This window comes from Alloacidobacterium dinghuense (genome assembly GCF_014274465.1).
In the GTDB taxonomy this organism is placed as follows: domain Bacteria; phylum Acidobacteriota; class Terriglobia; order Terriglobales; family Acidobacteriaceae; genus Alloacidobacterium; species Alloacidobacterium dinghuense.
In genome coordinates this window covers 3,628,298-3,685,968 of record NZ_CP060394.1, presented here as the reverse complement: position 1 = coordinate 3,685,968, position 57,671 = coordinate 3,628,298, and the positions used below count along the sequence as shown (strand labels likewise).

39 protein-coding genes and 1 pseudogene (2 of these 40 running past the window's edge) are annotated in these 57,671 nt (G+C 55.2%); 14 read left to right on the top strand and 26 right to left on the bottom strand.

From position 1 onward, the window contains the following. The 6 genes from H7849_RS15190 to H7849_RS15165 form a co-directional block, all read left to right on the top strand. Positions 1 to 3,143, top strand: the 3' portion of a protein-coding gene (locus tag H7849_RS15190) for a sigma 54-interacting transcriptional regulator (protein ID WP_186740417.1). Its footprint begins 2,986 nt before the window's first position; the window shows 3,143 of its 6,129 coding nt (coding positions 2,987-6,129); the start codon falls outside the window, past its left edge; it ends in the stop codon at positions 3,141 to 3,143. Between the two features lie 186 nt (positions 3,144 to 3,329). Next, positions 3,330 to 3,587 (top strand): hypothetical protein, encoded by a 258-nt coding sequence (locus tag H7849_RS15185; RefSeq protein WP_186740416.1) that lies wholly within the window; start codon positions 3,330 to 3,332, stop codon positions 3,585 to 3,587. A 191-nt stretch (positions 3,588 to 3,778) separates the two neighbouring features. Continuing rightward, the gene (locus H7849_RS15180) at positions 3,779 to 6,811 is read left to right on the top strand and encodes a TonB-dependent receptor (RefSeq protein WP_186740415.1); all 3,033 of its coding nucleotides are present in this window, start codon (positions 3,779 to 3,781) and stop codon (positions 6,809 to 6,811) included. Positions 6,812 to 7,009: 198 nt separating this feature from the next. Beyond that, the gene (locus tag H7849_RS15175; protein WP_186740414.1) at positions 7,010 to 13,228 is read left to right on the top strand and encodes a sigma 54-interacting transcriptional regulator; all 6,219 of its coding nucleotides are present in this window, start codon (positions 7,010 to 7,012) and stop codon (positions 13,226 to 13,228) included. Positions 13,229 to 13,452: 224 nt separating this feature from the next. Then, positions 13,453 to 13,716: an STAS domain-containing protein gene (locus H7849_RS15170; RefSeq protein WP_186740413.1), complete on the top strand. Its 264-nt coding sequence runs from the start codon at positions 13,453 to 13,455 to the stop codon at positions 13,714 to 13,716. Positions 13,717 to 13,782: 66 nt separating this feature from the next. Continuing rightward, positions 13,783 to 17,871, top strand: a complete 4,089-nt coding sequence (locus H7849_RS15165) for a two-component regulator propeller domain-containing protein (RefSeq protein WP_186740412.1) — start codon at positions 13,783 to 13,785, stop codon at positions 17,869 to 17,871. A gap of 752 nt (positions 17,872 to 18,623) precedes the next feature. Here H7849_RS15165 and H7849_RS15160 read toward each other — a convergent pair. From H7849_RS15160 to H7849_RS15140, 5 genes are all read right to left on the bottom strand, one after another. Then, positions 18,624 to 19,091, bottom strand: a complete 468-nt coding sequence (locus H7849_RS15160) for a nuclear transport factor 2 family protein (RefSeq protein WP_222439660.1) — start codon at positions 19,089 to 19,091, stop codon at positions 18,624 to 18,626. A gap of 156 nt (positions 19,092 to 19,247) precedes the next feature. Next, positions 19,248 to 19,685, bottom strand: a complete 438-nt coding sequence (locus H7849_RS15155; protein WP_186740411.1) for a universal stress protein — start codon at positions 19,683 to 19,685, stop codon at positions 19,248 to 19,250. A 110-nt stretch (positions 19,686 to 19,795) separates the two neighbouring features. Further along, positions 19,796 to 21,271, bottom strand: coding sequence for a CoA-acylating methylmalonate-semialdehyde dehydrogenase (locus H7849_RS15150; protein WP_186740410.1), 1,476 nt, complete (start codon positions 21,269 to 21,271; stop codon positions 19,796 to 19,798). A gap of 248 nt (positions 21,272 to 21,519) precedes the next feature. Then, entirely contained in the window at positions 21,520 to 23,508 is a 1,989-nt protein-coding gene (tkt, locus tag H7849_RS15145) for a transketolase (RefSeq protein WP_186740409.1), read from the bottom strand. A gap of 924 nt (positions 23,509 to 24,432) precedes the next feature. Continuing rightward, the gene (locus H7849_RS15140) at positions 24,433 to 26,874 is read right to left on the bottom strand and encodes an ABC transporter permease (protein ID WP_186740408.1); all 2,442 of its coding nucleotides are present in this window, start codon (positions 26,872 to 26,874) and stop codon (positions 24,433 to 24,435) included. 699 nt (positions 26,875 to 27,573) lie between these two features. Between H7849_RS15140 and H7849_RS27495 the strand changes: the two genes are divergently transcribed. Further along, a complete protein-coding gene (locus tag H7849_RS27495; RefSeq protein WP_186740406.1) occupies positions 27,574 to 28,128 on the top strand; it encodes a GNAT family N-acetyltransferase in 555 nt (184 codons plus the stop codon). Between the two features lie 608 nt (positions 28,129 to 28,736). Here the strand turns inward: H7849_RS27495 and H7849_RS15130 are convergent. The 13 genes and pseudogenes from H7849_RS15130 to H7849_RS15075 all read right to left on the bottom strand — a co-directional run bounded on the left by H7849_RS15130 (position 28,737) and on the right by H7849_RS15075 (position 41,289). Beyond that, a complete protein-coding gene (locus tag H7849_RS15130) occupies positions 28,737 to 28,901 on the bottom strand; it encodes a hypothetical protein (RefSeq protein WP_186740405.1) in 165 nt (54 codons plus the stop codon). A 285-nt stretch (positions 28,902 to 29,186) separates the two neighbouring features. Next, positions 29,187 to 29,456: pseudogene (locus H7849_RS27490) on the bottom strand (hypothetical protein); the annotation flags it as partial. Positions 29,457 to 29,580: 124 nt separating this feature from the next. Further along, on the bottom strand, positions 29,581 to 29,844 hold the full coding sequence (locus tag H7849_RS27485; RefSeq protein WP_222439659.1) for a cupin domain-containing protein: 264 nt from the start codon (positions 29,842 to 29,844) through the stop codon (positions 29,581 to 29,583). Positions 29,845 to 30,018: 174 nt separating this feature from the next. After that, a complete protein-coding gene (alkB, locus tag H7849_RS15120) occupies positions 30,019 to 30,669 on the bottom strand; it encodes a DNA oxidative demethylase AlkB (RefSeq protein WP_186740403.1) in 651 nt (216 codons plus the stop codon). 9 nt (positions 30,670 to 30,678) lie between these two features. Further along, positions 30,679 to 30,834 carry a 2OG-Fe(II) oxygenase gene (locus H7849_RS26890; RefSeq protein WP_251106290.1) on the bottom strand — a complete coding sequence of 52 codons (156 nt, stop codon included), beginning with the start codon at positions 30,832 to 30,834 and terminating at the stop codon, positions 30,679 to 30,681. Continuing rightward, a complete protein-coding gene (locus tag H7849_RS15110) occupies positions 30,815 to 31,771 on the bottom strand; it encodes an OmpA family protein (protein WP_251106289.1) in 957 nt (318 codons plus the stop codon). Before H7849_RS15110 ends, H7849_RS26890 begins: the two co-directional genes overlap by 20 nt. Positions 31,772 to 32,082: 311 nt before the next feature. Continuing rightward, the gene (locus tag H7849_RS15105; RefSeq protein WP_186740402.1) at positions 32,083 to 32,406 is read right to left on the bottom strand and encodes a hypothetical protein; all 324 of its coding nucleotides are present in this window, start codon (positions 32,404 to 32,406) and stop codon (positions 32,083 to 32,085) included. A gap of 648 nt (positions 32,407 to 33,054) precedes the next feature. Then, the gene (locus H7849_RS15100; RefSeq protein ID WP_186740400.1) at positions 33,055 to 33,207 is read right to left on the bottom strand and encodes a hypothetical protein; all 153 of its coding nucleotides are present in this window, start codon (positions 33,205 to 33,207) and stop codon (positions 33,055 to 33,057) included. Positions 33,208 to 33,355: 148 nt separating this feature from the next. Continuing rightward, on the bottom strand, positions 33,356 to 33,871 hold the full coding sequence (locus tag H7849_RS15095) for a tetratricopeptide repeat protein (protein ID WP_285288966.1): 516 nt from the start codon (positions 33,869 to 33,871) through the stop codon (positions 33,356 to 33,358). Next, a complete protein-coding gene (locus H7849_RS15090; RefSeq protein ID WP_186740397.1) occupies positions 33,868 to 34,536 on the bottom strand; it encodes a tetratricopeptide repeat protein in 669 nt (222 codons plus the stop codon). The genes H7849_RS15095 and H7849_RS15090 overlap by 4 nt, the downstream gene beginning before the upstream one ends. A gap of 132 nt (positions 34,537 to 34,668) precedes the next feature. Beyond that, entirely contained in the window at positions 34,669 to 37,707 is a 3,039-nt protein-coding gene (locus H7849_RS15085) for a TonB-dependent receptor (RefSeq protein ID WP_186740395.1), read from the bottom strand. A gap of 433 nt (positions 37,708 to 38,140) precedes the next feature. Next, a complete protein-coding gene (locus H7849_RS15080) occupies positions 38,141 to 40,237 on the bottom strand; it encodes an alpha-L-arabinofuranosidase C-terminal domain-containing protein (protein WP_222439658.1) in 2,097 nt (698 codons plus the stop codon). Further along, positions 40,234 to 41,289 carry a tetratricopeptide repeat protein gene (locus H7849_RS15075; RefSeq protein WP_285288893.1) on the bottom strand — a complete coding sequence of 352 codons (1,056 nt, stop codon included), beginning with the start codon at positions 41,287 to 41,289 and terminating at the stop codon, positions 40,234 to 40,236. Before H7849_RS15075 ends, H7849_RS15080 begins: the two co-directional genes overlap by 4 nt. 24 nt (positions 41,290 to 41,313) lie before the next feature. On the opposite strand from H7849_RS15075, the gene H7849_RS15070 reads away from it, so the two are divergent. After that, positions 41,314 to 42,255: a tetratricopeptide repeat protein gene (locus H7849_RS15070; protein WP_186740391.1), complete on the top strand. Its 942-nt coding sequence runs from the start codon at positions 41,314 to 41,316 to the stop codon at positions 42,253 to 42,255. A 308-nt stretch (positions 42,256 to 42,563) separates the two neighbouring features. Here H7849_RS15070 and H7849_RS15065 read toward each other — a convergent pair whose 3' ends face one another. After that, complete coding sequence (locus tag H7849_RS15065) at positions 42,564 to 43,649, bottom strand: PP2C family protein-serine/threonine phosphatase (RefSeq protein WP_186740390.1); 1,086 nt, start codon at positions 43,647 to 43,649, stop codon at positions 42,564 to 42,566. A gap of 70 nt (positions 43,650 to 43,719) precedes the next feature. After that, on the bottom strand, positions 43,720 to 44,298 hold the full coding sequence (locus H7849_RS15060; protein ID WP_186740388.1) for a YceI family protein: 579 nt from the start codon (positions 44,296 to 44,298) through the stop codon (positions 43,720 to 43,722). Between the two features lie 188 nt (positions 44,299 to 44,486). Here H7849_RS15060 and H7849_RS15055 point away from each other — a divergent pair, with 188 nt between their 5' ends. Next, positions 44,487 to 45,311 (top strand): hypothetical protein, encoded by an 825-nt coding sequence (locus H7849_RS15055; RefSeq protein ID WP_186740387.1) that lies wholly within the window; start codon positions 44,487 to 44,489, stop codon positions 45,309 to 45,311. Positions 45,312 to 46,180: 869 nt separating this feature from the next. On the opposite strand, the gene H7849_RS15050 is transcribed toward H7849_RS15055, so the two are convergent. After that, positions 46,181 to 47,554: a S41 family peptidase gene (locus tag H7849_RS15050; protein WP_186740385.1), complete on the bottom strand. Its 1,374-nt coding sequence runs from the start codon at positions 47,552 to 47,554 to the stop codon at positions 46,181 to 46,183. Positions 47,555 to 47,653: 99 nt separating this feature from the next. Continuing rightward, a complete protein-coding gene (locus H7849_RS15045) occupies positions 47,654 to 48,313 on the bottom strand; it encodes a CatA-like O-acetyltransferase (RefSeq protein WP_186740383.1) in 660 nt (219 codons plus the stop codon). Positions 48,314 to 48,408: 95 nt separating this feature from the next. On the opposite strand from H7849_RS15045, the gene H7849_RS15040 reads away from it, so the two are divergent. Next, on the top strand, positions 48,409 to 49,392 hold the full coding sequence (locus H7849_RS15040; protein WP_186740381.1) for an FRG domain-containing protein: 984 nt from the start codon (positions 48,409 to 48,411) through the stop codon (positions 49,390 to 49,392). A 627-nt stretch (positions 49,393 to 50,019) separates the two neighbouring features. Here the strand turns inward: H7849_RS15040 and H7849_RS15035 are convergent. Both H7849_RS15035 and H7849_RS15030 read right to left on the bottom strand, forming a co-directional pair. Next, complete coding sequence (locus tag H7849_RS15035; RefSeq protein ID WP_186740379.1) at positions 50,020 to 50,412, bottom strand: hypothetical protein; 393 nt, start codon at positions 50,410 to 50,412, stop codon at positions 50,020 to 50,022. Between the two features lie 12 nt (positions 50,413 to 50,424). Beyond that, complete coding sequence (locus H7849_RS15030) at positions 50,425 to 51,051, bottom strand: FMN-dependent NADH-azoreductase (RefSeq protein ID WP_186740377.1); 627 nt, start codon at positions 51,049 to 51,051, stop codon at positions 50,425 to 50,427. Positions 51,052 to 51,163: 112 nt separating this feature from the next. On the opposite strand from H7849_RS15030, the gene H7849_RS15025 reads away from it, so the two are divergent. Both H7849_RS15025 and H7849_RS15020 read left to right on the top strand, forming a co-directional pair. Beyond that, complete coding sequence (locus H7849_RS15025; protein ID WP_186740376.1) at positions 51,164 to 51,748, top strand: TetR/AcrR family transcriptional regulator; 585 nt, start codon at positions 51,164 to 51,166, stop codon at positions 51,746 to 51,748. A gap of 65 nt (positions 51,749 to 51,813) precedes the next feature. After that, positions 51,814 to 52,689: a GNAT family N-acetyltransferase gene (locus tag H7849_RS15020; protein ID WP_186740374.1), complete on the top strand. Its 876-nt coding sequence runs from the start codon at positions 51,814 to 51,816 to the stop codon at positions 52,687 to 52,689. 882 nt (positions 52,690 to 53,571) lie between these two features. Here H7849_RS15020 and H7849_RS15015 read toward each other — a convergent pair. Continuing rightward, positions 53,572 to 54,591, bottom strand: coding sequence for a YncE family protein (locus tag H7849_RS15015; RefSeq protein ID WP_186740372.1), 1,020 nt, complete (start codon positions 54,589 to 54,591; stop codon positions 53,572 to 53,574). A 68-nt stretch (positions 54,592 to 54,659) separates the two neighbouring features. Beyond that, positions 54,660 to 55,181, bottom strand: coding sequence for a PepSY-like domain-containing protein (locus H7849_RS15010; RefSeq protein ID WP_186740370.1), 522 nt, complete (start codon positions 55,179 to 55,181; stop codon positions 54,660 to 54,662). 823 nt (positions 55,182 to 56,004) lie between these two features. Between H7849_RS15010 and H7849_RS15005 the strand changes: the two genes are divergently transcribed. Further along, positions 56,005 to 56,568 carry a sigma-70 family RNA polymerase sigma factor gene (locus tag H7849_RS15005; RefSeq protein ID WP_186740368.1) on the top strand — a complete coding sequence of 188 codons (564 nt, stop codon included), beginning with the start codon at positions 56,005 to 56,007 and terminating at the stop codon, positions 56,566 to 56,568. After that, a protein-coding gene (locus tag H7849_RS15000; RefSeq protein ID WP_186740366.1) for an anti-sigma factor family protein crosses the window boundary here: on the top strand, positions 56,565 to 57,671 show its 5' portion. The gene runs 225 nt beyond the window's last position; only the first 1,107 of its 1,332 coding nucleotides appear in the window; it begins with the start codon at positions 56,565 to 56,567; its stop codon lies off the right edge, out of view. Before H7849_RS15005 ends, H7849_RS15000 begins: the two co-directional genes overlap by 4 nt.

Here is a 57,671-nt window from a genome sequence, read left to right as displayed (position 1 = left end):
GTGGAACCCTGAACACCCTTCTTTTCGCGACGGGAGTGCCGCTCGTTGAGGCGCAAAGGGAAGCCGAGAATGGTCTTGTCTTCGGGCAGAAAGCCAAGTTTGGTCTCATCGCTGACCTGATCAATCCACATTGCAGTCTTATCCGGACACTCAGGGGCTTGACGACAAAATTCGGCTCCTTTGACCATGCAGAGTTCGACGAGACAGGGTTTGAGCGTGATCTGGACAGTCACCCGGCGGTGGCCCAATGCTGGTATTGGATCCGAAAGCTGCAAGCGCGCGTCTTTGCCGGCGACTTTGCCACAGCCATCAAGGCATCATTGAAGGCCCGGCCGCTGCTTTGGACATCGCCGGCTTTTGAGTGGGCAGAATATGAGTTTTACAGCGCGCTTGCCCGCGCAGCGTTGTGGGATTCTGCAATGGCGGACCAAAGCCGGGAGCACTTCGATGCTCTCGAAGCGCACTACAATCAGCTTCAAATATGGGCAGAGAACTGTCCTGAGAACTTCGAGAACCGCGCCGCGCTGGTGGGGGCGGAGATTGCGCGCATCGAAGGCCGAGAGTTGGATGCCGAGCGCCTATACGAAAAGGCAATCAGATCGGCGCGTGAGAACAACTTTGTCCACAACGAAGCGCTCGCCAACGAACTCGCAGCTCGCTTCCACGCTGCACGCGGCTACGAGACCATCTCGCATGCATATTTGCGGAACGCCCGTTACTGCTATGTGACTTGGGGCGCCGATGGGAAGGTCCAGCAACTCGATGAGTTGTATCCGCAGCTAGGGGAATACAAGCCTGTTGCCGATCCCTCGAGCACCATCGAGACGCCTGTCGAACAGCTTGACATCCTTACGGTCATCAAGGTCTCGCAAGCGGTGTCGAGCGAGATGGATTTGCACAAGCTGATCTACACGGTCATGCCCGTCGCGCTTGAGCACGCTGGCGCTGAGCGAGGGCTTTTGATGCTCTGCGTAGGGGATGTGCAACGGATTGAGGCGGAAGCCGCGACAAGCGGTGACGGGATTGCCCTGCGCACGAGAGAAGCGGTCATAGGTGCCGTGCCAGAATCGATCGTCGAGTACGTTGCGCGTACTAGGGAAAGCGTGATTGTCGACGATGCGTCAGTTCAAAAAACGCCTTTCTCGACCGATCCGTACTTCCTACAGTGTCAGACCCGTTCAATTCTCTGCTTGCCGTTGACTAATCAAAGCAGGCTCATCGGCGTGCTTTATCTTGAAAATAATCAGGCCTCGCGCGTGTTCACTTCAAGCCGGGTCGAAGTGCTCAAAATCCTGGCGTCGCAGGCGGCGATCTCGCTCGAGAACGCGCGTCTATATCGGGATCTTCGAGAGTCGCAGTCTTACCTCGCAGAGGCGCAGCGGCTGAGTGCCACTGGCAGCTTCGGGTGGAAGCCCGTGAGCGGCGAGATCGTGTGGTCCGAAGAGACGTACCGAATTTTCGACCTCGAACGAACAACCAAGCCAACAATCGAATTCGCCCTTTTACGAGTCCACCCTGAGGACCGTCAGAGCGTGCAACAGCACATCGAACGGCTATCGCGCGGGGGGCATGAGTTAGATATAGAGCATCGCTTGCAGATGCCCGATGGATCAGTCAAATACCTGCATGTTGTGGGTCGCCCGTCTGAGAACGAAAGCGGGTGCCTGGAGTTTGTGGGAGCGGTGACGGACGTTTCCGGGCGCAGGCGGGCTGAGCAAAGATTCCGAGACCTTCTGGAATCCGCACCGGACGCGATGGTTGTTATGAATCGGCAGGGCAGGATTGTATTGGTCAACGCGCAGATGATGAAAGTCTTTGGTTATAAGCGGGAAGAGATGCTGGGGGAGGATGTTGAAATTCTCGTGCCGGAACGGTTTCGGGGCCGACACGCTGACCACCGCACGGGATTTTTTGCCCAGCCTCGTGTGCGGCCGATGGGTAGGGGTTTGAACCTCTACGGACGACGGAAAGACGGAACGGAGTTTCCCGTGGAGATCAGCCTTAGTCCGCTAGAGACGGAGGAGGGTACGCTAGTCTCAGCAGCAGTGAGAGATATTAGCGAGCGCAGGCAGGCGGAGGACAACCTGCAAAATGCTCTTGCGGAAATCAAAAAGTTGAAAGATCAGCTTTACGAAGAGAACGTAGCTTTGAGGCAAGAGATTGATAAGGCCTCGATGTTTGAGGAGGTTGTCGGCGCCTCCCCCGCCCTGAAAGCCGTGCTTTCTCGCGTATCGAAAGTCGCTCCAACCGACTCCAGCGTTCTTATTACCGGAGAGACGGGCACGGGCAAGGAGTTGGTCGCGCGTGCCATCCACAGGCGTTCGAAACGGTCAAAGGGGGCATTCATAAGCGTGAACTGCGCGGCTATGCCGCGCGATTTGATTGCCTCGGAATTATTTGGCCACGAGAAGGGCGCCTTTACAGGAGCGATGCAACGGCGCCTCGGCCGTTTCGAGCTGGCAGCAGGTGGGACGATATTTGTTGACGAGGTCGGCGAGCTTCCTGCCGAAACACAAATCTCTCTATTGCGTGTACTTCAAGAACATGAGTTCGAGCGTGTGGGTGGCAATGAGCGGATAGCGGTCGATGTCCGTGTCATCGCGGCTACGAATCGTGATCTCCAAGCAGCAATTGCGTCGGGGGCTTTTCGAAGTGACCTGTTTTACAGGCTCAATGTTTTTCCCATCGAAGTGCCTCCTTTGCGCGAACGCAGAGAAGATATACCCCTTTTGGCGGAATACTTTATTGATCGCTTCGCAAGGAAAGCCGGTAAGTCGATTAGCAAAGTCAGCAAGAAAACTCTGCGACTGCTCGAAGCGTATCCCTGGCCCGGAAACATTCGCGAGTTGCAGAACGTGATCGAGCGCTCTGTGGTTGTCTGTGAATCGGAAACCTTCTCAATTGATCAGAGCTGGCTCTCCCAGCGACCCGAAGCAGCCGAGAAAACAAAATCCCTTGACCTCCGAACAAAATTTGCCGCGCAAGAAAAGGAACTCATCCAGAACGCTCTGCGGGAATCGCAAGGACGCGTCTTCGGACCGTCTGGGGCAGCCGAAAAGCTCGGCATTCCTCGATCGACGCTTGAATCCAGAATTCGTGCGCTAAGAATAAACAAGAATCGCTTCAAAGGTACGTCGTCGTAACATCAGAGGCGACTTCCCGCTGCTCACTGGATCCCCCGGTGACCATTCTCTCCTCGCCGTGCACTGTTGTCTGAATGTCGCCAATTGGCGAACTATCACCAACGAATATTCCGAATAGATCGTTTATTTTCAATGCTAACCGATGGCCCTATGAGTGCAGTTACAGCGGTCGGAGAGCAAAGGCGAATGCTCAAAATCCAGAGAGTCCAGAACGGAATCGTAATCTTCGGCCTGATCGGACGACTCGCCCTGGAAGAGATAGCCGATATTAAGAAGCTGCTTGCCTCGGAGCCCAACCATTTCGCCCTCAATCTGAAGGAACTGGCGCTTGTTGACCGGGAGGCGGTGATCTTTCTTGCGGAATGTGAAGCAGAAGGCATCGAGCTCAAGAATTGTCCGGCATACATCCGGGAGTGGATCACAAGAGAGCGAGGCGGTAGTTAGCTGTGCACGACTGACACCGACAGCCGACGCGAATGACACAAACGCGGCCTTCGCCGGAAGGATTTCCCCGCAGAATTAGGCATCTCGGAGATGACTGTGAAGGCCCCATCGAGAACGAGTGACGCAAGAGATGAAGGCGGCTGTTTCTGACAGTTTTGGGGTGGCCCGTTCGTCCGAGATTGGGGGGAGCCATGGCGAAAAACGAAACTGAGTGGACCGTAAGGTGGACCGAGGTCACGAACAAGTTTGTGGGGGCGCCTTCAGACACGAAACTTGCATCGTACCGACCTTTCATACTGTCAGCAGCGTTGGTGGTGCTCATTTCAGTTGGTGCTTGGTCGCAAACCGAGCTTGCGACTGTTTCCGGCACCATCACGGACGCCAGTGGCGCCGTTGTCCCCGGCGTCGGCGTCACGATTGTCAACCAAGACACTGGATTAAAACGGAGCAGTCTTACTGACGGTGTCGGCGAATACCGTTTCGCCGGCTTGCCAACTGGAAACTATTCTCTTTGCCTAGAGAAAACAGGATTCCAATCGCAGACTCGCGAAGGAGTTGAGCTCACTTCCGCTGCCGATGTGATGATAGATTCGCGACTCGCGATAGGCAACATTCAACAACAGATGACGGTCATCGCGAACGTTGCCGGGATCGATGACACGACATCGACTATCAATGGACTACTTCTAGAGAAGAGCCTGACGGAACTGCCACTCGATAACCGCGATCTCTTTAGCGCGGTTGCGCTGGTGCCTGGAGTCGCTCCTAACCCCAGCAGTGCTCCTTCATTGCTTTCGAACGGCAAGGCGGGGCAAGTGTCCATTAGTGGCATACGTCCGAATATGACGACCGTTCTGATCGACGGTATGGATGCGACCGATCCGGTCTGGGGCTATTCGCCCGCGGGCGCTTCGGGTTTTTTTCTCGGCCTGAATGAGTTGACGGAGGTCCACGTTTTGACCCAAACCTTCAACGCGGAGTACGGCGGGCATGGGGGCGCGGTCATCGAGATGATAACCAAGTCAGGCACTAACCAATTTCACGGATCTTTGTGGGAATTGCATCGGGATGCGTCACTCGACGCTAAGAACTACTTTGATTTGGGCACTAGCCCGATCCCGCCATTCGTCCGCAATCAGTTCGGTGCTGGAATCGGAGGGCCACTGAAGCGTGATCAAGCGTTCTTCTTTGTCAACTATGAGGGGTTTCGCGAAATACAGGCATCCACGGCGATCGCTACGGTACCAGATGCGCTTGCTCATCGAGGTTTGCTGCCATCCGCGAATAACCCAGCGGCCTGCACCAACGCCACTCCAAGCGGGTGCGTCGCCACTCCAATCAATGCTCTGATGCCACAATTTCTCAATCTGCTGCCTCCTTCGAACGGACCAGACAATGGGGACGGCACCGGCGAACTGATCACCGCTAACAAAGGCACTATTCGTGAAGACCATGGTATGATTCACATCGACCACAACTTCTCCAGCACCCATTCGCTGTTCGCGCGTTACACCGTAGATGACAGTTCTTCTCAGGTTCCATACATCGGGACGCCGCCGGGCACCTATGTGCCGGGATTCCCGGCTTTTCACCTGGCGCGGAATCAGTATGTCACTGTTCAGGACCGCAAAACATTCGGACCCGAATTGATCAATGAGTTGCGCTTCGGTGTCAACCGCACCACCGCGTCCACGTCAATCGATAATACGCATCCGGGCCTGTCTATTTCTTTGCTTCCTGACCGACCGTTCGGAATGATCGATATTACGGGTATGAGTCTGATAGGCAACAGCCCGGAATTTCCTTTAGGCGATTTTTCGACCGTTTATCAGGTTCAGGACCAAATGTCGCGTGCAATTGGTCGTCACACCTTGAAATTTGGCGTGGAGTTTCGAAGGCTCCAATACAATGGGCCGCTGGATTTCGCTGTTAACGGATTGTATAGCTTCCAAGACCTGACTCCCTTCGGGTTGCAGGGATCCAGCAACAACCCTGCACTCGAATTCTTCCTTCAAGGGTTGCCGCTGTCGTACGTGGGGGTCAATCCCTCCAACGCCGATTCTGACCGCGGATACCGTGAAACTTTCGCCTCTGGTTTTGCTCAGGACTTCGTGCGCGTGAACAGCCGTTTAACCGTAAATGTCGGGTTGCGCTACGATTTCTACTCGAATCCGACCGAAGCATTCGGCCGTCTCTCAGCTTTTCCAAACCCGGCGACGGATTCCGCGCCAACCGTCGGCAAGGTATTTTCCGGGACGCCGCTGGATCTTCTGTCACCCCAGGCAGGCTTTGCATGGAACGTCTTCGGCGACGGCAAAACTGTGGTGCGGAGCGGATTCGGCATCTATCGCGACCAACTCCCGGCAGCCCTGTTCGGTGTCGACCGGCTTCTACCGCCTTTCTTCGGTCTGGAGGAATTCGTTCTCCCTCAGTTTCTAAATACACAGAATGCTCTCCTGACCCAGCCGCTCGACGCTTTCGCGACAACCTACTACCCGAAGTTCCCGTACGCGCTCGACTATAACCTCAACGTGGAACGGGAACTCGCGCAGGGCATGATCCTCAGCGCGGGATACTTTGGTACGCGTGGCAATCACCTCACCCGCGAAGCCGAGGCGAACCCCTTTGAGCCGGCGTTAGGTCATCGCTATAATCCGAACTTGGCATCACCTCTGTTAGCGGATCTGACTGACGCGCAATCCTTCTATAATTCCTTCCAAGTGTCCGTTTCGAAACGCCATGCAGGTAATCTTTTCTGGCAGGCGTCGTACACATTAGCCCATTCCGTGGATGATGCTTCGGTGGATTTCGACATCGAATCTGTGAATGATCCTCCCGCATCTCAGAACATTTTCGATCGCAAGGGAAGCCGAGGCCGGTCAGATTTTGACGTTCGGCATAATTTCGTGGCAAATGTCGTTTACGGGCTGCCTGGAGGCGGACGTCTCCTGGGTGGCTGGCAGGTCTCGGCCGTTGCCAGCGTTCATAGTGGCCTCCCATTTACCCCAGTGCTGGCCTTCGACAATGCCGATTTGCAATCGCTACTCATTACGGAACGACCGGACCTTGTTGGCAACCCTTACGCGGGTGTCTGTCCGAATGGGGCCAGAGTGGGTACTCCGTCATGCTGGTTCAATCCAAGTGCTTTTGCGGTACCGCCTGCAGGTCAGTTTGGCAAAGCGGGACGAAATAGCCTGCGGGGGCCCGGCGTTCGCGCAATTTGACCCGGCGCTGTACAGGGCAAATCCTAACCACCGTCGGCTCCGGGCACCAGATTCAACTGGGCGGTCGGTTTACGTTCTGAAGGGCACCGGAAAGCCGTCGGACCGGGAGTCGCACGTGGATCACATCACGCAGCTCTATGGTTTCCTGTCAGAATAACTATCTGTTTTCGCTTAGCCCTGGCGACGAGGATGCTCTCAATGGCAGCAGCTTCTGAGTACATGTTGGAGCCAATCCGCGATGGCGCGGAATTCACGCTCTACCGCGCCCGACAGCACGGCAACCCGTCGCCCGTCCTGGTAGTAGCTCCTACCGCAGAACAACCGTTGCCCCAGAGTCTGCGCCGCCTTGAGCACGAATACTCGCTCGCAGCCGAACTTGAGCCCGCGTGGGCAGCCAAGCCTCTGGCGCTCACGCGTCACGAAGGACGGACAATCCTTGTTCTTGCCGACCCGGGCGGCGAGCCCCTCAACCGCATTCTTGAGCAGGACAGGGAGCAGCCTCTCGATCTGGCGCGTTTTTTACGCCTTGCCATTAACTTGGCAACGGCGCTCGGCCATGCCCACCAGCGGGGTCTGATCCACAAAGACGTCAAGCCCGAGAACGTGCTCGTCGACGAGGCCGGATGCGTGTGGCTCACCGGCTTTGGCATCGCGTCCCGGCTGCCGCGCGAGCGCCAGGCGCCGGCGCCGCCGGAAATCATTGTCGGCAGCCTTGCCTACATGTCCCCAGAACAGACCGGGCGCATGAATCGATCGATGGATACCCGCAGCGATCTCTACTCTTTGGGCATCACCTTGTATCAAATGCTGTCAGGCGGGCTCCCATTCGCTGCTGCCGATCCTCTCGAGTGGGTCCACTGCCACATTGCACGTCAGCCAGTGCCGCCCACCGATGGTCGGAATATCCCCAAGCCGCTGTCTGACCTCATCATGAAGCTTCTCGCAAAGAATCCCGAGGAACGTTATCAGACCGCCGCGGGCCTTGAAGCCGATCTTCGGCGATGTCTCACGGACTGGCAATCTCATGGCCGCATCGATTCGTTTCCTCTTGGCACAGACGATGCATCGGACAGATTGCTGATCCCAGAGAAACTATACGGGAGAGAGCGCGAAGTTGATGCGCTGCTTGGGACGTTCGATCGTGTCGTTGCCGGCGGAAGACCGGAGCTGTTGCTTGTCTCCGGATACTCCGGTGTTGGCAAATCCGCCGTGGTCAACGAACTTCACAAATGGCTTGTTCCACCCCGCGGCTTATTTGCGTCAGGCAAGTTCGACCAGTACAAACGCGACATTCCTTACGCAACAGTGGCGCAAGCCTTCCATAGCTTCATCCGCCCACTTTTGGGTAAGCCTGAGGCCGAGTTGAGCAAGTGGCGGGATGACCTTAATCAGGCATTACGTCCGAACGGATCGCTCGTTTTGGATCTGGTTCCGGAATTGAGATTAATCATAGGCGCGCAGCCGCCTGTTGCCGGTTTGCCGCCTCAAGAGGCGAAAGCTCGCGCGCACCTTGCATTTCGGCAGTTCATCGGTGTTTTCGCACGGCCTGAACATCCGCTGGCCTTGTTTCTCGACGATCTGCAGTGGCTTGATGCGGCAACACTCGACTTTCTGGAAGATTTGCTGGTCCAGCAGGATCTCGCCCACCTTCTTGTGGTCGGCGCTTATCGCGACAATGAGGTCGACGCGGCGCACCCGCTGATGCGAAAGCTGTCTGCAATCCGTGAAGCCGGGGGAAAAGTACAGGAGATCCGCCTGGCGCCGCTGGGCACCGGCGACCTGGGACACCTCATTGCAGATGCCCTACATTGCGATCCACGACGCGCGTCATCGCTCGCGCAGCTCGTACACGAGAAGACTGCCGGCAACCCATTCTTTGCGATTCAGTTTATCCGTGCCCTGGTGGATGAGAGGCTGATTGCTTTCGACCATGGAGACGCCCGATGGCAGTGGGATCTGAATGCTATTCGCGCCAAGGCCTATACCGAAAACGTCGTAGACCTTATGGTCGCCAAGTTGAACCGGTTCCCGGCTACAACCCAACGAGCACTTCAGCAATTCGCGTGCATTGGAAACAGCGCCGAAGCCGCCACCCTTTCTGCTGTTCTTGAATTGACTGAACAGGAAGTCGAAGCAGAACTGTGGAAGGCACTCAACCAGGAACTGATTGTCGAATCGGACGGCTTCTGGCGGTTTGGGCACGACCGCGTCCAGGAAGCTGCCTATTCCACCATTGCGCCAGAATTACGCGCCCAGGCTCATCTGCGAATTGGGCGATTGCTCCTTGCGCACACTCCCCCTGAAAAGCTTGAGGGGGCTATATTCGAAATCGTCAATCAGTTTAACCGTGGTGCCGAACTCATCACTTCAGAAAATGAACGCTTCCAGGTGGCTGAGCTCAACCTCGTCGCTGGCAAGCGGGCCAAGGCTGCTACAGCCTACGCCTCTGCCCTGAAATACTTCATCGCCGGCGAAGCACTTTTGAACAACGACCCGTGGGAGAGCCGCCGCGATCTTATCTTAGGGCTGGAATTACATCGGGCGGAATGCGAGTTCCTGACTGGCGAGCTTGCGGTTGCAGAGAAGCGCTTGACGACGCTTTCATCCCGCGCCGCGAACACCGTCGAGCGAGCAACCGTTCAGTGCTTGCGCATCGATTTGTACACGGTTCTCGAACAGCCCGATCGTGCTGTGGCCGCCTGTCTCGAATACCTTCGGCATCTGGGGGTCGAATGGCCAATCCATCCGTCCGAAGATCAAGCACGAAGCGAATATGAGCGAATCTGGTCACAACTCGGAAATCGCGAGATCGAGGAGGTGATGGATTTTCCCCTGATGAGCGACCCGACGTCTGTAGCGACTCTGGATGTTTTGACCAAGGTGTTGCCTGCAGCGTTGTTTACGGATTGGAATCTTGTTGCCATGGTCATCTGCAGGGCGATTAGTCTCAGCATCGAGCGGGGCAACAGCGATGGTTCATGTGTAGCTTACGTGTTTTTCAGTAAGGTTGCCGGACCGCGTTTCGGCGACTACAAGGCTGGATTCAGATTCGGTCAGCTCGGCTATGAGCTGGTCGACAGACGTGGCTTGGGGCGTTTCCGGGCCCGAACTTATCTCTGGTTTGCACAATTTGTCATGCCCTGGACGAGGCACGTCCGGGCCTGCCGTGGGCTGATGCGGCAGGCGCTCGAAGCGGCGACGAGGGCTGGCGATCTAACCGTGGTGGGATACAGCCTCGACAACTTGAATACAAACTTTCTTGCCGCCGGTGATCCACTGGCTGAGACGCAACTTCAGGCTGAGAATGGTCTCGAATTTGCCGAAAGGATGCGGTTCCGCCACCTGATTGACGTCATGGCAACGCAGCTTGGTCTAATTAGAACGTTGCGTGGTTTGACTTACAAATTTGGCCGTTTCGATGACGGACAGCTCAGCGAGGCGCTGCTGGAACAACACCTGAAAGCAAACCCCGCGACGAACGTGCCAGAGTGCTGGTACTGGATCCGAAAGCTGCAGGCGCGCTTCTTTGCCGGGGACTATCCTTCGGCACTCGATGCCGCAGCGAAGGCACAACCAATACTCTGGACATCGGCTGCGATGTTTGAAACGGCGGAATATCACTTCTATGCTGCACTTACTCATGCCGCATCCTGCACCTCCGCGGTTTCCAATCAGGACGACCCTTTATCTCAGCGTGTCGCGGAGGACGTCTATCCGTCCTTGCGCCCCAAGGAGTACCAGCAGCATCTCGAGGCGTTGGCGGCCCACTACAGACAGCTCGAGGTGTGGGCAGAGAATTGCGCGGAGAATTTCGACGACCGCGCCGCGCTGGTGGGAGCGGAGATTGCGCGCATCGAAGGCCGAGAGCTGGATGCAGAGCGCCTGTACGAAGAGGCGATCCGTTCGGCCGGCTCGAACGGCTTTGTCCATAATGAGGCGCTCGCCTATGAGGTCGCCGCCCGCTTTTACACGGCGCGCGGCTTCGAGACGTTCGCCGACGCCTATCTCCGGAATGCGAGAAACTGCTACGACCGTTGGGGCGCTTCCGGCAAGGTAAGGCTACTCGACGAACGCTATCCGCGCCCGCGTGAGGAACGAACTCCCACCGCTTCGGCCATGCTCGACCCGCCTGGCGGTCGGTTGGATATCGAGACTGTAGTGAAAGCGTCGCAGGCGATTTCGAGTGAGATGGTCCTCCCCAGGCTGATCGAGAAGCTCTTGCGAATCGCGGTGGAGAATGCCGGGGCTGAGCGGGGTCTGCTGATCCTGCGTGGAGGCGACGAATCGCGGATCGAAGCGGAGGCTACCACTGGCCCGGACAGGGTTGAGGTTGTATTTCGACAGGTAGCCGTTGCGCCGTCTGATCTCCCCCAATCCGCGCTGCATTACGTGATCCGAACACACGACGGCGTGCTCCTCGATGATGCCTCGTCAGACAACGTCTACTCCAAGGACGAATATGTGCAGCTGAAGCGCTCACGGTCGGTCCTATGCTTGCCGATCGTCAGGCAAACAAAATTCGTCGGCGCACTTTATCTGGAGAACAATCTCACTCCGGGCGCCTTCACGCCTGACCGGGTTACCGTTCTGACGCTGCTGGCTTCGCAAGCCGCCATTTCCCTGGAGAATGCTGCCCTCTATGGTCATCTGCAACTCCAAGTGGGGCTCTTGCAGCGTCTTCCCGTATCCGCCTGGACGCTCAAGCCTGATGGGACGCCGGATTTCGTCAATCAAGTTTGGCTTGAATTTTCCGGTCAGACGCTCGATTTCGTCCGGTCGCATCCCGAGGCCTGGATGACCGCAGTCCACCCCGAGGATCGCGAAGCGGCATCAAAGGCCTTTTGGGAGGGAATATGCTCTGGACAGGGTTTTGCGTTCGAAACCCGCTCTCTGCGCGCTCAGGACGGGACCTATCGCTGGCATCTCCAACAAGCCGTGGTCTTGCGCGATGCAGAAGGAAAAGTCCTCAAATTCGTCGGAACGACCACCGACATCGACGACCAGAAGCGTGCGGAAGAGAAGATCCGCCAAAGCGAAAAGGAAGCTCGCCAACTTCTCGACCTTTCGCCCCTGCACATCACCGAATTGGGGGCCGATGGGGCGCGCCTCTACACGAATCGCGCGTCACTGGATTATTTCGGCATTACTTTGGAGGAATGGCAGGACGCTGATTTGCGGCAGGTGCTGCATCCGCAGGACGCTGGGTTCGTGATAAATGAACTTCCTGCAAAATTCCAAATCGGATCGCCATTTGAATACGAAGCGCGGCTTAAGAGAAAGGGCGGACAGCATCGTTGGTTCCACTATCGCTTGAGTCCGATGTCAGACGAACAAGGGCGCATCACGCGCTGGTATGCCGCGGGGACCGATATTGAAGAACTCAAGCTGGCCGGGCAAAGGCTCCAGGAAGAGAACGTTTCGTTGCGCGAAGAAGTTGACAAGGCATCAATGTTCGAGGAGATTGTGGGAACTTCAGCGCTCCTGAAAAAAGTGCTCTCCGGCGTCTCCAAGGTCGCACCAACCGACTCCACCGTCCTGATAACCGGGGAGACCGGCACTGGAAAGGAACTTGTGGCGCGCGCCATTCACCGGCGGTCACGGCGATCTTCGCACGCCTTTGTGAGTGTGAATTGTGCCATGATCCCTCGTGACCTCATTGCCTCGGAATTATTCGGCCATGAGAAGGGCGCCTTCACGGGGGCGACTCAGCTCCGTTCAGGCCGCTTTGAACTGGCCGAGAAAGGCACGATCTTCCTCGACGAGGTGGGGGAGCTTCCGGCCGAAACTCAAGTTGTTCTTTTGCGGGTCCTGCAGGAACGGGAATTTGAACGCATCGGAGGAAAGGGGCCCATTCGCGCCGATGTCCGGGTAATCGCCGCCACCAATCGCGACTTAGAGTCCGCGATCGAATCGGGTACGTTCCGCAGTGACCTGTTTTACCGCCTGAACGTGTTTCCCATTGAGATGCCGCCTTTGAGGAAACGACAAGAAGACATACCCTTGCTCGTGACGTATTTCCTCAATCGGTTCGCAAGGAAGGCAGGCAGGCACTTTACCGCAATCGATAAACAGAGCCTTGATCTGTTGCAAACGTATGCATGGCCCGGAAATATTCGGGAATTGCAGAACGTGATCGAGCGATCTGTTATTGTAAACGAGACACAGACATTTTCAGTGGATGAAAGTTGGCTTTCCCCGAGGCCTTCGTCCCGCGGCGCATCGATCCAAACAAACCTCTTCAACCGGCCTCCCGCCCAGGAGAAAGCCCTAATTGAGGCTGTATTGCGCGAATGCGGAGGACGTGTTTACGGGCCCCGAGGCGCCGCTGCAAGACTCGGCATACCGCGAACCACTCTGGAAACGAAGATCAAGTCATTGAAAATCGATAAGAATCGCTTCAGAGGACAGATCTCCTGAAAGACAGCCACAGCACCCCGCCGGTTATTCACACCCCCCTGCAACTTTGCACCATATCCGTCAATTGACGGAATCCGTCAATTGACGGATACATCAATGTCTTTTATTTCAGTAGCTTACATTGGCTCTTGACTTGCGTCCTCAAACGCAGGGAATCGAGTAATGGGAGGGACCGCCTTTCAGCGCATCTTGCGGATTATGGGTCGTCTTCAGGAAGGAAACGAATGTTGAGAATTCACAGGAAGGCGAACGGTAACGTGGTCTTTAAATTGAGCGGCCGGATCGACAAAGAGAATATTGCCGAATTGGAAGCACTAATCGCCGCGGAAGGGACGGGTCGCCGCGTCACCCTCGACCTCAAAGACATAACTCTGACCGGGCAGGACGGCATCAATTTTCTCTTCCAGTGCGAAGAGTCTGACATTGCGCTGTTGAATTGCGATCCATACATCTGCGAGTGGCTTAAGAGACAGCGGACCGGAACGTAGCGCACGCCGATTCTTAATGAGAGGAAGAAGCGGAACATATCTCGCATTCACAAAGGGAATAATGCTGTGACTGCTTTTGCAGGTCAGGTCGAGGCAACGATGGTCCGTGGCGATTCAACGCGCAGAGTTGTTTCCTTCTCCTCTGCGTTGTTCCTGCGCCTCAAGAACTCACGAACGCTTATTGCAGCCAAGCTTTCGATCTTCCTTGGGATCGGGATCAACTTAACTTTGCAGTGTTCTTCGGCGTTTGCTCTGGATCCTCACGAGCCCATCGCGCAGCTCTACCACACCTCCTGGAATGCAAAAGAAGGCGTTAGCGGGAACGTGACAGCTCTCGCTCAGACCACGGACGGATACCTGTGGGTTGGAACCACCGACGGTCTCTTGCGATTTGATGGGGTCTCCTTCGAACGCTATCAACCTGAAGCTGGTTCCCTGACGGCCAGTTCGGTCTCTGCATTGATGGCTGTGCCTGATGGGGGGCTATGGGTGGGCTTCACGAGGGGTGGCGCGAGCTTCATCAAGAATGGCCGGGTCAGGAACTACTCAGACCCTGACGGGTTTCCGGTATACACGGTTCGGTGCTTCGCTCGTGATGAAACAGGATCAATCTGGGTCGCGGCGGTCGGTGGATTTGCGCGGCTGGAAGGCCAGCATTGGCAGCAGGCATATAGTGAATGGAATTTTTCGGACAAGACTGCATGGGCTCTTCTGGTAGACCGGCGGGGAACCCTCTGGGTCGCCACGGGAAGTCAGATCGTGTACCTGCCCGCAGGAGAGAAACGATTTCACAGCGCCGGGCTTCGAAGCGGAAAAGGCTCGGTGATGTTGGAAGCCCCCGATGCTTCCATCTTGTTTCAGGACGACGATCGCGGAAGGTTCTTGCGCTTTCGTTATGACGAGGCCAATGGATTCGAGGCTTTGCCCGACATCGGTATTCGCGTAAACTCGGCCATATTTGATCGCGACGGCGGGTTGTGGACCGGGAATGACGGATTGACTCGGTTGTCATTTCCTGATGGATTACGCGATCACAACCTCGAGCATGTGACGGAGAAGTTCACCCAAACGCAAGGACTATCAAACTCAGCCGTCGAGACGATTCTGGAGGACCGTGAAGGAAACATTTGGGTCGGAACCGGAGGAGGACTTGATCGATTCCGTCACCGAAATATTACTTGGTTTCCTCTGAGAGGAGGTCCCTTCAGCCTATTCGTCGGTCCCGACAGTAAAGTCTGGGCCGGGTCGAGGGGAACATCATTTCCTGTGGTCCGTGTCGAAGATCGAACATTGGTGGCCAACGGGCCAACCGATGTGTACACGGTCTATCACGATCCGGATGGAACGATTTGGTACAGCGGGAATCACACGCTGTTGCATTTGCAGGATGGGAAACTCGAGAAAGTCGCAGTGCCGGATGTAGTCGAAAAACTGAGACTCTCTGTTACACCACCTGATCCCATCATTGCCTCGTCGATCACCAGAGATCGTGCCGGCAATCTTTGGGTTGCATTCGGCGGTAGCGGAGAATTCCGCTTGACGAACGGCATCTGGAATTTCGTCCCGATTCTCCCGGACCATCCGGATTGGTCCGCCGGGTACACGATTACCGACAGCCTCGACCGCATTTGGCTTCTATGGGGAGACCGGATCGCTAGCTATGATCACGGCAACATACGAATCTTTAGCGCCAAAGAAGGTCTGGCCATCGGTCCGCCGGACGTCATGGCAGAATGCAATCAACTGATATGGGTTGGTGGTGAATCCGGATTGGCATTTCTCCAGGGAGGACGCTTCCACACTATACAGAGCGCTGAAGTTACCGGGTTCACGTCCGTTACTGGAATCGTGGTAACACCAAATGGCGACGTGTGGTTGAACACGGGATCGGGTGTCGTCCGCATTCCTGCCAGTGAAATCGAAACTGTGATTCAACATCCCGAACATAGGGTTACATTCGATCTCTTTGATCTGGTGACCGATTTGCCAGAACCAATTCAACGAGGGGAGGTTTATTCCCCGGGGGCCATTCAGGCTGACGATGGCAGCATATGGATTGCGACTAGAAGCGGGGCAGTTCGCGTGGACCCAAGTCATATTTACAAGAATCCACTTCCTCCGCCTGTTTCCATCCGATCGATTGTCGCCGACGGCAAAGTCTATTCTGCATTCTCCGATCTCAAGTTTCCGCCTTTAACAAACAACCTTCGCATCGAATATGCTGCCCCGAGTCTGTCAATTCCGGAACGTGTGCGTTTCCGGTACAAGCTCGACGAGTGGGACAAGAGTTGGCATGAGGCGGGCGGTCGCAGAGAAGCCTTCTTTACCCACCTGGCACCAGGAAAATACCTGTTCCGTGTGATCGCGTCCAATAACGATGGTGTGTGGAATCGAAAAGGTGCGACGCTCGCCTTTACCGTTGCGCCGGCATGGTTTCAGACAGTCTGGTTTCGGGGCCTTTGTGCCGCAATCCTTCTCCTGTTGCTTTGGGCCGGCTATCAATTGCGGCTCAAACGACTCCATCGGCACTTTGATATGGCGCTTGAGGCGCAGCGCGCAAACGAGCGCAACCTCCACCTGATCATCAATACGATTCCGACGCTAGCGTGGTCTGCGCGTCCCGATGGCTCCGTCGATTTCTTCAATCAACATTACCTTGACTACACGGGCATCACTAAGGGAAACGCGCAGGATTGGGGCTGGACGGCTGCGGTCCATCCCGACGACTTGAACCGGCTTGTAGACTATTGGCGCTCCATTCTGGCTTCGGGAGAGCGGGGTGAAATCGAAGCACGCGTTCGTCGCTTCGACGCACAGCATCGGTGGTTTCTATTCCGTGCGAACGCATTGCACGATCAAGTAGGCAAGATCATTAAATGGTACGGAACCATCACAGACATCGATGAACGGAAACAGGCCGAAGAACAGCTGCAACGCAGTGAGGCATTTCTCGCGGAAGGACAGTATCTCAGCCGAGTCGGCAGCTTTTCCTGGTGCATAGCGACTGAGAAAATCACTTGGTCCGAGCAGCTTTATCGCATCTTCGAGTTTGAAAAGGATGTACCGGTGACGATTGAGTTGGCTTTTACTCGGATCCATCCGGAAGATCTCCCGATGATGCAAGACATGGTAGAACGGGCGCGCGAAGGCGCCCGCAGCTTCGAGTACGAATACCGGCTGCTGATGCCTGATCACTCCCTCAAGTACTTGCAGCTGATTGCGCACGGAACAAGAGACCGGGAGGGCCGACTGGAATACATCGGTGCGGTTCAGGACATCACACAGCGCCGCCTTGCGGAAGAGGCACTGAGTAAGGCTCGATCGGAGCTCTCGCAGGTGACAAGAGCAACCAGCCTCGGGGTCATGACGGCGTCGATCGCGCACGAAATCAATCAGCCCCTGTCGGGCATTCTTACCAACTCGAACACTTGTATGAGAATGCTGGCCGCCGATCCCCCGAACCTCGAAGGGGCGCGCGAAACGGTACGACGAACCATTCGGGATGGGAACCGCGTGTCAGATGTCATCACGCGACTGCGGGCGCTGTTCGGGAAGAAGGCAGTCGCGTTCGAAGCAGTGGATTTGAGTGAGGCCACCCAGGAGGTGATCGCGCTTTTGTTGCCTGAACTCCAGCGAAATGGGGTGATCGTACGGTCTGACCTGGCCAACAATCTTCCGGCTGTCTCAGGTGATCGAGTGCAGCTGCAACAGGTCATCCTGAATCTCTTCAGGAACGCTTCAGACGCAATGCGTACCGTTGAGGACCGTCCAAGACAGTTGACGATCAAGACCGAACTAGAGGCCGACAATCACGTGTGCTTGACCGTGCAGGACGCGGGCCTGGGGTTCGATCATCAATCAGCGGAGAGATTGTTCGAGGCTTTCTACACGACGAAGAATGATGGCATGGGAATTGGGCTGTCAGTAAGTCGCTCTATTATTGAGAGCCATCATGGGCGTCTGTGGGCAGCACCTAATGATGGTCCGGGAGCTACATTCTCCTTTTCTATTCCTTGTTTAGTCGAAAGTGCGGTGGCTGCTATCCGGTCCGCTGGTGACGTCGCTCGCGCAACATTGGAGGACAGTCAATGGCTCCGTCACGCACACTCATCCCAGAATCGAAATCGAGACGGTGATCTTTCTTGCGGAATGTGAAGCAGAAGGCATTGAACTCAAGAATTGTCCGGCATATATCCGGGAGTGGATCACAAGAGAGCGAGGCGGTAGTTAGATAGTAATACGGGTGAACACATCAAGTGTTTCACTTGCAAGATGCGCCCGGTTCGTGGCTCATGAGAAGCCTGGAGTTATGAAAAATCTCAACAGCGCAATCTCGATTGAACAGGCTTATGCCGACCGTAGATCTGTCCAAATCATAGGTGGCAGCCCGGCTCTGGAAGCCGCCCTCGTGGAGGTAGAGCGAGTGGCACCGACCAATGCCACCGTCCTGGGGCTTGGAGTTTTGCTCTTGTCCGCGATTTCGCTTTTCGACAGGCTTCAGCGGGCCTTAACGGCCGTGTGACCGATCCACGGGGAGATGCACTAATGTCGCCCGAGTCATGACGGTACAGAGACGACGCTTACCCTTTTTCGTCGTCTAGAAAGTTTGAAAGACTTGTGAAAGCAGATTCTCCATCATTCACAGTGAGGCAGCGCGCGCGTGGCCAGACTTTGTCAGCGAACTTCGGTAATAGGGGAATCATGATTGACCGGCAGATACGAAGCCCCCATGCCAGCTAAAGCTTCTGGGAATTTTGGGGCAAGCGCTCGACACCTGCGCCGATGACATCGCCGCCCTGATGCGACGGTTCGCGGACTCCGTTGTGCCAAACCTGACACTGACATCTGGAAGAGCGGCCGTTAGCTACAGCGAGCCTGCGGCAGAGGCGAGAGACCCGCGAAACTGCTTAAAGGCCGAGATCACTTAAGCCCGGGTGGCCATCTGGCCGTCTTCCTAGAGACCAATGGAACTTTCGATCGGCTTCAGTGATGTGCAACTCATTGATGCTCGCATGCCGTGTATGCATCAATCCCTGTTCGTCGAACTCCCAATTCTCATTTCCGTAAGCACGGAACCAGTTCCCTGAATCATCGCGGTATTCGTAGGCGAACCGTACCGCGATGCGATTGCCATGGAACGCCCACAGCTCCTTGACGAGTCGGTAGTCCAGTTCTCTCGTCCACTTGCGGGTGAGGAATGCGACGATCTGTTCTCTGCCGATCGGGAATTCGGCGCGGTTCCGCCAACGTGAATCAACAGTGTAGGCAAGAGATACTTTCTCAGGGTCACGCGTGTTCCAGCCGTCTTCGGCAAGGCGAACCTTTAGAGTGGCTGTCTCTTGTGTGAAGGGAGGCAGTGGTGGACGTGAAGTCATGGCAATAAATTCCTTTCCGGTCAATAAGATTGTTTTCAGCGTTGAATTTAGCTTGCGCTCACTGAACGTGATGATCGGAGACCCATCGCGGCCTTCCCGAGTCGTTCGTCTCTTGCTTTCCCCAGGCTTACTTCTGCCCCACCGATCAGCAGTCCTTCAATGAACTCCGAGGACGTCGCATGTGGCCCTTTCTGCAAGTTCGTGAGTGGTATTGCTAGACAGCCATCCAGCCAAACCGTGGTCGAGATGGATCCCCAGCACGAGCAGGTCGATGTGCTTCACCCGCACTGCTTCAAACAGGGAATCGGTGACTGGCCCGCTGCTCAGAACAGTTTCAATTTCGATGTCGTGTTGCCTAGCTTCTCTTCGTGCCATTTCCAACAGTTGTGCGAATGATGCCTGCTGATCCTCTTCCATGATTTGGCGCGCTTCAGGACCTAACACCGTGGCATATGCGGCATATAGAGGAAGAGAGGGCGTGACGGCCACAGCAGTCAGAGTTGCATGGAACGTCGCGGCGAGGCGAATTGCCTGTCGTAACGCTCTGTGTGCTGCAGCTGATTGGTTCAGTCCGATAAGGATGTGACTATACAACGATCGACCTCCCACCCACGGGAACCCAGCTGACGCCAGGGTTAGCTCGCCTTCTTATGGGCAAGATTTATGCGGATTCAATACCCTCGCACGGACTCCGCAGTCTGTTGTCAAAGTTCGGTGGCTGGTCCGCCGTGCGGCCAGCGTTGTGTCACGTTCTTGGTGCGCGTGAAGAAGCGGATGCTGTCCTCGCCATATTGGTTCAGGTCGCCGAAAGCTGAGTTCTTCCAGCCGCCATGGCTGTAGTAGCCGACAGGCGTTGGCAGGGGAAAATTAACGCCCACCATACCCACCTCGACCCCGGCAACGAAACGCTGGGCCCAGTCTCCACTGCGCGTAAAGACCGTAACTGCGTTGCCCTGGTGGTGGACGTTCGGGTAGCTTAGCGCCTCCTCGAACGTCTCCGCGCGAACAATCTGCAGCGTGGGGCCGAAGATCTCGTCCTGGTAGCTCTGCATTGACTGCGTGGCGTGATCGATCAGGGTCGGCCACAAGAAGAACCCCTCTTCGTGCCCCGGCAGGCTTCGCCCCCGCCCGTCGATGACCAGCTCGGCGCCCTCGTCGACAGCCAGTTGAATATAGCTCTCGATCTTCTTCTTGTTTTCGGGGGTGACGACCGGACCCATTTGCGCATTGGGATCAGTGGAGACGCCAATCCTCAGCTTTGGGATCTCCTCGAGCAGGCGCTCGCGAACCGCCTCGGCCGTCTCCTTGCCAACGGGCACGATCACCGGCATGGCCATGCAGCGCTCGCCTGCAGACCCGAAGGCCCCGGCGAGGATATCCACGACAGCCGAGTCGAGATCAGCGTCGGGCAGAATGACGCCGTGGTTCTTCGCTCCGCCCAGGCATAGCACGCGCTTGCCGTTGCCCGCGCCGCGCGCGTAGACGGACTTCGCCACGGCCGTCGAGCCGATAAAGGTTACGGCCTTGATGTCCGGATGATCCCCGATCGCTTCGCCGACCTCCTGGACACCCTGCACGACATTGACGATGCCCGGCGGCACGCCGGCTTCGTGGGCGAGCTCGACGATCCGGAGGGCCGCGGAGGGTACGCGCTCCGATGGCTTCAGGATGAAGGCGTTGCCCACGGCGATGGCCGGGGTCAGCATCCAGAGCGGGATCATGCCGGGGAAGTTGAAGGGCGGAATTCCGGCAACGACTCCCAGTGGTTCGCGGATGGAATAGACATTCACGCCAGGTCCCGCGCCCTGGGTGAACTCGCCCTTCTGCAGATGCGGGACACCGCACATAAACTCCACCACGTCGAGGCCGCGCTGCAACTCGCCGTTGGAGTCGCCGAGCAATTTGCCGTGTTCGGAGGACATCAGGTAGATAAGCTCCTGCCTGTGCTCTTCGATCAATGCCTTGAACCTGAAAATCACACGCGCCCGGTGCAGGGGGTCAATCGCGGCCCAGGCGGGTTGCGCCGCCTTGGCGGCCGCGACAGCCTCACCAAGGATTGCGGCGTCACCGTGCTCCAGAAGGGCCTGCACCTGCCCGGTGCTGGGATCGTAGACAGGGCTGGTGAGTGCGCCAGGGCGCGTGACGCTCTGGCCGTTGATGAAATGGCTGATCGTGCGCATAGGTTTTTCCCCTCCTCACTATCGACTCCGAAATCGGCAATGCGCCTTCGGAGCGACTACCTCGTCACGGAAGAAACTCTCGCGCCGAGCAAGAGTATTCGCACCGAACTCTGGAACACCTCTCGATCGGGGCAAGTCCGTCGAGTCATGAGTGATAAGTCGTCACTGAACAGATTCCAGGCTGCTCAAACTTTCGCCCTGCTATCAAACATCTACCTGGAGCACGACCAGCGATCCCTGTAGCCTGTTCACTGCTTTACGATCTTGTTCGCCCTCGCCGCGACATTCTCCGGCGTGAAGCCAAGCTCGGACATCACGATCTTGCCCGGCGCCGACGCACCGAACCGATCGAGTCCAACAACGTCGCCGCCCGTGCCCACATACTTCCACCAGCCCTGTGTGGCGCCCGCCTCCACCGCCAGCTTGGGCACATCCGCCGGCAGCACGCTCACCCGATACTCCGCTGATTGCTCCTCGAAGACCTTCCAGCTTGGCATGCTGACCACACGCGCCGTGATTCGGTCCGCGGCAAGCAGTTTGGCCGCGCCCAGAGCCACTGAGACTTCTGACCCTGTCGCGATCAAAACCACCTGCGGATGCGCCGCGTCCTCCAGAACGTAGGCTCCCTTGCTCACGCCGCCGTAAATGTCATGCTTCGATGCGTCGATCACCGGCAGATCCTGCCGCGTCAGCGCAAAAAACGTAGGCCCCCCGCGCTCCAGCGCCAGGCGCCACGCCGCTGCTGTTTCGTTCGCATCTGCGGGGCGAAAATCCGTCATGTGTGGCACCGCGCGCAATGCCATCAGGTGTTCAATCGGCTCGTGCGTCGGTCCGTCCTCGCCCAGGCCAATCGAATCGTGCGTGAACACAAACAACGAGTTTGCTTTCATGATTGCTGCGATCCTCAGCGCCGGTTTCGCGTAGTCAGAAAAGACGAAGAACGTCGACCCGAACGGCCGTAGTCCTCCGTGCACCGCCATGCCGTTCACTGCCGCGCACATGCCCAGCTCGCGTACGCCGAAAAACACATTGCGCCCGCCCGGATCGTCTGCAAAATGCGGTGAGTTTTTGAAGATCGTCTTGGTCGACGCCGTCAAATCTGCCGCGCCGCCGAACAGCTCCGGCACATCATTGAAGATTGACGCCATCACCTGCTGACCCGCGTTGCGCGTCGCCATTGGCTTCTCAGTCCCGAAGCTGGGGATCGCCTTCTCCCATCCGGCACGCAGCTTGCCAGCCTGCGTCCGCTCGAACTCCCCAGCGAGCTCGGGGAATGCACTCGCATAGCTCGCGAAAAGGTCGTTCCACTCCGCTTCCTGCACTGCCCCGCGCTCTACCGCTTTGCGCCAATTGGCTAGTGCATCGTCCGGCACATAAAAGCTCTGATCTTCTGGAAATCCGAAGAACTTCTTCGTTGCGGCCGCATCTGCCGGCCCCATCGCCTCGCCGTGAACCCTATTCGTACCGGCCCTGGGGCTTCCGTACCCAATCACAGTGCGCACCGCAATGAATGACGGCCTATCTTTCTCGGCCTTCGCCGATACAATCGCTGCTTCAATTGCCTCCAGGTCGTTCCCGTCTTCCACGCGCTGCACGTGCCAGTTGTAGGCCTCGAACCGCTTATACCTGTCCTCGGTGAAGCTCCATTCTGTCGGCCCATCCAGCGAGACGAGATTGTCGTCGTAAAGCGCGATCAGCTTACCCAGCTTCAATGTTCCCGCCAATGACGCCGCCTCGTGCGATAGGCCTTCCATCAAATCGCCATCGCCGCAAAGCATGTATGTATGGTGATTCACGACGTTGAAGCCCGGCCTGTTGTAGGTCGCCGCCAGATGCTTCTCCGCGATGGCCAGTCCTACCGCCATGCCGAAACCCTGCCCCAGCGGCCCGGTCGTCACTTCTACGCCGTCCGTCCACCCATATTCGGGATGCCCCGGCGTCTTCGATCCGAACTGGCGGAAGCTCTTTAGGTCGTCGAGGGTGACTTTGTAGCCCGCCAGAAACAGCGTCCCGTAGAGCAGCATCGACCCGTGCCCGTTTGATAGCACAAAGCGGTCACGATCGGCCCACCTCGAGTGCGCGGGACTGTGCTTCATCAGCTTGTGAAACAGAAGGTACGCGATCGGTGCGCAGCCCAGCGGCGCCCCAGGGTGCCCGCTCCTGGCCTTTTCCACGCTATCCACGGCGAGCATGCGCAACGTATCAATTGAAAGCTGATCGATTGAAGTTGAAACCATATTAGTAGTTCCGGGCATTTTGGAATCATCCTTTCACTGAAGCGCCAGTCGCGGCGCGAATTGCTATGGGAAATTCGTACCTAGCGCCCCTGAACAAGCCGGTTTCTTCGAACAGCAGCGCTTCGCAGCGTCCGGCCTACGTGCCGCAAATGCCACAAAATGATGATGCCTTTTGCCGCTGAGCGAAGAGCGATTTTTCGTGCAAACTCTAAAACATCCCGTATGTCGTGCACATGTACTCCGTGTCGGCGCTTGTCGCTCTCTGGTCGACTTCTTTCCCCCAGTGGCGTATCCGAGAAGGTTCGGATCCGGCCGCCACAGCAATTAGGCCTGAAGTAAGGAAGCAGAGCAATTAAACGAAAGTATCCATTGATACTTTCGTATAGGTCGCCGCGACGCACGTCGGGTTACATCCAAACATCGCCCAGATCATTTGGAGCTTAATGAGAGGAACTTCGTGGTGCCATTCATTCCAGATCAGAAGCGGTATTGCCACAATCGATGCAAGTGCAAGAAGACAGATCGTCGAAGAATTGAACCAATCGAGCCGATCTCCCTGTAGCAATATCGTCGTCAGAGATCCCAGACCGATTATGACCAGCAGCGTGCCACGCCAATCAAAGATCCTGAACCTCCCGTAGTGAGGTGCATCCTATGGTAAGGCATACCAAACAAGGACTGCGGCTACGGCAGCGAGAGGAATGGATTGCAGGAAAATAAAATGCCAAGCCACGTAGTTCGGTCACTGACGCATAGGCGATGATCCAGGCGCAACCCTGGAATACGCCTTCAAGAGGCTCGAAAACGCTCAAAGAGTGAGTTAGCGATTTATCACCAACCGACCTAGACTGGATGGAACTGCCTCGCCCCTTCCTTATGCAGCTCTCGGCTGCACGAGTAACTTCGAGACAGCAGTGCACGGCCTCATTCGTCACGAAGTACGGCAAGAGGATCAACACGCGTCGCTCGTATTGCAGGAATCAAGCTGGCGAAGAACGACACGAAGACAAGCAACACAGTTACCAAGAGAAAAGTTGTGAGATCGCGAGAACTTACTCCATAGATCATGCTCGTAATCACACGGCCTAGAGCGAATGCTGCAACCAGTCCGATTCCTATGCCTGCGAGCGTAGGCTTCATCCCTTGAACTACGACGAGGCGCACGACATCGCGCAACGTCGCGCCAAAGGCGATGCGCAAACCAATCTCCCGCAAGCGCCGCTTCACCGCGTAGGCAAGGACGCTGTAAATACCAATCGCACAGAGAACAAGTGCCAGCGATCCGAAGATGGCAAGCAACTGCATATTGAAACTATGTTGCGTCAAAGTTTCGCCGACAAAATCTTCGAGCGTCATCACGTTATCGACAGGAATGTCCGGGTCAACCTGGTGGATGGCGTTCGTTACTGCAATCGCAAGGTTTTGAGAGGTTGTACTGCGCACAGTCATCTGCAGCGGGTACGAATCCCATGGGCCCATAGCTGAGCTAACCGTCTGCGCCAGAGGCCAATAGAGTGTAGCGATGCCGGCGGAGCTATCCAGGCCTTGTTGTTTCACATCGCCGACGACTCCCACAATCTCTCGCTCTTTGTCCGGGAAGAAAGACAACTTCAGATGGCGGCCCATGGGACTTTCGTTCGGCCAGAATTGCTTCGCCATACTCTGGCTGATGACAACTACGGCTGGGGAGTCTGCCGTGTCGTCTGCGCTGATATCGCGTCCTTGCAGCACAGGAATATGCATCGTCGGCAGATATCCCGGGGTTGCCACGCGGACGGATACTTCAGGCTGCTCCGATAGTGCGACAGCGGGATGCCCCTCAATGGCCACCGGCTGATTGGAACCGCCGTTCAGTGGCAGATTGTCGACCGCTCCGGCGGATGCGACGCCGGGGAGTGAGCGCACGCGCTGAAGTATCTGATCAAAGAATTGCGCTTCATGCGTCGCATCTTTGTACTGGTGCTTATGCACTAAAACCGAGAGCGTGAGAACGTTGTGCTCGTCGAATCCAGGGTCGATCGTCTGCAGCTTCCAGAGACTCCGAATCATGAGCCCCGCTCCGATCAGCAGGACTAGCGAGAGAGCCACCTCAATCACAACTAGCGCAGAGCGGGTCTTGCTGGTGCCGCTGTCGGCATCCGTGCGGCCAAGACCTTGTTTCAACGCATCATTTAGTTCGCCCTTCGTCATGCTCAAGGCTGGCAATAGGCCGGAAAGAATGCCTGTCGCAATGGAGAGTACGAACGTGAAAGTAAGTACAGGGGCATCAAGACCGATTTCACCCATGCGCGGCAATTTGTCAGCAAAGAATTTGATCAGCAACTCGATACCAAAATGAGCTGCAACCAGCCCGAGAACACCGCCAAATAAAGCAATGATTGCGGATTCGCCCAGCAGTTGCTGGATGATGCGAGGTCGGCTGGCGCCAAGCGCGGAGCGGATCGCGATCTCCTTGCGGCGCTCAAACGTGCGCGCAAGAATAAGGTTGGCAACGTTGGCGCAAGCGATCAGCAGCACAAATGCTACAGCGCCAAGCATCATGAGCGCCGCAGGACGAACTTCGCCAACTGTTTCTTCCCGCAAGGAGCGAGCCAGCGCGCCCCAGCCTTTGTCATCCTCGGGATAAGCCTCTTCAAGATTCTTCGAGATCTTGTTCATCTCAACCTGAGCTTGCGTAAGAGTGACGCCAGGCTTGAGGCGGGCAATTGCGAGAAAGTGATGTTCGCCCCGCACCGCCGCTTCTTTGGCAGTCAAGCCAAGAGGAGTCCAAACCTGGGCAAAGTCAGGTTTGGTCATCTTCGGCCCCATCACCCCGACGATGACATATGGTTCTCCATCAAAGTTGATTGTCTTGCCGAGCACACTAGGGTCCGAACCATAGTGACTTTGCCAAAACTTATAGGTAAGGATGACCTCATGATTATGACCCGGGCGATCTTCATCGGGTAGAAAGATGCGTCCGTAAAGAGGCTGAACGCCCAGTACGGAAAAGAAGCCATCACTTACGGGGGACGCACGAATTGCTTCAGGCTTTGCCGTTCCGGTGATGTCATAGCCGGCGCCCGTGTATAGCGCCATCTGCTCGAATACGTGATTCTGCTTTTGCCAGTCGAGAAAATTCGCAGCCGATACAGAGAACTCTGTCATTCCCGGAAAGCTTGACTGAGGCGGAATATGCCATAGCTGCACAAGGCGGTTGGCATCGCGGAACGGCAGCGGCTCCAGCAAAACTGCGTGCACCACGCTGAATATCGCAGTATTTGCCCCGATACCGAGCGCCATGATCATGACTGCAACAAATGCGAAACCCGGACTCTTCCGCAGTAGTCTCAGGGCAAACTTCAGATTCCGAGTAAATGCTGTCATTTTCTTGGCTCCATCAATATGAAAGCTGCAATCTCCATGCCAGTCCTAGACTCTAAATCTCTTTTCGGATCAACTCCTTCACGTAGCCAAGAGGCAAGGGTCTGTTCACTATTGAGCGTCAGTTGTCCGATAACGGGCACAGGTAGAGCGACATCTCTACCGAATATCACCGCATCCACGGTACGCGCTTTCCGGCGTTGTTCCTAGTGTGTCTCGGAGGGCTTGACGCTTAAGGGCGTAAGGGATGCCGCGCCGTAGTTCGATCTGCACGGCCGCGTTTTCGGTGGCTGCCATCTTAGAGCAGAGAGTTAACGCGGTTGGCTCTTCTGCCTGTGGGAGAGTATCGAAGGGGTCATCACGACCGGATTCCTGGAGTGGCCGCTGAACGAAGCGGCTCCGAGAATCGGGTCAATGGTTGAGCATTGGCCAGGGCAACACGCCTGCGAGCAAAAGAATGAAATCGACTCGCGCCTCGAAACGAAGGCTCTCGACGATCCTAGAGCACAAGGTAGGATCGCACCATCCTAACTAAGGTTATTGCTCGCCGACGTCGATGCAGCGTGACAATGTGCCTGTAACCTTTTCTGCAAGGGTGCAGTCATAGTTGGTGCCAGTTGATTCTCGATTTTCGTGTCAATGTCTCGATATCCGCAGACGACGCGAATCACTGACTGAGCACCGGTCCTGAAAGGTTCGGACATGTCACAGAGCACGTGGCGACTTGCGCAGGCTGCGGACGATGATTCAATCGCTGACATGTGCCGACATCTGTACCTTGAGGACCCCGGTCCGTCACCCATCCCGCAAGAGAATATCCATACCACTCTAGTGACCCTCCGTCGCAGCCCCTATCGCGGTCGAGCGGTTGTTCTGGACGTTCAAGGAAAGGTATCTGGGTACGCACTGCTGATTGCGTTCTGGTCAAATGAGTTTGGGGGTGACATCTGCGAGGTCGACGAGCTGTTTGTCATTCCGCAACATCGAAACCAAGGTCACGGGAGCGCTTTGTTTGCGGGCATCGTACAGGGAGAATTGTGGCCTGGCGCAATCACAGCCGTTGCGCTGGGGACTACGCGGGACAACGCTGCAGCGCGGCGATTATACGCACGGCTCGGCTTCGCGGAAGTTGGCCTAGCAATGATATGCCGTATACAGCAGAGGGTCGATTTGACGGCCGCTTCGGAAGCCTCTCGGCGTAATCTGCAATCATCTCCTCAATCTCCCAATAAAGACGCGAATAGTTTTCAAACCTGATAGGCGTTTCTTGTAATGTGGGCGTGGAATATTTAGAAAAAAGCAGTGCCAAGAAATCCTTCGCCAGTTCACAAGCAAGATTGGCATGAGCTCAAGGCCGCAATTTGATTGTCCATCTACTCTCCGACGAATCCGATGAGTGCAGGTGTCGCAATCGTGTCGATGAGCGCGGAAGGTTCATTTCATCAGCTTCTTACGACCGAGTACACCTGAAAGGCGGTGTATTGGCGAGAATGCTGCCGCTGCACGGCAGAGGTCGGAGCAGGGAACTCGAGGGTGCTGGCGAGGGTGCTGAAGGAGTGTCTACCAATGCTTTCTAGTGCGTTTCAGTGCTTACGTTAGCCAACGGTGCTCATGAGTTTCAATGAGTTATATCTGAATTCTGCCCTGTCACGGCAGAGGTCGCGGGTTCGAGCCCCGTCGTCCCCGCCATAGATTCTAAAAGACTTAGAATCGAATGGCACCCACAATGACAATCAGATTTGGGTTCGATAAAGGTGCGACAAGCCGAAATTTGCCCTAAATCGAGGTGTACTTTTCAATCGTTTCACCCACGACCTCTGCTCATCCCGATAAATTGAGCACGAAGCCGTTGGTACAAGGTTCGTCTAGCGACTAGCGGGAATTTCCATCCGCGTTGCAGCCGCGTCCTGAACCATCATTTTCACAACCTTGCTCTGTGCCGCTCGCTTATTCGACGGCACTCCCTGGGTGTAGACCTCAATTGTGATTCGACTGATAGCGTGTCGCAAAAGCTCTTGAACAGTCTTCACGTCCTCTCCCTCGGCAAGATCCAATTGTCCAAGTAGCACTCGTAAGCAGCTCGGGTCGAAAATGCTTTGCGTTCGTCGCGCTCTCCCGTCAATTCTTTCAGTCGGTAGTGTGCTACGAGTTCCGCAATCATGCCTGGTCTATTCTCTGCCTGTTGGGTTTGTTGGTTTGCGTCCATGCGCAATGCTTGGGCGGCTTTGAGGGCCACTGTCTCGTTGGGCAAGGTTACAACGCTTCCGGCAATGGCTTTGCGATACTTGCTAGCGCCGCCGGATCCAAACCTCATATCAACGATAGACCCAGACATCCGGCCCTTTTCGCCGCTTCTCATGCTGCACGCTTCCTTGCTGATACCGTGTTCGCCTAAACATGAATTCTCCTTTTTTCAGGCGGCAACGGACGACTGTGTCCAGAGTACCGCCCAAGTGGGCAGAGATCGAGCGCAGGTTAAGCGACTTGGTTCTGACTGACAGCCAGCTGTTGAGATCTGAAACGCGAAATCGCCAGCATTTGCCGACATGGTGTCCGAGGATGTCTCCGCGTCGGGCCATTTTCTGAAGCGTCTTGGGGGGATTCGGAGAAGACTGGCAGCCTCAGCGGTATCCAATAGAGGCTCAAAATCTGGAAAATCTAACGAGGCGCGATCAGAAAATTGAGAAGAGTGAAGAGTCGATGCATATGTCATGGCTTCTCATCTGTCCATTCAACCCTATGCCGTGTGCGCGGAGGTATGTTAACAAAATCTCCGGGGTGTAATACTCGTAAACCTTCTCCCTCGAAACGCAAGCCCGCCGCACCGGATAACAATACAACCCATTCATGCTGCTCCTGGTTACACCATTGCCCAACTGGTGTTGCCTGACCGAAAGAAACTATCCGTTCCAGTCTAAATCCTTCCCCGTGGATTATTTCCTGAAAGACTTCTTCAGGTAGTGACTGGGGCAATTAGGCAAAAATGTTGCCGACACCGTTAGCCATCATTCGGTCCACCTTGATCCTCCGCTGTTCGTCAAAACCGCTCACTAACTACAGAAGGCAGGCTGCCCAGCCAACTTCGAAGAAATAATACGCATCACTTCGGCACGATGTCGTGCATCCCAAACCAATAAATTGCACTGCTTAACCGGCGTTCCGAAATGTGAGATTGTAACGAACTCGGCCGAGTTGCGGATGAACACCATCTCGCAACGGCGCAATACCGTGATAGCGCAGCCTCGCTGGCCCTCCCCACACAAGCACATCTCCATGGACTATCTGGATACGTTGCGTGTTATCTCTCCGCTCCAAACCACCGAAAAGGAAAATCGCAGGCAGTCCCAAAGAAACCGAGACAATAGGTTGCGTAAAGTCACGCTCATCCTTGTCCTGATGCAACGATAATCTCACGCCCGGTTCATAGCGGTTGATAAGACAAGCATCCGGAACGAAGCCTGGGAAGCCTGCTTCTTCTGCGGCAGACGTGGCGAGCTTTTGAAATGCCGCTGGCATGGCAGGCCATGGACGATTTATCTCCGGATCGATCGCGTCATATCGATAGCCGGTTCGATCCGTAATCCATCCGAGCGCGCCACAGTTCGACATGGCAACGGACATACGGAATCCGCCGGGTGTCACCATGTTGCGAAACGGCGATCGCTCGACAACGCATTTGAGGGAGGAAATCAATTCGTCCTCAGTATCAAGTGCATAGCCAGAGAGAACTGCTGTACCAGAACCGAGAATATCTTTCGGGTACGGTGCAGGTTCGGTTTCAAAAAGCGACGCGTTCATGACTCTCTGCTATTCGGCATCATGAAATATGATGCCAACGGTATAACGCTCACCTGACCGCAGGGGACTGACACCGTGCCGGAGGTTGACTCTGTTTTGAGTTAATCGATCGTCATACTTTTCCCGCACAGTTCTTCCGAGCCAGCTACTGCTGAGGCGGACCATTTGTAGCTGCTTGGGTCTGCACTCCGGCAATGGCCTTGTTCTGCAGGACGCGGACGACGACGCGGCGGTTCTGTGCCTGGCCTTCCACGGTCTTGTCAGTGGTCACCTGGTCGCTTTCGCCCATCGCTCCGGGGGCAAGCATTCTGGTAAGAGGAACCTTGCCCTGCTGAAGCAGAATGTTGGAGACGTTCTGCGCGCGCTCCTGACTGAGCTTCTGGTTCACCTCGGGGCTGCCCACGGCCGAGGCATAGCCCTTCACTTCGATCATGTAGCCCTCGACCTTGCTGGCGTTTTGGGCCAGAGCCGTGAGCTGGGATGCGTACTTGGGATCGACCTTAGTTTTGCCATTGCCGAATAACACTGTGACTTCGTCCATGATGTAGTAGTCATCAAGCTGGCCGAAGCGCGCGATGGCGGCGTCGACGGCGGCCTTGTTGGCAGCGATCTTCGCCTGGTTAGCTGCGATAGCTTCCTGGTGCTTCTCCAAAGCTTCGTTCTGCGCCTTCAACTCGGCGTTCTGCTTGGCTAACTCGTCCTGATTCTGCTGCACCTGCAGATTTGTATCGTGCATGCCGGCCTGGATGGCCTTGGCCTGCTTCAGGTCGTTGCCCTTGAATCGTACTTTGGTGGCAACGAGGACGTTCTGGTTGTTGAAGTCGCCTTCCACCGAAACGGCGAGTCCGGGAATGAGGGCGGCCATGGACATCTGCTTGCTGCGCGCCTTCAACAGACCCTCCACCTGGCCCACGTCTGTGCTATCCGTCAACATGACGACCATGTTCGGGTCCTGGCTTGTGTTCAGGATGATGTCGGGGCCGCTGCGGCTCTTGATGAGGCCTTGAACCTTGGTGGATTGTGCAGCAACTGTTCCCGATGTGAGAGACAGAAACGACAGCAGTACAACGCCGGCCATTCCAAGTAGACGAAGTGCTTTCATTTTCTTGCTCCTTGCTGATGCAGCGGCCGCCAGTCTTTTTCAGGCTCGCGTCGAATTCCTTATGACTTCACCGTAGGAGGATATTCCTGAAGAGCTTCGCGAGAGCTTTGTTCTTGGTGTTTTTTTGGCGCTTCCTGGGCCTGGCCTTCGGTTCCACTCGCTCGTTGCGATCCATGTCGATGCTAGGCGGGCGCCTGCAGAAGTGTGAACTGTCAGAGTGGACAGGTCCTACAGACACCTGAGGATGGACTGCGGGTGGGCCGCCTTGACCCGGCGATATCAGAGGCATGCCGGGTAGAGAAACAGGAGCGTTACGGCCGCGACTCCATAGGCTGCGCCGAGCCCGTCGATGTCGCGCCAAATCCGGAGAACGGGCCGCACTTGTTTTGGATAGCCGGTTTCTCGGCCAATTGAATCGTATTCGCGGACACAAATGTGGTATCCGGGAAGGGCGTTAGTTGCGGCTCGACCGTCCGAGCGCCGCGCTGGTCGGGATCCGCGTGGACAAGCAAGATTCTGGCAACTTGTCCATGACTCGGTTTCTCAGGCATTTCCTTACGCAAGCCGGTATCCGGACTAAAAGGCAACTTTTGCAGAAGACTTCCATTTGTCTCCAGTGCGAAATTTCTCGGCATCCGAGGTTTGCGTCGATTCAATGGGGTCGCCGCGCGGGCCACTCGCCAGGAACTAAGAACCTCTGATAAGGAACGCACTCTATGGGAGCGCCTCGTCGTTCTTTTCTCTCCGTCTAACCGGCCTATCACTCCTAGCGATGGTTGCAGCGGACGGGATGCAGGCGCAAGATGCTTCATTGAGTGCATCGATTAGCTTCTCACGGTTCATCTTGCCATTCTTAGCCGTCACTCTTTGCTCCTTTCAGTTAGCCGCACCGTGGCAGTCGAAGCTGTGGCCTTTTTCCCTCGACGAGATGTTCGGGTCGCGCTCCGCTTCACGGGCTGCGCCGTTTCTGGTGAGATGAAGGGACAGTGTCTCACGCAGATCAATGCACTGAAGGACTATTGGTTCGATTGGCAACACTACCGTGGCATCTACCGGCATTGAGCTGAAGGAGGCTCTGGAGCCATGGAATGTTCCTGCCTCTAATCAGCCCTTCCTAAAATGCGAAGCGTAGGGAAAACTGCTGGACGTGTGGCGCTGTCAGGAGTGGGTTGTAGATGCCCAGCGAGCCGGTGGCTAGACCATTGCCGATGATTCCGCTGTTGATTGCGGCGACATTGTCGAAGACCGGAGCTCGCCGTTTTGATCAAGGTGCTTGTGGACCTTTACAGGGCCGGTTCGTACGCCATAGCTCTGAATGTGCCAGTTCGTTGACCATCCTGGTCCAGCACGCTGAAGGGCAGACCGCTCGTCCAACGCGTGAGACCAGACCACTGCCAGCCGCCAATTGCCGCGTCATCTCCGCCGGAATTCATCATATTGAATGGGCGCCAATGTGACCTGCCGCACGTCGCTAGATTACTCTGCAAACTCGTGCCTTCCATCAAGTAAAGATATTGCACATCTATAGCGGATCTCTGAAGACGACATGCTTACACATCGCCAAGTCCAAGAGGTACAGATTGTCTAGTTCTGCGTTGTGCCGCTGGCAGCAGCATTTGCCGCATTGAGCTTACGCCAGTCCTCGACCTCCCTGGCGTTTGCGCGGTCGGCTTCTTCCTTCAATTCCTGATACTTCTGGACGGCAGCGTGAGCTTCGGCAGTCTTGCCCATGTGCCGATATACCTGTGAAAGCTCGTACCAGGAGCGTCGCTGCATTTCACCTGTAACTGCAGTTGCGCGCTGAAACTCCTTTACCGCTTCTTCATTCTGGCCTTGCGTCACCAACGCGCGGCCGAGGTAATAATCCGCTCCGGTGGGGTTGCGATAAATCTTGACGACCTCCTGGAGCAATGGAAGCGCTGTGCGCTCCTGTCCGCTGTCGACCTCGGCGCTGCCCAGGTTGTACATGGCGATCGGATTCCCGGGTGTCAGCCTCAGTTGCTCAGTAAAAGCTTTCACGGCTTGATCGGCCTGGCCCAGTTTCCTGTACTCCCAACCCATGCCTTCGTATAACTCTGCTTCGTTCGGGGCGAGCTTTATGGCCAGTGGTATTCCTCAATGGCGCCCTTGTGATCCTGCGCCTGAGCGTCGATGGCCGCGTTCAGCCGGTGCAGGCGCCACGATGCCGGGTCGAGCTTGTATAGGGCGGTATAACTTTGTTTGGCCGCAGCCATATGCGCCTGTACCGAATAATCGAGGACGTTCTCATCTGTTGGCGCAAGTTCAGCGGCGCGGTCGAGTGGCTCGCTGGCAAGTTCGGGATGACCGGCGTTCAACTCGACAATTCCGAGCCACGTTAGCGCCTGGACATTCTTCGGGTCTTGTTTGAGTTCCTGGTGCAAGTCAGTAATAGCACTGTCGGCGTCGTTGGTTTGATACTCGGCGATTCCAAGAAACAGGTGGGCTCCAGGCGAAGACGGGTCGAGTTCAAGCGATTTCCTGATTGAGGCGATTGCTTCGGGAAGCTTGCCTTCTTTCAGTTCGGCGAGTCCAAGGTCGAGGCGGGCGGGAGCGAAGGATGGATCCAACTCGGTGGCTTTGCGGAACGCTCCCTCCGCCGCAACGGCATTGCCTGCATGCATCTGCTCTGCGCCTTCCCGGAATAGAGACTGCAGCTGATCAGGTGCCGACTGGCACAGCGAGGTCCCCGCAAAGATCGATGTCAGAGCAAGCAGCCAGCAATGTTGATAACTCGCAAAGCGCATAGAACTAGCGCCCACGCTAGAAGAGCAATCCAGCCTTGTCAAATTGAGGTGCCATAGAACACAAGCAAACTGCTGACATCAACAAAGGGGGGCGCAGACCAACCGCTACGCTCCCCTAGGAGGCCATGTTGGCTAGAAGCTCAATCTGCCAGTCACCTGAATCGCGCGCGGAGAGTTCGCCTGATACGTTGGTATGCCGAATGTGAAGTCTGCTGGATTGTCGTCCGGAGACCCGAAGAGGTGACGGTTGAATGCGTTGAGGAACTCAAACTTCAACTCGAAGCTCAAATTCTCATGAATCGGCGTGTCCTTAATGACGCTGAAATCCTCGTTCATCCAAGCCGGCATGCGTATATTCGTCACTCTCGGTGTGTTCCCAAGGGTGTACGGCAAATTGTCGGGCGACGCGTTCACTGCCGCAACCTGATCGATGAAAGCCGGTTTTGCGCTTCCATTGCGGTAAGCCGCTGCCGCGTTTGTGTCGGATGCATTGAAAAAGCTGTTCACATTAGGGTCACTTCCGTTGGCAGTGTTAAACGGATCCTGGTAAGGAATATTGTTGATGTTCTGGTTATTTGCCTGCAGGTTTTGGGCTTGGCTGCCAACATAACCGATGCTCGCAATCAGGTCCTTCGCGAGTTCCTGCTGCACCTGCAAGTTGTAGTTGTAAACGGCGGCCGGGCGCCCCGCCGTTTTCACAATATAAGATCCGGGAAGGAAGCTGCCGTTGAACTGACCGGGATCGAGATTCGGCGGCGCAGGAAAAGCCGGATATCCGGAGTCGATAACAAATGACGGGTCGAAGCCATTTTTTGAGTTGAATCCTGGATTCGATTTATAGCCGGCGTTCATCGAACCGCCGAAGTCGTCATATTGAAGTGGGCCATAGAGGATTCCGGCACCGCCGCGCAGCACTGTCTTGCCTTCAAGCCAAGGCGGTGTGTATGCGAAGCCGACCCGTGGAGCCCAGTCCTTGAAGTAGGTCTCCGCCCATTTCGTGTTGCATCCGCTACAAGTGGTGCCAAAGATCAGAGCGCCCGGAACGCCGTATTCCGGATCTATGGCAGTAGGACTGAAGTTAGAAGTGTTGTTGATCGCCTCGTGTCGCGGCACATCGACGCTGTAGTTCAAGCCCAAGTTGAGGGTCAGGTTTCTGCTGACCTTCCAGTCGTCCTGCACATATCCGGAGTAATACCAGGATATCCAACGCGACTGGTGCGCGTACACGTTCTGGCCACCAGAGCACGCAAGTCCAAGGAGCTCGCTCGCCAATCCGTTACCGTTGTTGCTCGACCCCTGATACGCGGACGTCTGCTGTGCACAAAAGCCAATCGACGGTGAATTATTGTTGATTGGCGAGTACTGCTGATATCGAATGTCGGTCCCGAACGTGAGACTGTGAGCGCCTTTTTGCCAGGAAACGCTATCCACCAGTCGCAGTCCGTTATCGATGTTATCGCCATTGTTTGGCATTCCTTCCTGCGCGGTCAGTCCATTAGTTATCACCGGGAAATTATTGCTCGTGGCATTCCCGATCCCGAGTATGCTGAACCAGTTTTTGCCCTCCAGGGCGGGGACGGCGAAGTTGATGCTGTTGGAGCGGTTGGATCCGATAATAAGGTGGTTCAGCAGGTTGGGAGAAATGACGTAGTCCAGTCCGAGGCGCCAGAAGTGAGTTTCAAAGTCCTGTTTCCAGGTGGCATAGTCAATGGGATACGGCAGGTACTGGGGTGCGCCGGAGATACGGTTGTTGTCACGCGAGCTGTAGGAACTCCAAAGCTTAAGCTTTTGCGTGATGTTCGTGTCGATGCGAACTGTCATCGTCGTGTTCTCGATCGGAGCCGTGCTCGAAAAAGAGAAATTGTTGAAGACATTCCCATTGGTAGGAGCGGGAAAGTACGCCAAAAGGGCATGCGCAACCGGGGAGAATCCTCCCGGAATCTTGTTACCTGGGTAGGCAGTGCGGCATTCCACGCCGTTTACGGTTTTGGTGGTCGAGGGATCGAAGATCTGACCTTGATAGACAGGAGTTCCGTCACACGGGTTGGTGCCGACCACATTTGATTGGTTGAACAGCGCCGGATTTGAGAAGTCACCAGCCAACTCATCTGCTGTTGGAACCGTAGTGATAGTGGTGGCGCCCAGGTTGTACTTCAACTGCTCCCAGGCAAAGAAGAAGTAGGTCTTGTCCCGTCCGTTGTAGACCTTTGGGATCCAAACCGGACCGCTGAAGGTGCCCCCGTAGTCATTCTTGCGGTCCACTGGCGTTGCGAAGGTGGACGCGCAGGCCGGGGTATCGTTTGCGCCCGTACACTGCATGGCCCGATTGCCGCCGTTAAACCACAGATTCGCATCGAGGGCTGTATTGCGAAGGATTTCAAATGCGTAACCGTGGAACTGATTGCCACCACTCTTGGTGACAAAGTTCTCGAAGCCACCCGTAGTGCGATTGTATTCGGCTGAAGGTAGAGCTTCAGTTACAGTCAACTGCTGCAGCGCATCAACTGATGGAGCCTCTTCGTCAAAGGAGGAGCCGTTTTCACTTCGCTGCTGGCTGAGACCGTCGATGAGTACCTCGGCGCCGTAATCCTGTCCCCCAGCGATCTTGCTGAAGAAAATGCCATTCGGGCTGTTGGCAGTTCCGGGACCAGTATTACCCGGCAGCAAGAAGATGAATGCCTCGGGCGAGCGGAAAGCACCCACGCCTCCCAGCGCGAGAGGTAACTTCTGGTATTGATCAGCGGTGATCGTGCCGGATATATCGGAGGACTCGGTTTGCAGTCGCGGCGCGTCGGCAGCGACGGTGACAGTTTCAGTCGCTGCTCCAACCTTCAACACGATGTTCACGGCGGCGGTGGTCTGAAGGTTCACCTGGATTCCGGTAAGCCTTTGCGGCTGAAAGCCGGCCGCACTCACGTTGATATCGAAGACGCCGATGGGGACCTCCGGCAGCCGGTATGTTCCAGCCGACGTAGAGACCGCCTCCAGTGTCGTTCCGGACCTCTCTTCGACTGCCTGTACCTTGGCGCCTGCGACAACTGCACCGGTGGAGTCGGTAACCGTTCCAGCGATGCCGCCGAATACTGTCTGGGCCTGCGTTGAAGGAACTAGCAGCACCCATCCCAGTATCGGGAAAAGTGTGTAGCCTAAGTTTCTCTTGATTAGCTTCATGAAGACCTCCTAAAACTCAGCTGCGCTTCAGAAAATCGACATCGTCACTGATTGGTGTAATTGAAGTAGGTGACGCGCTCTGAAAAGATGCATTGCTGCTGACCTTGCATGGTGCCGCATCACCTTAGCAAGGAGGCTTGACTCGTCTGATAGGCTGTACTGCTCGATGTGAAAGTTGCCCCACTTCATGTGAGACCCTTTCCGACCAAATTCATGGGCAAATGGTCCGAGGATCGAACATGCCCTTCTACATCTCCGAGCACTACATCGGACTCAGCATGTATCATTGCCGTGGTCAGCATGTCAAGCGACAAAATCGAGAAAATGAGCCTGGGGTTAAATCCAGAAGTAAGATGCTGTCAGCGCAGTAAGCGTTTACATCGCCAACATTTTTTTTGGGGGGATATTTGTTTAGTCGCAACCTGCTTGAAGTTCATTGGCTGCGTTTCAGAACTATCCTGGTCACGCTCTCATGCGGATAGATGTGTTCCAGCCGGTTTTGTGTAAGCCTGCCCTCGGAATTTTCCGGCACAACCAGTTCGGGGTTGTCTTCGTCATTCCCGTCGCTAATGCCAACCGCATGAAGTGTCTGTATTTCTGCCACTTGGGTCGCAGCAAAACCAGCAATCTTGATAGCCGCCGGAATGTCAGTTTCGAGGCTACGGTTGACACAAAACAGCGTGAGCGTGTCGCCCTGATCGTTCAGTGCGGCAACTACGTCAAGATATGGCACGTTGGAGATGTCTGGAATCCTGCCTACCCCGTGTTGCACAGAATAGCTACCGGACTGTACCTCCACACCTACCGGGCGCGTAGCATGCGCAGTTGAATACATCTTGAAGACGTAGTAACTGGGCGCGGCATACACCTGGCTGCGCCCTTTCCATATGCCGGCAAACTCCATGATTCCTGTCATATCGGAGACGGGCACAATCGCGCTGTTACGCATCAACATGTTGAAAAAGCCTCCAGCATCGATGGCGCCTCCCATGTTCCTGAAGCTGGGCGTCCCGGGACGATTGCCAATAAAAAGCCACTCGGTGAAGGCGATGTGCGTCTTGTTTGCAAATGCAGGGACTGAGTTGACTTGCTGCTGCATCTCCTTCAGCTTTTCCTCAAGACCAATCGGCAGGGCGAATGCCGCCTGCGTAATGAAGTCTGTGCTCGCGTGGGGCGTGCGCGTATCGGTGTTCGTGACGACAAAGTGAGTCGAGAGATAGTTGAAAGTATTTGCCGGATTGCTCAATTGAGTAGCGTTCCACTTCGTATAACCGTCCGGGTCGGCGCCAGTCGCGATGAGTACCGCCTGCGGATCGACGCCGCGCACTGCCTTGCTGAAGGCCAACGTGCGTCCGGCAAGCTGCTCAAGCGTCGGATAGCCGGTATTCCAGTTGCCCCATAGCTCATTGCCGAGTTCCCATGTCAATCCGCTGTGTTTGTGCCAATGATCGTCGATGTAGCGAACCCAGTCGGCTGCTTCCTTCGGCGTGCCGCTGCCGAGGTTCAGGGCAACCTGAGGTTCGGCTCCGATCAGGCTACAGAAGTACAGAAACTCATCGGTTCCGAAGGTGTTGTATTCGGGAATGCCCCATGCGGCATTCAGCATGTTGACCCGTTTATCGCGCGGTCCAACGCCATCCTGCCAGTGGTACCCGGAGGTAAAGTTGCCGCCAAAGCGGACCAGCGGCGTCTCCATGGCCTTTGCCATCGCGACTTCGTCTGGGTCGAGGCCATCGAGGGCGTCAGCCGGCATCAATGAAAACTGGTCAACTTCCACTCTCTCCTCACCTTCTAGCTGCACAACAAAGTCGGCCGGATCAAGGCGGTGCAACTTTCCATCAGGGAGACGCAGGTCGAAGGTGTATTTTGTCCAGGCACTGGAGGCAGTGTCGATATGGGCCGATGCTAACGCCTCAGTGCCATTGCGTTGACGGATGGAAACCGTCACTGCGGACGGGCCGCTGAGATGCCGCGCATACAGACTGCCCTTGTATTCAAGTGTCCTGTGAACGGGCAAATATACTTTCTGTCGGATGCCGGTTGGCTCACCAGGAACACCCATAATCACCAGTGAGCGCCATGAATTAGCGGCCGTTCCATAGCGAAGCTCATAGCGGTTTCCCTGGTTTGGATCCAACGGCTCCCAGGGAAGCGGTAGCCCGAGCTCAGAAGCGCGCGTGAGCGTAGGCTCATCATGGAGCATCCGACTGACATTGCCTGCGCTCCATAGTCCCGCTTCAAGGCTAGGATTCTGCAGAACCTCTGCCCATAGCCCGTTGTATGTGGAGTTGCCGATCGGCTCCAGAAAGCTTCCGAAAATGGTGCGCGGGATCGTGCTGCCGGCAGGTCGAGATGCATCCACCTGGATGGTTGCAGTAGACGGGATAGCTTGATTCACCGTGATCTGAGCGGCAGCATTGATGGGAACACATACACCAAGGAGCGTGATGAGCTCCGTAAAAACAGCGCGCATTAGCTGTTTTGCCTTCGGGTGATCCATACTCTGTTTTGCGACGCTGCACTCCGTCATTTTCGTTCTCCCTCTGCTTTCGTGCCGTATAGCTTTTCGCTCAGTGCGAGTTCCTCTTTCGCCCGGTCCAGGATGCCTGCTTTCCGATATGCAAGGCCAAGCTCATAGTGCAAGTGAGCATCCTTCGCATCCAGCGCAACTGCCTGTTCGAGTTGCCTGATGCCCTCCTGCAGATGGTCTGAAGTGATGAGCGCACGGCCGAGTTTCTCGTGGCATGCTGCGCATTTCGAATTCAATACCACGGCCTGTTCCAGCAGTGGGATGGCCTCACTGGCGCGGTCCTGGTCGATCAGGAAGCCTCCGTAGTCCAGGTATGGCCATTCGTCTGTCGATGGGTCCTTCTTTGCCAGAGCGATGGACTGTTGGAAGCTTCTGTCGGCATCAGCGAGCCGGTTCTCCGCGCTATACACTAACGCGAGATTTTCGGCGGCCTTCATGTTGCTGGGGTTCAATGCGAGTGCTTTCTCGAATGCTCTCTGGGCATCATGAAAGCGACTTTGCGCATAGTCGCAGCGCCCGAGCGAGTACCAGACCTCAGCATTCTTTGGATCGAGCTCCGCAGCCTTTTCCAGCCAATGGATCGCATCGGGATAATCATTGAGAAGAACGTAGTCTAATCCGGCAATGCGAAGTTCATCCGATGTCGGTGCCCGTAGTTTCGCGGCGCTCGTGAGCGTGGTCAAAGACTCGCGTGGCTTGTTTTCCCTCTGCTGCACCATGGCTAATGTGTACAGCGCAGCGGCGGAATCAGGATGTCTCTTTGCGTAGGTGGTTAGAACGCTCTCGGCCTCCTGCAGATGATTGAGATGCAGCAGCGATTTCCCCTCAAAAAGCAGGGCATCAGTCGACGCCGGGGCAGTCGCCTCAGCTTCGCTCATGAGGCGCGCTGCTTCTTCCCATTTTTGCGTGTCGAACGCCGCTCGGCCCTGAGCGTAGAGCGTATTTTGAGCGCGAGAGAGATGTGGAGACGCCAGAAAGAAGAGACTCGTTCCGAACAGAAATAAGGAGGCCAAACGGGACAATGAATAACCAGGACAAGGGTGGAACTTCACGCACTCATAATATGCTGGAAACCAGTGTTTCCGCGCAAAACAATATGTCTTGGCTGTGCTTTGATTGCGCTGCTCGGTGTATGCAAATCGTTTGCGCAGAGCGACAACTCCGCCTCTCCACAGAGTGCGGCATTAGATCGTTACGAGCTGGTCCTGAAACTGAACCCGCACGATGACGATGCGAGAAAGGGTGAAGTAGCAACCGCGATCGAAGAAGCCATGGAAGCAAAGCGAGTAGGTAAAAACGAAGTGGCACTCGCGTTCCTGCTAAGGGCGAATTATTGGGTGCCGAATGACGCGGAACTCCTCACTGATACTGGCATTCAGGAACAAGCCATGAATCTCATTTCCGACGCCGATGCAGCTCTGACAAAAGCGCAACAGCTTCGCCCCGGAAATCCAAAGACTCTCTACGCTATTGCCCGGGTGAAGATGGATGTGAATCAAACTCAAGCTTCAGAACAAGCATGGCAAGCCTATCTTGCGCAGCGTCCTGATGATGCGTCGGCACATTTTGGATACGGTCTGCTGTTGCAGATGCTGCAGCGCGGGGATGATGCGCGCGCCGAGTTCCAGAAATCAATAAAGCTCTCACCGCAACAGTCCGAGTCTTATTACCGTCTCGGAGAGGTTGCCCGCAACAACGGGCAAAGCGAAGTGGCAAAGCGGTATTATGAGCAGACAATCGAGCATAATTCGGCGCATGCTGGAGCTTGGACAGGTCTTGGCATTCTTGCCTTCAGCACAAAGCAATACGAGGACTCGGAGCGCGATCTTGAGAAGGCCGTTAAACTCGCGCCTGATTTCCAGCCAGCGCGGTATTATCACGGACTGGTCCTGGCAAAGCTGGGACGAAAAGACGATTCTGAAAAAGAGCTGGCCGTTGCCGTACAACTTGCTGACGCTGAGAACGCGCGCAGGACTCAATCTAAGCGATTGTCTAAAGAACCATATCAACCCCAATAACCGCACGATTCGCGATCATTCGTGGGTGAAATGGACCACAGATTTGTTCAAGGATTCTTTCGCGCCAGAAGCAGAGAAGTGAAAGTCAATATATGACCGATGGCAGCAAGCCTCAAAAACAGGCTGACAAGTAGATGCTACCCAGGAATTGTTACTGCTTACAAAGCTTGCTAATCTACGCACGATCAAGTTTAGTAACTCATATTCAGCACTCAAAGCCACGATTAAACGAACGGAGTCAACTTCCGGGAAGCCGGTTTTAGTCCAGTTGGAATCGCCTCTTGGGATTCAACTTTCGATACAGTGGGCTAGTTAAGTCGTTTGATGATAAACACCGTTTTGTCGTCGATCATGTCCGCTTCGCCGTTTTGACGGAGCCACTCATCTCGCTTGATTGCATGATCCAGTAACGCGTTGCAGATGTCCCTGGCCGGTTGTCTGTAGTATTCGCGCATAATCGCTTCCAGTAGCCCGCGCTCTTGCTTGTCACTGCCGTCGTAAACTCCATCGGTATAGAGAACAAGAATGTCTCCCGGACTCATCAGTGTGATCTGACCGAGATCCGAAGCGTCTAGCTCTGCTTGCCGGAAATCCATGGAATAGTACTTCTTACGATCCGGATGATCTGCAGGGATCTGCAAACCGAGCGCAAGAAATTGCGCCATACGGCTTTCATTGATGTTCATGAACTTCTGATACTCCGCCGAGAATACCAGCGGTGGAGGATGCCCGAAATTCACAAAGCGAAAATGACCGCCAGGGCGAATTTCGCCGTATATCATCGTTGCGATTTCCCGTGCTCCTTCCTTCTCGATGATCCCTAATGCGTTGCGGGCGGTTACCGATTGCGCCAGCCGCAGGTTGAGGTTGTCGAGCAGCATGGGTGTTGCTCTGCCGTATCGGTCCAGTTCGGTGAGCATTAAGGCATGGAATGTGTCATGCACCGTCGAAGCAATCTTGGCGGCGATGATTCCGTGTCCCTGTGCATCTACTACCAGGACACCTGCCGTCGAATAGAGGTCGCGCAACTCTTCCGCAACTCGCACCTGCTCGGAGCTTCTCGCGAATCGATATTCCGCTTCCATCACGGGCTTGTAGCCGGGCGTTGTTTTCAGCCACTCCACCTGATCGTCTACCGAATTTCGTAGCAGAACTCCTGGAGGAAGCGGTTCAAGAAACTCTTTCGACAGCCGTTGAGTCCGCTGAATACGTGCGTCAATGTCATAACGCTGCTGAAAATTGATGTATTCAAAAAGATCCCCACCGACAGTTTCAGCAGGAATCGAATTCCCAAACATTTCGATGCCGGAAATGTTCGGAATCGCCCCTTCCACCGGCATTAATCGCTGATGCAGATACTCATCGATGCTCGGAGCTGTGTCTGGTTTCGTCATAAGAGAGCCTGGCGCGGATGTGTTTTGAAATTTCAAATACTCCCAGTATTAGAAACAGTCGGACATGGCGTTACGGAAACCTTTTGTGAATCAATTCGGGCCCGCTCACGTGCTCTGCCTTGAGGTTGAAATCGACCTCGCCGCGCTCATCGATCTTCTTGCTGGTCATCCCGTAGTCCGCAAGGTCGAAGGGTACAATTCCCTGGACGTATCCTGAGCTGCTACCCTGCTCGGCGATTGCCAGTTTCAGTGTTGCCGGCTTGGAAACGCCGCGCATGGTGAAGGTGCCGACAAGGTCGTAGGTAGTTTTCCCCGTCTGGACAACTTTGTTGGATTTGAACGAAATGACCGGGTCCTGCGCGACGTTCAGCAAGTCCTTGCCCTTCACTTCGTCATCGTTCTTGCTGTCCCTGCAATGCACGCTCGCTGTCTGGATTTCGGCTTGAAACGCGGCCGATGTAGGGTCGCGTGACGCGAAGGTCAGCGTCGCATTCCATTTGTCAAAATTGCCAGTAAGGGGCCTCGAAGATGTCGTATTGATCCGGATGGAGCTTTGGATGGGAGTAACCTGGAAGACAGGCACCTGCGCCCGGGACGGCGGGCACAACATTGCACTCACTAGCACGAGATAGATGACTGACAGTCGCATAACGAGAGTCTCGATGCGGGAGGCATTGTTGTCAACCGGGCAACCGCTGGTTCTTGACCGAATTCAACCACTCAGGATTCGATGGGGAAGGAATCAAACGGTCCTCCGGCTCAAAGGTGAGTCCCCAAGCGACCTGCAATTTATATAAATCCAGGAAGTAGGCAGGGGCATCGAAGGGTTGGGACATCATGAGGCTCAAGCTGAAATACGGATTCCTTACTGCGCTGACTTTAGCGGCGTCGATGGCGTGGGCCGATACATTGGAGTTGAAGAATGGCAGCCTGATTAAGGGCAAGTTCCTGGGTGGCACGGAGACTGAAATCAGCTTCCAGGTCGGCTCGACCGTACAGAAATATAACGTTGCTGACACCGTTTCGCTCAAGTTCGATTCGGAAGGCGCAGCAAGTGCCCCCGCACCGCAGCCGGCGCCACAGCCGCAGAGTTCGCTTCCCGACAATCCCAGTCCGATAGCGGCTGTCGAAGCGAAGCCAGCCTTTGTCACTATCCCAACCGGGACACGAATTTCTGTGCGCACCATTGATTCCATCGATTCCACGATTAATCTCCCCGGGGACCGTTTCCAGGCCTCACTCGAAGAACCGGTGATGGTGGAAGGCGACGTGATAGTCGCGAGAGATGCCCTCGTCTATGGCCGGCTGACACAATCGAAGGCGTCAGGAACGTTCACCGGCAAATCGCAGTTACGTTTGGAACTGACTGGAATTGTAGTGAATGGAAAGATGGTGCCCGTGGTGACGGGAGAATATGAAGTGACGGGCAAGTCGCGCGGCGCGAGCACCGCAAAAAGAACGGTCGGCGGAGCGGCTCTTGGAGCGATCATCGGTGCCGTTGCCGACGGTGGCCAGGGAGCAGCGATCGGCGCGGGCGTCGGCGCAGGTGCTGGCGCAGGCTCGGAAATCATCACTGGGGGCGACCAGGTAAAGGTGCCTAGTGAGACCCTGCTCGATTTTACGCTGCAGGAAGATGTGTCGATACCGACGAGCCAGAGCTAATTCCCTAATTCCTGACAGGTCACGAGAGAAGCCGATCAAACGTTGATCGAGGGTGCGGGAATGTCGTCGGGTTGAATTTCAATCCACCCCGATCATGCGCTGGTGTTATGTGAATGAGAAGTTGCAGACTCGCACGGCGATCTACGATACACCACGCTTCCAGTTCCAATCCCCCAAACGGGATATTCGGGTAAGTTCGTCAGCCCGAGCTGCTCAGTTGCCGCTAAACGCCGACGCACCCACCGAGCAATCAGTCGCCGAGGTTTCCTGGGGAAAAGCCGATTGGTAAGGGCTCGGCCGTCGCTGCATCAAACGCTGAGGCCTCCTGTGATCGTTCATGATCGAAAACCTCAGTTAAAGAATTTAGATTGAACGTCGGAGATGTAGAAGCCGGATCCACCGATCTTGGGATAAATACTCGAAGTCTTGGGATGTCCAGCGCACGCTCCGCGGATATCACCGATCGTAGCTACTCCTGGCAGAACCCCAATGACATTACTCGCATCCTCAGTGTCGGGAAGGTGCGAATAATGCTCATTAAAGAATTCAATGGTCATAGATTGTTTCGCATCTTACAGCTCTTCATTCTAGTTCACGTGAAAGCGCGCGTCCCGAACTCAGTGGTAGTAGCGTCTGCAATGGATCGCCCTAATTAGACAACTAGACGCGCCTTGTGAGCTGGCGATTTCGTGGAACCTCCGGAATAGCTGACCAATCGGGGGATAAGGATCTTGTACGTATAGCCGGCAAACCCGAACCTCGCGGTGCAGCAGAAACCTCCCACTTGTCGACTATATGTCTAAGTTATTCATTCTGCTCCCAGGAACGCTCGCGCAGAAGCCATTGTGCGGATGAGAAGAAACTAGCTCCTACTTGGACTTACTCTGGGCTGCCAATTTATCTGCTGCTAGCTTCTCCACCGTAGTCAAGGCATCGGCCGCGCTGACCTTCACATCGGGTTCTACCCCTTTACCCTCCCAATCGCCTTTCGTGACAGGGTTGATGGGCCGACCGAAGGGCACACCGATCGTGAAGTGGTCACCGGCTGGCATGCTTTGCACAGGATGGGCACCGCCTCCTGTGGTTTCGCCTACGATGGTGGCGCGTTTTTGGGTTTTCAGATCGAAGGTGAACTCTTCACCACCAGAGAAGGTTTCATGTGAAGTGAGGACATACACCGGTTGATCAACGAAGCGAGGTCCGAGGACCCACGGGAGCGTCCAGTATTGGTGGGTCTCGTTATCGTGCCGGTTGGTCAGATCGTTAATGTGCGTAGGCTGCCGGAAGAGATAGGAAACTATGAAGTCAACCATATTGGGATCGCCGCCATGATTCTCCCTCAGGTCAAAGATGAGGGCATCCGTGTGGGCCAGAAAGTTCATTGCAGCGACTACGGTGGGTCCGCAGATGTCTGGAGGAGGAAAGGCGCCTAATTTGATGTAGCCGATGTTGTGATTGAGGATTTCGAGCTTGGAGAAGGTACAGTTCTGCTGTTCAAGCATCGCGCGGAAGCGCGCCTGCTCGGCAGGGCTTGGCTCGTGAGGTCCTGAGGAGGAACCGGGCTGTTCAGGTAAAGCAAACGGATTGTATGCAACGAAAAGATGCTGGTCGTGGCTGACGGCGCGCAGGTCTCGGCTAAGGGCATCCGCGAATTCGTTGCCATCCGTTATGGAGTTGTAGTCGCCTTTCTTCTGATGCTCCTGGACAGCCGCGATCATTTTCGCGGCCACATCAGGATACACATAGTATTCGGTCAACTTTGAGCTGATGGCGTCGATAGTCTTCTGCCGTGTGGCGGCGTCAAGTTGGATATCATCGAGCTTCGCACCTGGAGGAAGCGCACGGATGCTGAGCCGCTTGACGCGCGGCGGTGCCGTGCTGGTGAGTTGCAAAACTCCGTAGGCATCGATGTTGTCTCTGCGGCCATGAACAAGAAAGGTGAGGCTGTCAGACGTGCTGTGCACAATAGAGACGAGTGTGAAGCCGCCCGTCTGGCTGCTGAAGGACGTCAGCCCGTCCGCATTGTTTTCCGGGTCGTACTCTTTCACATAGGCTGCGATGCGATCGTGATCTCCGCTGTCAAATGCATCGAGAAATGTCTGCAATGTGTGGCCGGCCGGGGTATCAGGGAGACTTGTGTCGGCGCGAGCAGAGAAGAGTATGGCTGCAAAAGTAACAACTAGTAGCGCGGTTTTAATGAAGGCGCGATTTCGTCTTTCCGATCGAAGAGATTGGCGGAGCATCTTGGCCCCCAATGTTTTAACGGAACCAGTGTGCCTAGAAACGGAACTGCTGTCTAGCAACGCGAGAGATTTCGTACACTGCGACTCTACCCCATGCAGTCACAAAAGTTTGGAATCCGGGGCATCCAGACAATATTGAAACCTGTCGACGAACTGCGCCACATGCAGGCCGTCGACTAGGGCGTGGTGTACATGGATCGATACTGGCATCGTGCAGCGGCCACCCGACTCAGTAATTTTGCCGAACGTGATGCGGGGCGCGGAGTCTTCGCGGGAGAAATCGCGAGCATGCGAAATAGATGTGAAGTCGAACCATGGAAGCACTGAATAACGGATCAGATTGGCCTCCGGATAGCTCTCGATGTCATCTCTCTGCCGTACCCGGTCGAGTTCGATAGCCGCGTCGCGCACGAACTCATCGATTCGCGGTCGGAACTGATAATGTCCCAGGCCAATGGTGCCGTTCTCGCGTCCCACAGCGCTGCCGGCATTGATCTGTTCGTAGCTCCAGACTGCGCCCCCAACAATACGTGTCTTGAAGTTCTCAACTTGGTGCGCAGCGACGAGTGAGCGATGCAGCAGTGACAAAAAGACTGACAGGTGATTCTGCTTGGCGTAACCGTAGGTTGCTGTGCAGTCAACGCGGAGGCAGACGCCGTGGTAGGGCTCGGTGAAACTCTTGAAGAAGTGAAAACTCGCGCGGCGCTCCCAGGTATCCAGGTTGACCTTCTGTCTACTGCCAACCACAATTTCTTGCATAACCCCATGCTAAATCGAAGAAGCCTTCTCTATCATTGCTGACGAGAAGCGCGTCTCCCATTACTAATCGTGATCAATGAACTGACATTGGCTGAATGAGTGCACCGGAATTTCTGGCATCACGTGCAGGCTCAAGAACGGCCTGTACCCGTATCACCCCATATACTCTTTATATCGTTGCAAATGCAGCCATTCTTAAATCTGGAGCAGCTAAGATCGTGGAGACCATAGGCTCGAAGACGCTCTGGTCATTCATGCCCGGGGAATCCGAAGCACAAGAATGCAAGTGCACCACAATACGAAAAATTGAACCTGTGAATGTACTGTCTTATCTTGAGTTGGCAACGAAGATTGCTGAGCTTCAGTACAGAAACCGCGATTATGTTCTGCTTTTCCGTGGACAGCCGAAAGACTATAAAAATTTCCAGCACAATACAACACTGAAGCCGTCTCTTTTCCGCGATTCTTCAGGCCGCAACCCCTCTGAAGATACTTTAAGGGGACGTTTCGAAGATTTAGACAATGCAGAGCGGAACCTGGTGGATTCCTATTCGCAGAGAGGATTTTTAGGGAAGCAGTGGGTTGAACGTCACCAAATAGTCCGATGGGCCATCCTTCAGCACTACGAAGTCTGTCCAACGCCACTGTTAGATGTCACACACTCTCTCCGCATCGCCGCATCATTTGCAACGACCGATGAGACTGAAGAGGCGTTTATCTTTGTCCTCGGAGTGCCTAACCTTAGCGGAGCAATCACAGCCAGCGCAGAGGCAGGAATACAGATTGTGCGCCTATCGAGTGTCTGTCCACCATCAGCGCTTCGCCCGCATATTCAAGAAGGGTATCTGTTGGGGGAATATCCGCAGATGGTTGGTTTCGAGCAAAAAGAGCTCTACCGACATTACGAAATAGATTTCGGACTTCGGTTAGTAGCCAAATTTCGATTCAACCCACTAACCTTTTGGAAGACGGATGATTTCCCAAAGGTGAATAAGCAGGCACTTTATCCGCTGCTTGCGGACGACCCACTCCGTGCAATGGCAGAAGACATCAAGAACCGGCTCCCATTACGCAACTGAATAGAACCAGTCAGCGCGTCATTGCCAAAACTTTCACAAGCAGCGATCGGTAATTAGAAGTCGGCTTATGGGAAGTGATCGCGCCCGCTCCCCGATGACCCTTTCCCGCCGAGAAAGGTCTGCCGACAACAGAAGTCTTCCCATTATGGGATGAGCGGGCTCGATAATAATACTCGTTGCAACGATCAGTGGCGTAGAATTACGGTCGATTTTGCTAAACTTGAAATAGGAGACATCAAAAGCCCGCCATTGAAAGCGGGCTTCTTAGTTTTGAAAACTGCTTCAGCCGATTCGCAGGCTAAATTCCTGATTCTGGCTAATTTACAAATATAGGGGGAGGGATCCAGACCGTTTTGACCTACAAGGCCCTGGAAAATCGCGAGAACATGAAGGCTCTCCTGGCTCAAGGTCTTTGTAGCTGATGAAAGCCGAGGCAGTCCACTGCTGCTCTCCCCAGGGACCGCTCAGCGAGTTGAGACCGGATTAGTATTCTGAAGTACCGTTTCCCAGAATTCAGGTGACTACAAGCGCGTCTCCCATTACTAATCCCTGATTCGTAACAGTGCTGCATCAAGTCTGAAAATGCTTCGCAGCGAGGAGGCACAGCGCCTCCTCCCACGAAGCAGACTATCCCTGCGTCACGGGCTTTGCGGCCAGAACGCTGCGGAAGCTATCCCGGTACTGTAGGAAGACCAACACCCACAACACACATGCCACCAGCGCCGGAGGGATGCTGCTAGGCGCAAGCGTCAGATGAAAGGCAAGGATGTTATACAACTCCGCCGCAAGCACCGTGAGCGCGAGCGGCACAAAGAAGCCTGAAAGCAACAGCAGCCCGCCAATCACCTGCATGGCGAAGAAGAACGCGGCAAAATGCGACGCGCCGACGGCAACAAAGAACTGCAGCGCAAGCGGATTCGACGGCGGCGGCTGATGAATGAAGTTGAGAAATCCGTTCAGGCCAAAGACCACAAAAATCAGTCCCAGCAGATAGCGCGCAATGACAGAAACGATCTTCATGTGCCGTCTCCCTTAGATCGTCTGCGCGTGCGTTTGCACGGCCTGAAGGTGCGGAGCGAGAAACGCATCTCTGTCCTGCCCGTAGTTGAGTGCCGCGGTTCCACCTGCCGTGAGGAAAGTCACATCCGTCACGCCGAGGAAGCCAAAGACTGACCGCAGATAAGGTTCGACAAAGTTGAAAGACGCCATCTGCGTCTGCGGATCATAGATCCCGCCGGTTGCGATGATGAACGTTGCCTTTTTGCCCGTGATCAGTCCTTTCGGCGTTCCATCCGCATAAGAAAAGGCCCTGCCCACACGCGCGATCTGGTCGATCCAGAGCTTTAGCACCGATGGCACACCGAAGTTATGCATCGGCACGCCGAACACGTACTCATCGGCTTGCTCCAGTTCGGCGAGCAACGTGTCCGAAAGCGCCAGCAGTTCCTTCTGTTGTGGAGTGCGCGCCTCTTCCGGCGTGTACGCTGCACCCACCCATTCGGCGGTGACAGGCGGGATCGCGGTTGCGTTAAGGTCGCGGTCGATGACCGTTTCCTCCGGGTGCGAGGACTTCCATTGAGTTACGAACGCATCCGTAAGCTGGCGCGAGATGGATCGCCCGTACAGCGGGCTTGAGTCGATGTGAAGAAGTGTGGCCATGTGAAATCTCCTATGCGACAAATGATGTTTAATCAACAAGTGTCGATTCAAATAAATCAACAAATGTCTATTAAACATCTAATGCTTTAGAAGGAGCTATGCTTAGACAGCCATGGCAGATGCAGTCCAACTTGGTAATACTGCGGAAAACACAGATCCCCGCGTCCTCCGCAGCCGTCAGATGTTGATGGAGGCATTACTCAGGTTATTGAACCGCAAGGAGTTCGACGACATCTCCATCCAAGAGATTGCCGATGAAGCCAACCTCAACCGGGCCACCTTTTATCTCCATTACCCGGACAAGAACGCCCTGCTGCAGGCAATGACGGCCGCCCGCTTTCGCGACCTCATCGCGCGACGCGGCCTTTCCTTCACAGACTGCGATGGTGCGCTGCGAGCCATTGCGCTAGGTGTCTGCGATTATCTCGCCGAGACTGTGGGCTGCCCTACCCAGTTAACGAAGATGCCGCTCGAAAGCTCCATCATCCCGGTCGTTGAAGACATATTCCAGGAAGGCGCCGAGAAACACGGAATCACACCAAGCGCCGATTCCAGAATGCTCGCGACCACAGTCGCCTGGGCCATCTTCGGAGCCGCGCGACGCTGGCACCAGACTCCCGGCCGCATGCCCGCCGAGGAAATGGCTGCCAAAATTGAAGCAATGGTGAAGCCGATTTTTCTCACTGCCTCCACCTAGGTTCTGGTAGGAATGTAGAACCGGTTTCAATGCTCCCTACACACAAGTTAGAAGAGCTTGGGACGATGTCGTCAAAAGTACAGCCTGACGTGGTGATTCGAACCGCCACACAAGAGGACGGTCCAGCGTGCGGGCAGATTTGTTATGACGCCTTCTCCGCAATTAATGCGGCTCACGGCTTTCCTTGCGATTTTCGAGGACCAGAGGCCAGTATCAAGTTGCTTTCGATGATGTTTTCCACCCCGGGCTTCTATTGCGTGGTGGCGGAAGGCGATGGCCGGATCATGGGCAGCAATGTCCTTATTGAACTGGGTGTAATCCAAGGCGTCGGCCCCATCACCATCGACCCCAAAGCACAAAACACCGGAATTGGCCGTAAACTCATGCAGGCTGTGATGGATCGCGCAAACCAGAACGGCGCCGCCGGAGTGCGGCTGGTGCAGGCTGCCTTTCACAATCGCTCGCTCTCACTCTATGTATCGCTCGGCTTTGACATCCGCGAGCCTCTCTCCTGCATGCAGGGACGGACGCTCGAACGGAGTATCCCTGGATGCGTGGTGCGAATGGCCCAACCAGCGGATGAGGACGCCTGCAATGCTCTGTCGCGTCGCGTTCACGGATTTGATCGAAGCGCCGAGTTGACGCAAGCAATCCAGCAGGGCACTGCGCGCGTGGTGGAGCGCGGTGGCCGAGTAACCGGATACACGACGAATCTCGGTTTCTTCGGGCATTCCACGGCGGAGACGAACGTGGACATGCAAGCACTCATTGCCGCGGCAGAATCTTTCGCTGGTCCCGGAATTCTTGTGCCTTCACGGAACAACACTCTGCTGCGCTGGTGCCTGGCGAACGGCCTGCGCGTCGTCCAGCCAATGACACTCATGACCACTGGACTCTATAACGATCCCGCCGGGGCGTGGCTGCCATCCGTAATCTTCTGAAGCTTTCCTGGAACAACCTTTCCGCGGAAAATTATTTTGCAGACTGGAAAATCCAGGACACATTCTGGATCAGAAAATTGCCGAAACGTATCCCTACGATGGGACCCGGCTAGTCCCAAAACGGGAAACGCTTGGGAAAATAATCATCGTCGCAACGACTACTGGCATACGATTATCTTCGTATCAGCTATCTTAGAAATAGGAAGCAAGACAAAAGCCCGCTGACCGCAGCGGGCTTTTTCATTTCACACGACACACGAAGCCCAGGGAAATGCAATTCTTCTAACCGCATTTATTTGCAGGAATTTATCAGAGCACAGGGGGAGGGTAATCAAGGGTAGCTGTGGGCTTCAGCCCACCGAATTAAGGCGAGGCCAAAGGCCACCATACCTTATTGCCGTAGGCATGAGCGCAGGCGCAGCAGAAGCGACAAGGAAGCCCCGCTTCCGCCAAAATAACGTGAGCCCTAACTGCCTGTATTTGGAGGAATTTGTAAAGGCAATAACCATACTTTACACACAGAACATAAGGCGCAAGATTTTCTTGGTTCGAAGGAGCAAGGGCATCCTGGCGCGATGGTTTTTGAGTACGTTTCGGGAAGCGAGTTTTTCAACACCCACGGGCCGATGCACTCGTTGAAGCCTGCGGAATCGATTGGCCTTCGCGAATGTCTCTGGTGATTGATTGCTATCACCAGACAGTTTTTCATTGCCGATCCTAGAACCCAAAAAATCAGATCAGCTAGCATTTTGAAGGCGAGGATTGAAAGGGACTGCGAGTAACCCTCTCGTCGCTACTTCAATTTGAGAAGAAGCCGATAGAGAATGACTGCTGTGGAGCATTGGGCCGAGAGCACTACGCTCCACTTGCGGCCCAATGAACTCAGTGACGCCCGACCACTACGATCATGAACGTGCCCGGTTTCGGCTTGGGTCTGCCCGTTGTTGCTGGCTCAAGCTCCGCGGTGGGTAGATAAATTAGGTGTGAAGTCTCGTCGACACCCATCGTCCGGGCGCCGTCCGGTGTTTTCACAACCTGTTCTACTTCGAACTTTCCGTCTTTCTCTCCTGCCACTGTGAGCGATCCGTCGCGGCAACTTGCGAAGGCCTTATCTGCCATGACCTTCGTGGCATCGACGCCCGCACCAATTGGCAGCGAGGCTTCCACCTGGCCGCTTTCGGAGCTCATTACGATCATCTTCTGTGGTTTACGACAGCCAATGAAGAGGCGATGAGTTTTAGCATCCAGCGCCATGCCCACCGGCTGACCGCCCGGAGCAACCGGCCATCGAGCGAGCACTTTTCGAGAACGCAGATCCACAACAGCTACGACATCCTTATCTTCCAGGTTGATGTAGGCTTTACCTGTCTCGTCAGCCGCAAGAAACTCCGGTGCTCCGCCCAGTTCGATAGGCGGGTCGATCTTCCCGTTTTTAGGATCGATGTCGGGTTTAAAAGTCATCAGCGCACCGCCATCGCCCGAAACCGCCAACACTCGTCCAGTGGCGGAGTTGTAGATGATGCCGTCAGAGTCCGGCATAGTCGGGATTTTGCCGAGGATGGCGTAGGTCTTTAGATCGAAGACCACGATACCGCCGCCTCCTCCTCCATCGGTGATGAAGCCGCGTCCGACGCTGGGAACGATCGCGACGCCATGGGCTGTTGTCTGCCCCGGTATGTCTCCGAGCACCTTGCCCGAATTGGCGTCAATAACCATGGTATGTGTGGACCGCGGAACGAAGAGTCGGTGCGTTTCGGCATCGACTGTGAGGTAATCCCATCCACCTTCTCCACCAATATGAAATGTCCTTGTTACTTCCCAATTTGTCTGTGCGACAACAGGCAGCATGTTCGCGGACAACAGGAATGCTAGGGATGCAATCATAATTCGAGTTATTTTCATCAATCTCTCCAGAAACGACTTTTATCAAGAAACCTGCTGCAGTAACTAACATGCGCTCCTCATGGCAACTAGTTCCGCTCAGGTGCTGCAGACCCGTCGGCATGCACACGAATCTCCTGACGTTTCCCGTTGCTCAGGATCTGAGCTTCATAGGCGATTTCGGCATTTGCTCTCACTTCTTCTACCTTGCGAATCGAGGCGCCAGCGGCTTCTTTTCGTATAGCCGTCATGGCAGCCACGGGAACCGTATTAAGCGATACCTGTTGCTCAATTTCGACAACCTTGCCCGACGGGTTAATAGAGATATCTCTGGATTTTCCACCAGCCGTCATCTCCACTTCATACTCAACCTTGCCGTTTTCTACTTCCTTCGAATAACGCCAGACAGTAGCTCCCTGACTTTCTCTTTGAGCAGTCTTCTGGACGGCTGCGGGCAAATCGTTATAGGTAATCTGCGTTTCGCCTGCTATCGCGGCGGCGGCGCAAAATCCCATAATCAGAGCACTTCCCAACACGAAGGAAAAGGTCTTTTTCATATTTTCCCCTTGCGAATCATGATGCGACGAATCACTTAAGCCAAACTGAAGCATCGCGACTTTTCAGTCACACAACGCCCGATCAGGGTTTCGCTAAATTGGAAATCGGGCGCAAGCTATCGATCGCCTGTCGAATTGGCTGAGTTCTTTTACCGCGGCACCATTTCTCGATCTGTTTGTTCTGAAATCTCCACGTCGATGCGGTTGTACTTTGGAAACTCCACTTCTTTGCCGTGTCGAATCCACCGTCGGTAGACCGAGAGCAGCGGCGTAGAATCCGATACCGGCAGCCAGATCACGGGATGCTGATGCCATGCCGACGATTCGTCCCGCTAACCCGAGACCATTTGAGCCCACGGTTGCTATAGTCTCGTGTACATATATTGGGTACACGAGAGTGGCCCCGAGCAGTGTTCCGACCTTCATCGGCACATGTTGTGTGAGGCGCGCTTCGAGCTGAGTGTCCGCCGGAATGGTCACCGCATATGCGCAAGCCTGGCTCAAGGCAGTTGCGATTCCGACTGTCAACAATACAGCAGGGAGAGCCGGATCTGGCAAACGCGTGAAAATCATAAGAGAGCTCACTGCAACGAAGGATTTCGCTCTAAAGGTGAAAAAAGGAAATTCCCTATACAGGTTTGAAATTTCAACTTAGACCGCAATTCTTAAATCACGCTTAAGTTGGCTTAGCCTCAGCGAAGGTGATTCAAACAGACTCCGTAAACCGGCCCATCAGGAGCATGCATGAAAACATCTCGACCTCGCTCAACTGAGCTTCCGGCGACTCTTCAGATACAAACGAGTATGGTCGGATCAGCAAAAATTTCTTGTCACAAATTCACTCTGCCCGTCGTTATAGAGGTGTAGAAGCATTGGCATGAGCGATCGCTGGATAGAAGCGGAGTTCGAAGCGATCTTTCGGGAGCATTATCAGCGCATCGTCCGTGTCACCCGGCGCGTGCTGTCGCGCGACTCCGAGGCCGAAGAGGTTTGCGTCGAGGTCTTCTTGAAGCTCTACCGCAGCGGTCCGGGCGTTGCGGCCAGTGGACTCATCGGCGGATGGCTCTATCGCACCGCGACTCGCGCGTCGATCGATGCCCTGCGCGCCAATCGGCGGCGGGGTATGGAGCAATTGGATGGCAGTGGCCCCGTTGAGCCAGAGGATCTCGCCGAGAGCCCACTGACCCTCCTGCTGCGTCGAGAAAGCATCGGTGAAGTGCGCGAGGTGCTGGCAAAGCTGAAAGTCGAGAAAGCGCAGCTCCTGCTATTGCGCCACACCGGTCTGAGTTATCGAGAGATTGCTGAAGCTTTGCAACTCGGCGTCAACTCGGTCGGGCAAAAACTGGCTCGGGCGGAGGCTGAGTTTTCCGCACTCTACGAACGACAGCAGCGCCAGAAGCGCAAGGCAACGCAATTGCAGACAGCAAAGGAGGGGCAATGAAACACGAAGAAGTGAATCAGGGAGTGCTGCGGGCCTACCTGGATGGCGAACTCGATTCCATGCGATTCTTTGCGGTCGAGCAGCACTTGCAGGGTTGCAGCGTCTGCTCCGGCGAACTCGCCACTCTACGGCGTCATGCTGCCTGTATACGTGAAGGCCTCGACAAATTGCCAGGGTTGCCGGACGCCGATTCATCTGCGAGGGCCTGGTTTGCGTTTCAAAAGAAGCGGGAGGAATGGATGGACAACGATCAGATTCGGTGGACCTTGTGGCAGAAATTATCCCTTGCAGGAGGATGCCTTGGCGTCGCCGCAGTCACTTTGGTGCTAACCGTAGCGCCAGTTCGGGCGTGGGCGGAAGGCCTGTTGGCCATCTTTCGCGTAGAGCGTTTCACCATACTCGAGATAAACCCCGCTGCCTTGAAGAACGAAGGGTTGCAAAACAATCAGTTGCTCAATCAGACGATAGGTCGCGTTCTATCCGATGAAATCACGATAACTCAGAGTCCACAAAAGCCGCAGCTTATGCCGAATGCGGCAACTGCCTCGAAGGTTGCAGGGTTTCCAGTGCAGCTTCTCCTCGGCCAAACCCCGTCCAGTCTCCTGCTGGAGAGCGGGATCGGCATGAATATGAAGCTCGATGGTGACCGCATCCAATCGATACTCGATGAGGCGGGACGCAGCGACCTACGGATTCCTGCATCGGTGGATGGAGCCATTATTGGCGTGCGAGTACCAGCTGGCGTGATGGCGTTCTATGGGAACTGCGGCGATGTTGCGTCCAGGATGATGGGCCAGGCGGGTCCCAACCCGGGCACGAAGAACCCTTCAGCGAGTGCCGATCATAGTGTTGTCGTTCATCTTGGCGGTGCGGATAAATCCGTCTCAGAGGCTGGCGTCGATGTCAGCGCGAATCAAGCCAGACACGCGAACAGAGTCAGCGCAGGCGAGACATCCGGACAGGAGGCCGATGCCACGTGTGTATCGTTATTCGAGATTCCCAGCCCGATGGTGTCTGCTCCTCAGGAAATCGATCCCGCTCAGATCGCGCAGGTAGCGCTTCAGTTTCTTGGCATGAGCGCCAACGACGCTGCTAACTTTACG

What these genes read in the sequence shown, in the direction of transcription:
- tkt (WP_186740409.1), bottom strand. Translation starts at nt 23,508, where the DNA reads ATGGTTTCAACTTCAATCGATCAGCTTTCAATTGATACGTTGCGCATG.
- alkB (WP_186740403.1), bottom strand. Translation starts at nt 30,669, where the DNA reads ATGAACGCGTCGCTTTTTGAAACCGAACCTGCACCGTACCCGAAAGAT.
- H7849_RS15045 (WP_186740383.1), bottom strand. Translation starts at nt 48,313, where the DNA reads ATGCAAGAAATTGTGGTTGGCAGTAGACAGAAGGTCAACCTGGATACC.
- H7849_RS15060 (WP_186740388.1), bottom strand. Translation starts at nt 44,298, where the DNA reads ATGCGACTGTCAGTCATCTATCTCGTGCTAGTGAGTGCAATGTTGTGC.
- H7849_RS15080 (WP_222439658.1), bottom strand. Translation starts at nt 40,237, where the DNA reads ATGACGGAGTGCAGCGTCGCAAAACAGAGTATGGATCACCCGAAGGCA.
- H7849_RS15150 (WP_186740410.1), bottom strand. Translation starts at nt 21,271, where the DNA reads ATGCGCACGATCAGCCATTTCATCAACGGCCAGAGCGTCACGCGCCCT.
- H7849_RS15040 (WP_186740381.1), top strand. Translation starts at nt 48,409, where the DNA reads ATGAGTGCACCGGAATTTCTGGCATCACGTGCAGGCTCAAGAACGGCC.
- H7849_RS15180 (WP_186740415.1), top strand. Translation starts at nt 3,779, where the DNA reads ATGGCGAAAAACGAAACTGAGTGGACCGTAAGGTGGACCGAGGTCACG.
- H7849_RS15055 (WP_186740387.1), top strand. Translation starts at nt 44,487, where the DNA reads ATGAGGCTCAAGCTGAAATACGGATTCCTTACTGCGCTGACTTTAGCG.
- H7849_RS15160 (WP_222439660.1), bottom strand. Translation starts at nt 19,091, where the DNA reads ATGACTTCACGTCCACCACTGCCTCCCTTCACACAAGAGACAGCCACT.
- H7849_RS26890 (WP_251106290.1), bottom strand. Translation starts at nt 30,834, where the DNA reads ATGGTCCGCCTCAGCAGTAGCTGGCTCGGAAGAACTGTGCGGGAAAAG.
- H7849_RS15100 (WP_186740400.1), bottom strand. Translation starts at nt 33,207, where the DNA reads ATGATGAATTCCGGCGGAGATGACGCGGCAATTGGCGGCTGGCAGTGG.
- H7849_RS15010 (WP_186740370.1), bottom strand. Translation starts at nt 55,181, where the DNA reads ATGCTTCAGTTTGGCTTAAGTGATTCGTCGCATCATGATTCGCAAGGG.
- H7849_RS15170 (WP_186740413.1), top strand. Translation starts at nt 13,453, where the DNA reads ATGTTGAGAATTCACAGGAAGGCGAACGGTAACGTGGTCTTTAAATTG.
- H7849_RS15185 (WP_186740416.1), top strand. Translation starts at nt 3,330, where the DNA reads ATGCTCAAAATCCAGAGAGTCCAGAACGGAATCGTAATCTTCGGCCTG.
- H7849_RS15110 (WP_251106289.1), bottom strand. Translation starts at nt 31,771, where the DNA reads ATGAAAGCACTTCGTCTACTTGGAATGGCCGGCGTTGTACTGCTGTCG.
- H7849_RS15085 (WP_186740395.1), bottom strand. Translation starts at nt 37,707, where the DNA reads ATGAAGCTAATCAAGAGAAACTTAGGCTACACACTTTTCCCGATACTG.
- H7849_RS15035 (WP_186740379.1), bottom strand. Translation starts at nt 50,412, where the DNA reads ATGAAGATCGTTTCTGTCATTGCGCGCTATCTGCTGGGACTGATTTTT.
- H7849_RS15090 (WP_186740397.1), bottom strand. Translation starts at nt 34,536, where the DNA reads ATGCGCTTTGCGAGTTATCAACATTGCTGGCTGCTTGCTCTGACATCG.
- H7849_RS15005 (WP_186740368.1), top strand. Translation starts at nt 56,005, where the DNA reads ATGAGCGATCGCTGGATAGAAGCGGAGTTCGAAGCGATCTTTCGGGAG.
- H7849_RS15030 (WP_186740377.1), bottom strand. Translation starts at nt 51,051, where the DNA reads ATGGCCACACTTCTTCACATCGACTCAAGCCCGCTGTACGGGCGATCC.
- H7849_RS15105 (WP_186740402.1), bottom strand. Translation starts at nt 32,406, where the DNA reads ATGCCGAGAAATTTCGCACTGGAGACAAATGGAAGTCTTCTGCAAAAG.
- H7849_RS15175 (WP_186740414.1), top strand. Translation starts at nt 7,010, where the DNA reads ATGGCAGCAGCTTCTGAGTACATGTTGGAGCCAATCCGCGATGGCGCG.
- H7849_RS15050 (WP_186740385.1), bottom strand. Translation starts at nt 47,554, where the DNA reads ATGCTCCGCCAATCTCTTCGATCGGAAAGACGAAATCGCGCCTTCATT.
- H7849_RS15015 (WP_186740372.1), bottom strand. Translation starts at nt 54,591, where the DNA reads ATGAAAATAACTCGAATTATGATTGCATCCCTAGCATTCCTGTTGTCC.
- H7849_RS27495 (WP_186740406.1), top strand. Translation starts at nt 27,574, where the DNA reads ATGTCACAGAGCACGTGGCGACTTGCGCAGGCTGCGGACGATGATTCA.
- H7849_RS15065 (WP_186740390.1), bottom strand. Translation starts at nt 43,649, where the DNA reads ATGACGAAACCAGACACAGCTCCGAGCATCGATGAGTATCTGCATCAG.
- H7849_RS15025 (WP_186740376.1), top strand. Translation starts at nt 51,164, where the DNA reads ATGGCAGATGCAGTCCAACTTGGTAATACTGCGGAAAACACAGATCCC.
- H7849_RS15140 (WP_186740408.1), bottom strand. Translation starts at nt 26,874, where the DNA reads ATGACAGCATTTACTCGGAATCTGAAGTTTGCCCTGAGACTACTGCGG.
- H7849_RS15020 (WP_186740374.1), top strand. Translation starts at nt 51,814, where the DNA reads ATGTCGTCAAAAGTACAGCCTGACGTGGTGATTCGAACCGCCACACAA.